Below are 56,791 nucleotides of genomic sequence, written 5' to 3' on the forward strand. Positions count from 1 at the left end.
GCCCGCAACCCGCCCCGCCCCGCGATTGTCGATACCCACATAGGCCAGCCGCCCCGTTCCCGGCAAGTCGCTCGCCAGCGTAACGACCGGCATCGCGCGGCTCACCTGGCGCAGTGCCGCCGTGATGTCGGGGTGTTCATACGCGACGATGATCAGCGCGTCGGCCTTCTGCGTGGCGCGGTGGATGGTCTCGACGACGCGCGCCGGCTCGAGGTTATCGAAGTAGGTCACCGCGCAGATCACGCGCTGCGCTTCGAACGTCTTCTGGGCGATTTCGAAACCCTGCTTCAGATAGACGTAATACGGTGCAACGGGCTGCTGCAAGAGGATGGCTATGCGCAACCAGCGTACCGATACCGCATCGAGTGCCCGATCGATCTTGAGCTTGCGCGCCCATTCGAGCACGCGCCGCTCCTTCTCGCGCGAGACACCGCCGCGGCCGTTAAGCACGCGGTCGACGGTTGCTTCGCTGACGTCGGCGGCCTTGGCGATATCGGCCATGCTCGTTTTGCGGCGGTTGGTCAGGTCGGGCATGAGCCTTCACGGTTTAGGAATTGGGCGACAGGATTGACATGATGATCGCATCAACTCATTGGGCCATCAAGCTTGCCTATCAGGCAGGTGTTTAAGCACAGCCCTACACGATAAGTCACCGGCTAAGAACGGCGACAGCAGCACCCCGCACGACGGCCTGACATTCGCACCGCGGATGCAGCCGCGGTCGGGACATAACAGGAGACAGGAGATGACCCGGAGACTCAGTACATTTAATACACGTTCAAAGTTCGCGATAGCTGCATGCATAACGTCCACGCTTTTCGCGGCGAGCGTTGCTCGCAGCGCGGAGCCGCTGAACATTGTGATGCTGACGCACGGCGCGGCGACCAACGCATTCTGGCAAGCCGTGAAGAAAGGTTTCGACGATGCCTGCACACGCGTTCAGGCACATTGCCAGATGGTCTTTACCCAAACCGACGGCTCGATCGAGCAGCAGAGCGCGAACTTCCAGGCTGCGGTTGCACGCAAGCCGGATGCAATCTTGACGACCATCGTGGATGACAATGCGCTCACGCCGATGATCAACGACGCGCGTGCGAAGCACATTATCGTGATTGCTTATAACGTCGATCAAAGCGGCGGAGCGACGGGCGCGGCGAAACGGCAGGCGTTCATTGGCCAGAACTTTGTCCCCGCCGGGCGCAGTCTCGCGCATCAGCTCACCAGCCAGTTCCCGAAGGACGGTCCGATCCGCGTGCTGATCGGTGTCAGCGCGCCGGGGCAGAACTGGGCCGAGCAACGCGCGAAAGGCGTGATGGAAGGTCTCGATGAATGGAAGCGCGCCAATCCAACCCGCACGGTCGTGATCGACCGGATTGACTCGGGCACCGATCTGTCGGTGACGGGCGAACGTGTTGGCGCGTATCTCACGGCGCATCCCGATACAACCGCGTATTTCGACATGGGTTTCTTCCATGCTGCGGTGGCGCGTACGCTCAAGGACCGCAACGTGCCGCCGGGCAAGGTGCTGCTCGCCGGCTTCGACATAGTGCCCCAGGTCCTGCAGATGATGAAGGCGGGCTACATCCAGGCCGAGGTCGATCAGCAACCGTACGCGCAGGGTTTCATGCCCGTGATGCAGGTGTATCTGGCGAAGTCGTTCGGCCTTGCGCCCGCAGATATCAACACCGGCAATTCGCTCGTCATGCCCGCTCAGGCGGACTCGGTCATCGCGCTCTCGCAACAAGGCTTGCGCTAGGAGATTGCCATGAAAAAACTCCTCAAGATCTACCTGCAAAAACCGGAGCTGGCGGGCATTGTATTGCTCGCCGTGCTGATCGGTTTGTTCCAGGTGCGCTCGCAGATGATATTTCTCAGCGCCGAAAATATCCGTGGCGTGCTTGGCGTGTTGCCTGAAGTCGGGCTGGTTGCGATTGGCGTGACGCTGCTGATGATCTGCGGTGAATTCGATTTATCGGTGGGGTCGGTGTTTGCGCTCACGCCCATGGTGATCACGTTGCTCATGAACGCAGGCGTACCGTTCTGGCTGGCGTTTTTCATCGGGCTGGTGGTCGCGGCGTGCGTGGGACTCGCGAACGGATTGATCACACTGGTCTTCAACATACCGAGTTTCATCACCACGCTCGGCATGTTGTTCATCGTGCGATCGCTGACCGTCGTGCTATCCGGTGGCTTCCCGCCGAACCTGCCGATCGAACGAATGCCTGCGCAACTGTTCGTGAGTTTTATCGGACCGGAGGGGTTGTTTCGCGCGTCGTTTCTCTGGTTTATCGCTATCGGCGCGGCGGCTGCGTTCCTGTTGTCCGCGACCAATCTCGGCAACTGGATGAAAGCGACCGGCGGCTTCCTCGAAGCATCCATATCGAGCGGTGTGCCGGCGCGGCGCGTGAAGCTGTTCTCCTTCGTGCTGTGTTCGGTGCTCGCGGGTTTTGCCGGCTTGATCCAGGTGCTGCGGCTCGGCGCAGCGCTTCCGTCAATAGGCGATGGTCTTGAGCTGCAAGCGGTGGCCGCTGCCGTGATCGGCGGCACTGCGCTGTCTGGCGGGATCGGCAATGTACTCGGTGCCGTCGTGGGTGCCCTGCTCATTCGCGTGATCGACAACGGCCTGGTGCTGACGCAAGTCGATGCCAACTGGTTCAAGTTCGCGGTCGGAAGCCTGACTATTTTCGCGGTCGTCGCCAACGCATGGATGCGTCGCACGGCACGACGTCTGAAGGTGGCGCTATGAACACACTCTCCTCCGCTACTCACCCTACCGGTCTGCGTTCGCGTGAAGACGACACCGCCGCCGACGCGCTCAGCACGTCGACCTCGCTGATGGCCGTGCGCAACTTGCATAAGTGGTACTCCGGCGTGCATGCGCTCAAAGGCGTGAGCCTGGAATTCAAACGCGGCGAAGTCGTGGGCTTGCTCGGCGACAACGGCGCGGGCAAGTCGACGCTCATCAAGATTCTCTCGGGCGTGCATAAGCCGGACGAAGGCGAGATCCTGTTCCAGGGCCGGCCTGTGCGCATCCCCACGCCGAAAGCGGCCATGCAGTTAGGTATCGAAACGATTCATCAGCACAACTCACTCGTGCCGAATCTGTCGATTGCGCGCAACCTGTTTATCGGCCGCGAACCACTGTTGTTTTCGCTGTTCGGCATTGGACCCATGGATCATTCGCGCATGCGTACCGACGCCGTCAAGGCCATCGCAGATGTCGACCTGCATCTGCGGTCCGCCGAAGCGTTGCTGGGTGAACTGTCGGGCGGCCAGCGCCAGGGCGTGGCGATTGCGCGCGCGATGCACTTCAAGTCGAAGGTGCTGATCCTCGATGAACCGACGAACCATTTATCGGTGAAGGAGACGGACAAGGTGATCGGGTTCGTGCGGGGCTTATCGGCGCAGGGCATCACCGGCGTGTTCATCAGTCACAACCTGCAGCACGTGTTTCACTCATGCGACCGGATTGTCGCGATGGCGCGCGGCGAAGTCGTACTCGATAAACCGGTCGCGCAGACGTCTATTGAAGAAGTGACGGAGATGCTTTGATCGACACTATGGCGGAGAGATAAATCAATGGAATCGAAGGGACAGTTCAACGGCAAGGTGGCTGTAGTCACCGGGGGTACACAAGGGCTTGGGGCAGCGATCGCGGCGCTGTTCGTTGAGCGCGGGGCGCGAGGCGTGGTTATCTGCGGACGTTCGAAGGAGAAGGGCGAAGCGAAGGCGCGGGAGTTGAGCGAGGTCAGCGGCACGGATGTGCGCTACGTGCAGGCGGATCTCTCGCAAGTCGACGATTGCCGGGCGGTGATCGCGGCGGCCGACGCGCGGTTCGGCCGTATTGATGCGCTGGTCAATGCCGCGGCCATGACCGATCGCGGCACGATCCTCGATACCGATCCCGCGCTCTTCGACAGCATCTTTTCGACGAACGTGCGGGCGCCGTTCTTCCTGATGCAGGAAGCCATTCGTGTCATGCGGCGCGAGCGCATTGAAGGGTCGATCGTCAACATCTGCTCGATGTCGGCGATGGCGGGGCAACCGTTCATCGTGGCGTATTGCGCATCGAAAGGCGCGCTGGCCACGCTCACGCAAAACACGGCATACGCGCTGTTGCGCAACCGCATTCGGGTGAATGGTTTGAACCTCGGCTGGATGGCGTCCGATGGCGAAGACCGGATTCAGCGGGAATACCACGGGGCGGCTGACGACTGGCTGATGCAGGCGAGCGCTTCGCAACCGTTTGGAAGACTAATCAATCCGGAAGAAGCGGCACGTGCGGTGGCGTTTCTGGCGAGTGAGGAATCGGGCCTGATGACAGGGTCAATGGTGAATTACGATCAATCGATATGGGGTGCGTTCGACGATACACCGCATCCGGTGGCAGCGCTTTAGGTTCAGGTTTGGGTTTGGCGCATAAGATCAAGCTGGCGTACCTTGTTCGTCAGTAGCGACGCGGCGGGCTCATGCCGCATCTCGAGCGAAATCACCCCGCCCGCGACGAGATCGACGCCATAGCGGTCGAACAAGGGCAGCCACGCCTCCCGGATACCCTTGTCGGAGCCATTGCCCGTCTTCGATGAAGTCAGCGCGTCCTGATGCATCTGGACCACGATCCAGTCGATATCCTTATCCTCAGCCGCCCGGCGCGGCCGGGAAAACGGCTGCCATTCTCCGGCAACGTATAACGCGCCAGATACGAGTCAAGTCCCTGCTCGCCATTGTTGAATTCCAGCTCATGATTGCCCGGACACGGCATCCAGGGACGATTGGCCGCCGAGGTCTGCGCATTGTTGCCGAAGTCGCGCCAGACCTCAGGCTGATGCGCCGGGTTCAGGTTGGCATAACAAAGATCGCCGTTAAGCAAGTGAAACAGCGGCTCGAAACGCTCCACTGCCTGCACCGCAAAACGGCTCTGCGGCGACGAAAGCACCCAGCCGGTATTCGGCGTGGCAAGGTCGCCATAACTGGTCCATCGAAACGGGGCCCGGCCGTGCGGGGCGGTCCGGAAACTTGCCGTAAAAGGCCGGCCGGCGTTGCTGTCGTTGTCTGCGGTGACTTCGTACTCGTAGCGCACCGCGGGTTTCAGTCCATGAAGACGCGCGTGACAGGTGCAGACGATCTCGCCGTTGAGTCCATCGGTATAAGTGCGCTGAACGCCATGCACCGTTGTCCTCGTCTCGCCGGCACGGCCGAAGCGCACTCGCGGATTGACAGCCGGCGCGAGCGAGGCCCACGAGATCACCACCTCGGCCCACGGCTCCTTGCCCCAGGTCAGATGGATCTGCTCAGACGTGCCGTCCGGGCTCACCGCGGCGGCCCGGCTAGCTGAAGCCAAACCGCCCGCAGCCGTCGCCAGTCCGGAAGCACCGGCAAGCTTGAGAAAACCCCGCCGCGAAATAGTTGCACCCTGCTCGGCTATCGGAAGATCGTCAATGTTCTTGTTCGACATGTCTGGTGTTCCAGTCCTTAAGACGATAAGCCGGCGCAAGGCACCCACGGCAGCGCCACAAGCAAACCGGCTCGAAGAACTTCAGTATTACCAGATGTGTTTACCGCGCCATGACATGGTTGCGGTAATTGGTTTTCGGCGCGAAATCTGTATTATCCCGCCATTGATTCGCGCGGCTTTTCCGCCGGGCGCGCGTCGCCAGACATGGTGCGGGGAAATCCCTTTCGCGCTGATCATTCGGCCGAACCGCGCTTTTTGCGCATTAAATAACAGGGATAAAAATGCCCGAGCATACTGCCGTCGACCAGCTTGGCTTTCGCCGCATAATTCGCCGCAACATCGCGTTGCCGATAGGGGCTGGCTTGACCACCGCCGCGGTCTTCGTGGCCCTGCTGTTTTATCTGCTTTCCGCCATGGACTGGCTGGACCATTCCGAGCGCGTGGTCGCGGACAGCAATGACCTGATCAAGATCGCCGTCGATCGCGAGTCAGGCATGCGCGGCTACCTGATCACCGGCGACGATACCTATCTCGCGCCCTACGAACTCGGGCAAGCCAGCTTCGCCGCGAAGCTGGCCACGCTGACCGAACTTGTCAGCGACAACCCGCCGCAAATCGAACGTCTGAAACGTATCGGCGCGCTGGAAGCGCAGTGGACCGGGATTGCCGAACAGCTCATTACCCTGCGTCGTGCGAACCAGGATTACCAGGGCGTCATGCGCACCGGCAAGGGAAAGCTCGAGTTCGACGACATGCGCCGTGAGTTTGGCGCCTTCATGGATGTCGAGTTGAACCTGCGCTGGGAACGGACGGCAACGGTCAGGCGCGTCACCATCACAGCGGTTGCGGTCTTCCTCGGCATCAGCCTTTCGCTCAGCTTACTGCTCGCCGTGCTCGGCCGGCGCGAGTTGACGAATCTGTCGACCACCTACGACCGTGCGTTGCGGGCGCAGACTGAACACACTGAGACCCTGCAACAGCAAGCGTGGCTGCGCACCGGCCAGAGTCTGCTGGCGGAAAGCGCTGCCGGACAACAAGCGCTGCCACAACTCAGCCGTGCAATGCTCGAGTTTCTCGCCGGGTACCTCGGCGTGATGGTGGCGGCACTGTATGTCCGCGATGAAACCGGCATGTTACGGCGGACCGCCGCCTACGGTTTCAGCCGAGAAAACGAAGAGCGCACGCAAGCCTTCGAAGGCACGCAGACGCTGGTCGGCCAGGCTGCCGCTGACGGCCGGCTGATCGAAGTCGACAACATCCCGGACAACTATCTCAAGGTCACATCGGGACTCGGAACCAGCGCACCAAAGAGCGTGGTCATGGCGCCGATCCAGAACGGCGGGTTGGTCAATGGCGTCGTGGAACTCGGGTTCATGAAGCCGCTATCGGCGCGCGACATCGAGTTCCTGAAGTTGATAGCGGGGAACATGGGGGCGTCGATTGAAGCGGCGTTGTATCGCGAACGGCTGCAGGACACGCTCGAGGAAACGCAACGCCTCAATGAGGAAATGCAGCTTCAGCAGGAAGAATTGCGCACCACGAACGAGGAACTCGAAGAGCAGACCGCTGCGCTCGAAGAGTCGCAAGCCAATCTTGGCAATCAGAAAGCGGAGCTCGAATCGATTAACGAACAGCTTACGTTCCAGGCCCTCTCACTCGATCAAAAGAACGAGGAACTCAGCCATACTCAAGCAGAACTGGAACAGCGCGCCAACGACCTGCAGCGCGCCAGCCAGTACAAGTCAGAATTCCTGGCAAACATGTCGCACGAGTTGCGCACGCCGCTCAACAGTTCGCTGATTCTCGCCAAACTGCTGTCCGAAAACCAGGGCGGAAATTTAAGCGCCGAACAGGTGAAGTTCGCCAATACGATCTATTCAGCCGGCAATGATCTGCTCAACCTGATCAACGACATCCTCGATATCTCCAAGGTCGAGGCAGGCAAGCTGGAACTTGCGCCGGAAGATGTATCGATACGCCGCCTGGTTGAATCGTTGAAGCGGACCTTCGAGCCGCTTGCAACCCAGAAGCAATTGAAATTCGTGGTCGACGTAGCGGCGGATATGCCGCCATCGATATTCACCGACTCGCGCCGGCTGGAACAGATTCTCAAGAACCTGCTGTCGAATGCGTTGAAGTTCACCGACACAGGGACCATCGGGCTCGCCTTGAGTCTGGACAGCGACAGCCGGGTACGCTTCGCCGTGACGGACTCGGGTATCGGCATTGCGCCGGAGCATCAGCAGACGATTTTCGAAGCGTTCCGTCAAGCCGATGGAACCACTAGCCGGCGCTATGGCGGTACGGGCCTGGGCCTGTCCATCTCGCGCGATCTGGCAGCGCTGCTTGGCGGCTCGATCCGCGTCAATAGCGCGCTCGGCGCAGGAAGCACATTCGATCTGACGCTACCCACGCATTGGACAGGCGCAAGCGTGCCTCTTGCAAGTGACCGTGCGTTGCCCGCTCCCGCTCCCGCTCCCGTCCCGGTTCCCGTTCCAGCTGTACCGGCGCCGCCTTCGGCGCCAGTTGCACGCAAGCCAGACGTGCCCGCTTACGACGATGATCGCGCGAGCTGGGCACCCGGTCGCCGGTCGGTGCTGGTGATTGAAGACGACGTGTCTTTCGCGGGAATTCTGTTCGACCTTGCCCACGAAATGCAGTATGGCTGCCTGGTCGCGCAAACTGCCGTCGAAGCACTGCAACTCGCTGCACAGTATTTGCCCGATGCCATTCTTCTCGACATCGGCTTGCCGGATCGTTCAGGCCTCGCGCTGCTGCAGCAGTTAAAAGACGGTCCGCTCACGCGCCATATTCCAGTGCATGTCGTGTCGGCTGTCGATAGCAGCGAGGCCGCGCTGCATCTCGGCGCAATCGGCTACGCAATCAAGCCGACCACGCGCGAGCAATTGAAGGACATCTTCCACAAGCTGGAGGAAAAGTTCACGCAGAAGGTCAAGCGCGTGCTGCTGGTGGAAGACGATGCACGCCAGCGCGAAAGCATCGTGCAACTCATTGCAGACGGCGACATAGACATCACCGCTGTCGAGCTTGGTGAAGAGGCGCTGGCGCTGCTGCGCACGACTATTTTCGACTGCATGATCATCGACCTGAAGCTGCCCGACATGCAGGGTGGCGAGTTGCTGCGAAAGATGTCGAGCGAAAGCGTGTGCTCTTTCCCGCCGGTGATCGTTTATACCGGACGCAACCTGACGCACGCTGAAGAAGCCGAGCTGCTGAAATATTCCCGCTCGATCATCATCAAGGGCGCGCGCTCGCCGGAGCGGTTGCTGGATGAAGTCACCCTGTTCCTGCACAAGGTCGAGGCAGACCTGTCGTACGAACGGCAAACCATGTTGAAGGCAGTACGTAGCCGGGATCGTGCCTTCGAGGGGCGGCGCATCCTTTTGGTCGACGATGATATCCGCAACATCTTCTCGTTGAGCAGCGCGCTCGAGCATAAGGGCATGACGGTGGAGATCGCACGCAACGGGTTCGAAGCGATCACCCAGTTGAACGAATCGCAGGACATCGACCTTGTGCTGATGGACGTGATGATGCCCGGCATGGATGGACTCGAAGCCACGCGGCGGATTCGTACCGACCCTCGCTTCGCCAGCCTGCCCATCATCGCGATCACAGCGAAAGCGATGAAGGACGATCAGGAGCAGACGCGCCTGGCGGGCATGACGGACTATCTCGCCAAGCCGATTGATCTTGACCGGCTCTATTCGCTACTGCGCGTGTGGCTGCCGAGTCTCGAACGGATGCGTGGCTGAGGTGCTTTTGTGAACCGCGCCCGGGCCGCTGGGAACACATTTCTGGGTACGCTCTGCGGGTTGGCGCCTCAGAAGTTGCATCCGCGGTCGCGAGCACGACGTATATCGCTTCACTATCCGGAGCGATGTTCTCTTACCGTGCTGCTTTCGACACAGACGATCGCCCAGCCGATGTGACTTCAGGATTATCTTGCCTTGGCAGGTCCCCCCTAGTGCAGCCACGCCTCATTCCGCAAAAGCGAGTTGTCACGCTTTCGCACGCGGGGAGAGAATGTTTCGCGCCCTCGCCAGCAATCGTTCACGGCCAAGATCCGAAGCCTGGGTCTGGGAAAACACCTGTTCCGCATACCCCAGCTCCCGAAGGCGCTTCAAAAGGGCGGTAGGCACCGCAGCATCGCCATTGATTGCTAGTTCAAGAAGCCAGTTAAGCTCGAACTCAGTGAGGTCGTTGCGCATCGCTTACTCCCTACCAGGCAAAACTTGGCACAGCACGGCGTATCCGCACTCACAATGCGGGTCTCTCAAGAAGTCAGTGTTTAATTCAAACGTCTGGAACGCCAAGTGACATTAGACGAGATACGTAAGACGGTTACGTTCGGATGCAGTGCGGCCGCCTATTTATTACTGCCGCCCCCCCTTCGCTAAACCACCTCGGCATGCGCGTGCTCGTGCAGTTGAGCCGGAATGAACGAGTGTTCGAGGCCGCCGCCGCTTAGCCACGCACGCGTTTGCCCGGCCGCACGCTCGATCAGTCGATCGCACTGCGTGTAGTCGTAAGGCGATACATCGAGCGGACACAAGGGCGGTACGACAAAGATCTCCGCGCGCGATGAATAGAACGCCAGATCATGCACAAGCTGCCGCGCGATGATTAGCGTCAACGCGTGAAGGGCCTGCGCGATGGCGTTGGCCGGCGGCTTGTGCAATGCACAGGCAAAGCCGGCCGGCAGCACGATGATGCGCGTCGCGCCGAGCCCGACGGCCACCGAGATCGGCGTATTGTTGGCCACGCCGCCGTCGACCAGGTCGACGCCGTCAATGCGCACCGGCGGGAACACGCCGGGAATCGCGGCGCTTGCAAGGACGGCATCCACCACCGGGCCGGACGAGAGAACGACTTCGTTGCCGCTCAGCATGTTGGTCGCGACAACGTGCAGCGGTAGGGTCGCTTGCTCCAGTCGCTCATAGGATAAGTTGGCTTCCAGCAGGATGCGCAGCGCCTTCGCCTCGACGAGGTTGGAACGTCGACGCAGCATCATCTCGAACAGTCCAAACATGCTGAGCGGCATGATGTCCCGCCGCCTGATGCGGCACCACAGCGATTCGAGCTTGGCCACACCCTCGGCGTCAGGCCGGCCGGCAAAATACGCCGCGTTGATAGCGCCCGCCGATGCTCCGATCACGCAATCCGGACGCACGCCCCGGTCGAGCAACTCGCGCAACATGCCGACCTCGATCGCACCGAGGCTGCCGCCACCCGCGAATACGAAGGCAGTCAATCCCTCTGAAACGAGAGGGGGACGATCAAGGGACATGTCTGCCGCTCCTTCAAGGCAATGACGAATGCAATGCGCATGAAACACCGGCGCGAAACCCGGCCGGTCTGCGCCGCTGCGGCATTGAGATTACCGAAGCTGCCTCGTGCCGGGACACCAACATATTGCGCCCGAAACGGCCCGGGTAAATCATCTCCGGACAGGGCTAGTGGCCCTTGAACAGATCCAGTAGCTGGTTCTGCATCTGCATCATTTCGTGATCGTGTTTCATCGAATCGATTTCATCAAATATCCAGTTTCATGTTTAAGGTAAAAATATGAGGATCACTACACAATGAACTTGAATCGATCCAATTGGAAACAATCTCATTCACGCTGCCGAGCCGATCCTCGTATCCTCCGCAGTTGTTTAATGCCGGGTGAAATTCGGCGTGCCGCCCGGCCCATAGGGATCGGGGTTTCCGAAACGCGAGATGGTGCCGTCCATGCGAGCCTGGGCTAATTCCGCACGCACTTGCGCGCGTGTTTTCGGAACTTGATTCGATGTGGCCGCCAATGCGTTCCCATCCACAGGCTGTACGGATTGCGCGCTCGCCAGCGTCGATACGCCAAGTGCTGCCACGGTCATGATCATCATTAACTTGTTCAGTTTCACCATTACTCTCCAGAAAGGTCATTTATCGACCGTTGACCTGCCGACGTACCTGCCGGTCCAGGGGCGCATAAGTACAGGCGCTTCATAAGGTATTTCGCACAATCACGCACAACGGTTACAGGGTGCCGGAAAGATGTGTGGACGGTGATACGCACGCGCCTGGAAGCGCCGCGCACAGGCTTATGCCGACAAGTTGATCTGAGCGCTAATAAAGAAAGCCCATAACAAGAATTTACAGTCTCGCAGCTCACGCGGTGATATTGTCATTGACGATGGCGGTTAGACGCCCGTCATCAACGTAAGACGTGCCTCTCGTTGTCGCGCACTCCAAATGGGCGTATTCGTCAACGAAAGTGAAAGAGGAAGAAGTGTCGCCGGAGGAAGATTCCAACCGCGACGTCCTTTGATATGCGTGAGCGTGAAATAAAGCGCGTTCACGTTTTAACGATACGGTGATTAATATGGGCTTGCTGGATGAGATAGGTAAGGTCGCGGGTGCAATCGCGGCAGTGGAAGCAACGGACAAGGTCGATCCGGACGCTTCAATTCTGACGAAAGGGATTGCGGCCGTCGCCGGCTTCGAAGGCGCCGGCGCTCTGGAGTCGCTGGTAGGCAAGAAAGAGGACGAAGCCAATCCGGACGACGCAAACAGTGCCGGAGCAAAGGCCTGACTTCCTGTCGCGTCGGGCCAGCCGCTGTGGACGGGCCGGCCTGACGTATAGCTTTCATGCGTTACGCCGCATCGTGAAACGTTTACCGCGGTGCGATCATTTTCCTGGCTTGCACTGGCCGCTCCCGCTGTAACTCTGCTGATCGGCCGGGCGTCACGCTGTTGGCCAATGCAACGCATTTGATGTCTCCTTTCGGCGGCAATGGCGCGAACCTCGCCATGCTGGACGCCGCCGATCTCGCTTTAGGTCTCGCGAACACAGAAGACTGGAGAGCGGCGGTCCAGGCCTACGAAGTCGCCACGCTTGCACGCGCGGAAGAGGCCGCGGCAGCGGCGAGCGATGCTGTCGATTCCGTCTTCTCCGAAGACGGCCTGGTCCACACGCTCCAAGCTACGGAATCACAACGCGGTTGAATGCAAGCGCCGGAGCGTGCTCACCTGCACGCCTAAAGCCGAAACACCTCGACAGCCTCGCTTAACGTTCTCGCCTGACTCTTCAGCGACTGTGCCGCCGCAGCGGCTTCCTCGACGAGCGCTGCGTTTTGCTGCGTGCTTTGGTCCATGGTCGCAACGGCCAGATTGACCTGTTCGATTCCCCTGCTTTGTTCGCCTGCCGCAGCGGATATCTCCGTCACGATCTGGCAGACCCGTTCGACCGCGCTCACCACACTGCCGATAGTCGTCCCCGCGCTTTCCACCAGCGTCGACCCGGCGTCAATGTGCGCGCTCGAGTCCTGGATCAGCATCTTGATCTCCTGAGCCGCCGATGCGCTGCGCTGCGCGAGACTCCGTACCTCACCGGCCACGACCGCAAAACCCCGGCCCTGTTCACCGGCACGCGCCGCTTCGACTGCCGCGTTGAGCGCGAGGATGTTCGTCTGGAAAGCGATGCCATCGATCACGCTGGTGATCTCCGAAATTTTCTTCGAATGAGCGGCAATGCCCTGCATCGTCGTCACTACGTTACCGACAACCGCGCCGCCCTTGACCGCCATTTCCGATGCGTGTGTCGCCATCTCGCTCGCTTGCCGGGCGCTCTCGAAGCTCGCTTTCGCCGTCGCGGTAATTTGCTCCATGCTGCTCGCCGTTGTTTCCAGCGACGCCGCCTGTTGCTCGGTTCGAACGGAAAGGTCGTTGTTGCCGCTAGCAATTTCCGTCGCGCCGACGTTGATCGATTCGGTGCTCGCGCGCACGGTCGTCACCGTCTCGACCAGCGATTGCTGCATCTGCTCGAGTGCGCGTAATAACGCGCCCATCTCGTTGTCACGACCGGTATCCACAGGATTGGTCAGGTCGCCCGCAGCGATCCGCTGAAACTGGCGAATCGCTTGCGCGACCGGCTTGACGATAGCGTTAAGTAATGCGTGACGAGCAAATGTCCCAATGACGACCGATGCGAATGCCGCCGCTGCAAGTAGCGCGAGCATCATGTGGAAGCGGTCTTGAGCGTTGGTATAACGTGCTTTCTGACGCTCGGTGAGAACGCCTTCCAGCGCAGCTACTTGTGCGCTGAAGTTATTCGCCAGCGCTTCGGTTTCAGCGCCTTGCAAAGACTTGTAGGCAGAAAAATCGCTTTTACCCAATGCATCGAATGAGGCTTCGAGACCGTCATGCAAGTACTTCTGACGCGCAGCGACAAAGCGGGTGCGCAGCGCTGTTTCGGTATCGTCCGCCGATGCGGTCGCGAGATACCCGCGCACTTCCTCGTCCGATTGCCGCAGGTCGTTATGTGCGCCCTCAAGCAACGCCGGCTGAACATCGCCTAGTCCATAAAGCGCCGCAAAGCTGCCCAGCGCAAGACGCGCATGCATGACGCGTTCATAGCTGCTTTTGATTTGGAGAAGCGAGCGCGTGTCTTCCGTGTACATCTTTTCAATCGCGGCATTACTGGATTGAAGCGCGACGCCAGCCAACGCGCTAACCGCAATTAACAGCGCAGCAAAAACCGTCAACACAAGCGTGATGCTGGTACGCAAACTGATGTGGCTAAAGAGACTGCTATTTCCCGAAAGATGGGATACAGCAGGCGTTCTTAATGTTTTCATCCAATTGTCTCCGACTCGTCGTGTACCTTCTATCGAAGGTATATCGGCGGGGCGGAGGCAGGACTGGAGGGGTCATCGACGAATAAATCAAAGCTGCCCAATTAGCGGGATTTAGCGCGTTTTATAGGGCTTTTCCGGCTCACGAATGGCCTTCAACGACAGACTATGTCGTTGTCCAGATCGAACATCGGCTGGTCGAATAAGTTATTGCCCTAGCCCTTCGTTGCCCCGAATGTCAGCCCGGCAACGAAGTGCCGCTGCATGGCGAAGAACATCATGACGGATGGCAACGCGGCGAGTATCGATCCCGCCGAGACCAGGTTCCACGATGTCACCCACTGACCCTTGAGCGCCGCAACACCCACGGTAATGGGCGCCGCCTCGTCTCCTGTCGTGAGGCACAACGCCCAGAAGTAGTCGTTCCACACGAAGGTAAAGACCAGGATTGCCAATGCGGCCAGCGCCGGACGAATCAACGGCAGGACGATGCGAAAGAACACCGTCCACTCATTCGCCCCTTCAATGCGCGCGGCTTCGACCAATTCGAACGGTAACTGCTTGATGAAATTGCGCAGGAACAGCGCGCAAAATCCGGTTTGAAACGAGACATGAAACAGGATAAGCGCGCCGACCGTATTGAAGATACCCAACTGCAAGGACAGGTCCCGCACCGGGATCATCAGGATCTGGATAGGGACGAAGTTCCCGGCGACAAACGTCGCGAACAAGGCGGTGTTACCCCTGAACGAATAGATCGCCAATGCGAAACCGGCCATGGAAGCCAGCACGATCGAACCGATCACGGACGGCACGGTAATGAGCACGCTGTTCCACATATAGTGGAGCATGGGTGACGTCGTCAGCGCGTCGCTATAATTGGCGATCAGCGAAAAGTGCCGTGGCCAGCCCCAGTAATTGCCTTCGACGAGTTCATCGGAGGAACGTATGGACGTCACCATCACAGCGATCAACGGCAGTAACCAGATCAAGAGTGCAATCGGCAACGACACCTTGTAGAGCGTCCGGTTCACCGGCTTCCACTTGGCAACGGGCATTGGAAACATGGCGCACTCCTGACTTATTGCTCGGTGCGCAACATTCTGCGCAAGTGATAAACGATGTACACCATCATGATCGCGAACAGCACCACGGCGATCGCTGCGGAATAACCGATGCGGTAATACTTGATCGCCTGGTCGTACATGTAATAGGCCAGCACGGTCGAGCTTTCGAACGGACCGCCGCCGCTCATGACGGAGATCAGGTCGAAGCTTCGCAACGCGCCGATGATGGTCACGACAATCGCCATGAAGGTAGTGGGACGGAGCTGCGGCAAGACGACATGCCACAGCATGGTCCAGCCCTTCGCCCCTTCCATGCGTGCAGCTTCTATCTGCTCGGAATTAAGCGATGTCAGTCCGGTCAAGTACAGGATCATGCAGTAAGCAGTCTGTGGCCAGAGCGCGGCAAAGATGATCCCGAAGGTCACGTAGTGCGGATCGCCAAGCACGGGCACGCCATGCCCCAGGATAAGTTTCAGCAAGCCGAAAGTCGGGTCGTAGAACCAGCTGAACATCAAGCCGACCACCACGCCGGATAACACGAACGGTGCAAAGAACAGCGACTTCACCAGGCGAATTCCACGCACTGCCTGGTTCAGGTACAACGCGACAGCAAGGCCCATTGGCGGTGCCAGCAGGAACAGGATCAGCCACAAGACGTTGTTCTTCAGCGCGGTATAAAACGTGGGCGCATGGAACAGTTCGACGTAGTTATCGAAGCCGGCAAAGGTCTTCTCCGTCATCCCGTCCCAGTTGTAGAAACTGAGCCTGAGGCTGGAGAAGATCGGCCATATCACGTAGATCGCGACCATGATGCAGGCCGGCGCGAGGAACAGGAATGCGGCCAGCCGCTGCTGCCGTGCAGTGGCCGACATCCTTCTGCGGCGCTTGGTTTTAATCCCCGGAACGCTGAGGGTTTCGGACATGTCTTGCTCTCCCTGGTCACCGATGCGGCTCGCATCAATCGCGAGCCGCAGTCCCACTGCTACTTCTTGTAGATACGCTTGCGCGTCGCTTCGAGCTGCGCCAGGATCGCGTCAAGCTGCGTCGGGTCAGACACGAACTGCTGCATGCCCTTCATGCCCTCGTCAGCCATCTCCTTGGTCATGTCGCGGTCGTAGAACTGAGCGATACCACCCTTCGTCTGCGAGAGGATCTGGAAGCCGATCTTCGAGATGGGATCATCCGGTTCCGGCGCCTTGCTGTTTGCCGGCAACGAACCCAATCCCTTCGCGAGTTGTGCGCTGATATCCGGCGTTTCCGCGAATGCCAGGAACATGTGGGCGTCCGCCTTGTTCTTCGCCTTCGACGGAATGTGCAGCGACTCCACCGGACCATCTTCCGCTGTCGGCACGTTAGCGTCGATAATCGGGAACTGGAAGAAGCCCATCTGCGGCTTGATGTTCTCCGGGAAGCCCCCCGTAATGAACGTGCCCATCAGCATCATGGCCGCCTTGCCCTGGAACAGGAACGGCTGCACGGCGTCGAGGTCGTAGGACAGCGAATTGTCGATAAACACCTTGTTATCAATCAAGTCCTTCCACGCCGTATAGACCTTCTTCACGCGCGGGTCCGTATAGGCGATGTCACCCGCCATCAGCTTCTGATGAAACGCATTGCCGTTGATACGCAGGTCGAGGTAATCGAACCAGCCGGCGAGTGTCCATGCGTCCCGCCCTGCCACCGCGACCGGTGCAATGCCCGCTGCTTTCAGCTTCTTGCAGGCATCGAGGAATTCAGGCCATGTCTTCGGCTCGGCCGTAATGCCCACCTTCTGGAACAAGTCCTTGCGGTAGAACATGCCCCACGCGTAATACACGGTCGGCGCGGAATATTGCTTGCCGTTGTACGTGGACGATTCTTTCGTCGACGCGTACATGCCGTTCCAGCCGTCCTTGTTCCAGTCGGGCGTCAAGTCTTCGAACAGGCCGCGCTTCGCGTAATACGCCATGCGTTCGCCGTTGTGCCAGTTGACAATATCGGGCGCGACAGTCGTGAGCCAGCCAGGCAATTGCACCTTGTAGGCTTCTTCATCGACGAAGGTCACCTTCACGTCAATATCCGGATGCGCCTTCTTGAAGGCATCGAAAGTCTGTTGCCAGACCGCGCGCTGGCTGGCCCCCTTGAACGCGATGTTCGCGGTCAGGGTGCCAGCCTGCGCAATGCTGGCTGTAGCTATTGCAACGGCCAGTGCAACGCCGGTCAATCCATGGCGAATCAAGGTTTTCATGCGTGTCTCCTCATCGATGAGTGTTGTGTGCCTAGCTATGCTCTGTAAATCGTGACGCCCTGCGGTGCTACTTCCTCCTGCCCCACTATGAAACTCGCAGCTGCTGGAATCTTGTATGGCGTCGCGTTGTAGTTGAAGACGTAAGTCAAGCTACCGCGCCGGCTGATCCGTATGCCCTCGGGCAGCGGCGCGGCGTTGATGCCGGCTGATTTCGCCACGTCCAGGAAGATATCCTGCGTCAGGGTTTCATCGAAGAGGCTGGCGAGATAAAGCACGGAACCATTACGTACGATGGCGGGATGACCGTCTGCGAACGTCGCTTCAATCTGCACGCCATTGCTCGTCTCGATGAAGTCGCGCCAGTGACGCGCTTGGCCGCGCTGGCCCACTTTCTCGGTCACATTCGGCCGCATCGATTCAACGCGCCACACGCGAATGGGCATCAGTTTCTGGATGCCGTCGCCCGGTGGCAACGTAGCGGGAATCGTCAAATTGACCGTCTTCGACCCGGTGCGCGGTCCGAGCACCACTTGCGCGCCACTTGCAGCGAGCCTGCCGGCCAAGTCCGCGGGCACCACCGGCAACGGTGGCACCACGATCATCTTGTAGCCATCCAGCGGTGCATCCACCGGAATGATATCGACGTCGAGTCCGAGGCTGCGCAGTGCGCTGTAGTATTCGAACGCAAAACGCGGATAGTGAAAATCCGCGCCTTGCGGATGAATTTCAAATAGCCACTTTGCTTCGTAATCCCAAACAAGCGCAACTTTGGTGGAGACTTTGGACTCGCCGTCCGCTTCCAGAACCTGCTCGATTTCCTTCGCCACCACTGACGCTTCCGCGCCGCCCATATCGAGCTGGTTATCGGGCGTGTTCAAACCCGCGTGCATCTGTTCCTGCGCGAACGGCGCCTGCCGCCACCGAAAATACGATACACACCCGGCTCCGTGCGCGAACGCTTCCCAACTCCAGAGACGCACCATGCCCGGCAGCGGCGCGGGATTCCAGTGCGCCCAGTTGACCGGCCCCGGTTGCTGCTCCATCACCCAGAACGGCAGCTTCGACATGCCGCGATACACATCGTGATTAAACGATGCGAAGTCGGGATGGCCTGTGCGCAGCCACTTCGACTTGATCGACGGATCGAACCACTGCTCCTCCAGCGCGCCCAGCGGATAACTGTCCCATGTCGCTACATCCAGGTCAGCCGCCACCTTGTAGTGATCGAACTCGGTGAATAGCTGCATGAAGTTATGCGCGACCGGACGCTGCGGCGAATGCGCGCGAATGATCTCGGTCTGCATGCGGTTGTAGCGCACGACTTCGTCCGAGGCGAAACGCCGATAGTCCAGCCGATGGCTCGGGTGCGCTTCCGTCACGGTGGCAACGGGCAGATCGATTTCGTCGAAGCTGCGGAATTCCATGCTCCAGAAGACCGTGCCCCACGCCGCGTTGAGCGCGTCGATGGTGCCGTATCGCTGCTTCAGCCATCCGCGAAAACGCTGCAACGCGGCCGGCGAATAGCTGACTACGGTGTTGTGGCAACCGAACTCGTTGTCGGTTTGCCAGAACGCCACGGCGGGGTGCTTGCCGTAACGCTCAGCCACCGCCGTGCAAATTTTCTGCGACGCCTCGAAGAACGAAGGCGACGAAAAATCGTAATGCCGGCGCGAGCCGAACGCACGCGGACGGCCATCGGCGCCAACGGGAAGGATGTCCGGATGAAGATCGATCAGCCACTTCGGCGGCGTCGCGGTCGGCGTGCACATGACGACCTTCAGACCTGCATCGGCGAGTACATCGATTGCGCAATCCAGCCAGCCCCAGTTGTATTCACCAGGCGTTGGTTCGATACGGCTCCACGCGAACTCCGCAATCCGGACGCGGTCGATGCCCAGCGCTTTCATGCGCGCCGCATCGTCTTTCCACATCGATTCGGGCCAGTGTTCCGGGTAGTAACAGACTCCAAGACGCATATGGTGCGCTCCTACGCAAATTGTTGGACAGCAGCCGACGTGACGGCAAAACCGTCTTCGGTGAAGAGATGACAGGAAGCGGGCGGTACGTTGAACATCACGCTCTCGCCTTGCCGAGGGGTTTTGTCGCCCGGCGCTTTGGCAATAAGCACCGCGCCGCCCGGTTGATCGAGATGCAGATAGCTGTGCTCACCGAGTTGTTCGACCAGCGACACCGTGCGGCTGATTTGTTGAATCGATCCGTCATTTTCGGCCGGTTCAAGATGCTCGGGCCGAATGCCGAGGGTGACGACCTGATCGGGCTGCAAGGCTTCGCCGTTAGCGTGAACCTCGACTTGCTCGTTCGTTCCGTCGAGGACAATCAACACGCTTTCCGCGCTGCCTGACACCACTCGCGCAGGCAGGAAGTTCATTCTTGGCGAACCAATAAACCCCGCAACAAAGCGGCTTTTCGGCCGGTGATACAACTCCAGCGGCGCACCCACTTGCGCGATGCTGCCGTACTTCGCCGTGTCCGCACCCGCGTGCAGCAGGACGATCTTGTCGGCGAGCGTCATGGCTTCTATCTGGTCATGAGTCACGTAGACAACGCTGGCTGTATTGAACTGCTTGTGCAGGCGCGCGATCTCGACCCGGGTTTGACCACGCAATGTTGCGTCGAGATTGGAGAGCGGTTCGTCGAAGAGAAATACGCTCGGACTCCGAACGATTGCCCGGCCAATCGCCACACGTTGCCGCTGGCCGCCGGACAACTCTTTCGGCCTGCGCTCAAGCAGCGCTTCCAGTTGCAGCACGCGTGCGGCCTCTCTCACTTTCTGGTCAATCACATCCTTCGGTGTCTTCGCGAGCGTCAGGCCGAAAGCCATGTTCTGATAGACGGTCATGTGCGGAAACAGCGCGTAGCTCTGGAATACCATCGCGACGCCGCGCTGAGCGGCAGGCACATCGTTGACGAGTTTGCCGTCGATATACAGGTCGCCGTCCGTGATGTCTTCCAGGCCCGCGATCATGCGCAGCAACGTGGATTTGCCGCATCCCGACGGGCCGAGGAATACGCAGAATTCGTGCTCGCCGATCTCAAGATCGACATCGCGAATCACGAGCGCGTGATCGCCGTACGCTTTTTGAACCGATCGTAACGAGATGCTCGCCATACCGACGTCTCCGTGTTTTACCGAGGAGACAAATAAAGGTTAAGCGCTTAACCTTCTGCCTGTGAAAAACGATCCGTGTTTGGGATCGCTTCAACCGGCTGTCTCCGTCTGTGTTTTTTTAACTGCCTTGGGTTTCAAATCTAGCGGCGTCGGCGGATTTATACAAATGCCGGGAAGCCATCCCAAAATATGGACAACGATAGAGCTATTTGGACGATACCGCGAAGCTAGCGACAAATCATCGAAGTTGTCCGATGTTATGCCCGTGTTAACCCTTGTTTCGAGATCTCGATGACTACTTTGGCTGAGGTTGCCTTACGCGCCGGCGTCACGCCGGCGACTGTTTCCAACGTGCTGCGCAAGCGCGGCAAGGTGGGGGCGGCGACACGTCAGCGGGTGCTCGACGCGGTGGAGGCGCTAGGCTATCGGCCGCACCTGACCGCGCGGGCGCTGGCCGAAGGAAGCGCGCCTACGCTTGCCCTGATGGTGACCAGTATCGCCAACCCGTTTTATCCGGAGTTCGCGTTGGCGGCAGAACGGGCAGCGCGCAAGAATGGGCGATTTCTGATCGTATGTAATACGAACGAAGATCCGGTGATCAGCCGCGCGTATCTGGATCAGATCGCGGGGACCTTGTCGGAAGGCGTGCTGGTGATGAACTCACGAATCGCGTTCGACGATCTTCACACCACGCGTGCACGCGGCACGCCGGTCGTGTTGTGCATGTGGGAAAGGCCGGATGTATCGCCGGGATTGCCTTGCGTCGCGGTCGATTTTTTTGCCGCCGGGGCGCTGGCCGCACAGCATCTTCTTGACCTTGGGCATACGCGGATTGGTGCGATTATCGGGAGCCAGCCGGACGGCGTGCAGGCCACACGATACGCCGGCTTTTGCCACACGCTGAAGACTGCAGGCGTTGCGCATCCGGCGCAGGAGGCACGCTTTACCCGCGACGCTGTCCAGGGTGGCTACGAAGCCGCGTGCGAATTGCTAACGGAGCATGAGGACCTGACCGCGATCTTCGCGACCAACGACTTGCCGGCGTTAGGCGCGATGCACGCCGCCGCCGATCGCGGCATGCGCATTCCCGGCGACTTGTCGGTGATCGGGATTACCGACATTCAACTGGCACGCGAATCGCGGCCGGGGTTATCGACGGTCGCAGTTCCTACCGATGCCGCCGCTGCGATGGCCGTCGAGTTGCTGGAAGCGTTGATTGAAAGCGGCGGACGCTGCGAGACGCCGATGCGCGTAGCGCCCCCGCCCGTGCTGGTGCAAAGGGCGTCGACGGGACGGGTACGCAGCTGAAGCGATCCTGCGTATTACGCTCTCTCAGGGACCTTCGCGAACAGCATGTTCAGCCCTTCCGCGATAGTCGGATGCGAGAGAATCGCGTCGCGGATTGCGGTGTACGGAAGATTGCCGAGCATGGCCATCTGCACCGTCGCGACCACTTCGCCCGCGTTCGAACCGAGCATCGTGAAGCCGAGGATGCGGTCCGATTGCGTATCGACAATTGCTTTCATGAAGCCGTGCGTGTCGCCGGTCGTACGAGCGCGAGGGATAGACGCCATCGGCAGCTTGGCTACGCGTACAGCAATACCTTGCCGTTGCGCATCGCTTTCATTGATCCCAATGCGCCCGAGTTCCGGTTCGATAAACATCGCGTACGGAATCACGCGATCGCGCGTGGTCAGGTTGCCTCCGGCGAGTTGCGACTTGAGCACGCGATAGTCATCGAACGATGCATGCGTGAACATCGGCGTTCCCGCTGCTTCGCCGATTGCCCAGGTGTTCGCTGCGGACGTTGCGAGGCGTTCATCGACTTTGATAAATCCGCGCTCATCCAGCGCCACGCCTGCCACATCCAGTCCAATGCCTGCCGTACGCGGTACCCTGCCCGTCGCGACCAGCAGATGCGTGCCCGTTACATGCGTGCCGTCGCTAAGTTCGACAGTAACGGATTGCCCTGAGCGGCCGCTAACCTGCAGGGGTTTCACCGACACCCTCACGTCGATCCCTTCGCCCGAGAGGATCGATTGAATTACATCGGTAACGTCGGCATCCTCGCGCATCGCAACACGCGGCGCCTCTTGCACGATGGTTACCTTGCTTCCCAGACGCCGAAACGCCTGCGCCATTTCCAGGCCGATATAACCGCCGCCGATCACAATCAAATGCTCCGGCAACGAATCGAGTTCGAGTGCGTCAACATGCGTCATGGGGGAAGCGTCGCGCAGGCCGGGAATATCCGGGATTGCAGCGTATGTCCCTGTGTTGATGAACACATGCACGCCCTCGACCACGCGTTCCCGTCCGTCGTTCATCGCGACCTGAATGCGGCGCGGCGCAACGAAATGTCCCGCGCCGAGAATCAGGTCGAAGCCCGATGCCTCGAATGCTTTTGCATTGATATCGACCATGCCGTCCACCACTGCACGCACGTGGCGATGAACCTGCGTCATGTCGACCTTGGCGTCGTGAGCGGCGCCCTTCAATATGTCTGCGGATTGCACCGCGTGCATGATGCGCGCGCTTTGAATCAGCGCCTTGCTCGGGATACAGGCCACGTTAATACACGAACCGCCGATCATTCCCTCTTCGACGACGGCCACGCGCTTGCCTGCCCTGGAGAGTTCCATCGCCAGCGTCTTGCCGCCCTTTCCGCCGCCCAGAAACACATATTCGAATTGCTCGACCGTCGACATTTTCAGCTCCCTTTCACAGTTTTCGCGTAGCTGAACCAAGCCGTATGGGAGGATTCGCACTACGCCGAGAGAGCGGGTTTGCTTTCGTCTCTAGTACAACCCTGCCCCCGCCATGACGTAAATGTAGACCTCGGCGCGCCGGACCTCCATGCCGGGACGGATCGAATGGCTGCTCGTTCGTCTCATTGCGCGGGTTTCATGGCGCGGATTTCATTGCGAATGGATCGCACGAGGCGGGCGGCGTTCGCGCAAATTCCGGCCGATCATCGCGGGCTTTGTTCTCCGGTAAGATCGCTAAGCCGCCTTTCATGCCTTACTACTTGCGCCTGTCCGCTCAACCATGGATGCACTCGACCGACTGATCCAGTTATCCCGCCTGCAAGGCGCGCTCGACCTGCGCTGCCTTCTGAGCGGGGAATGGGAACTGGACCATCCGCCCGCTCCGCCGAGCGAAGCGGTGTATCACGTGGTGCTCGCCGGAAGCTGTCTCCTCAAATTCCGCGGGCAAGCGAATGAGCTGCTGGAAACCGGTGACATTGTCATGTTGCCGCGCGGCGATGCCCACGTGCTGCAGGGACTCGATTTAACAAACGACAGCGAACGCCGTGAGATGGAGACTCACAATAACGGCGTGGTGACGGTCCGGTCGAATTGCGGGCCGAATGCCGCGAGCCTCGATTTGTTATGCGGACGCTTTAACTACGCGGCGGATGCATTACTCATCGACGTGCTGCCGGATCTCGTGAAAATGTCCTTCGCCCGCGCCGATGTCCCCGACCTGACGCATATGGTCGGCGTGATGCGCAAGGAGGCAAGCGAGGCAGCGCCCGGTGCGTTTTCGATTGTGTCGGCACTGTCCACCGCGCTGTTTACTCTGCTGCTGCGGGCGCATCTTGAGCAGCAGCCATCCACTACCGATGTGCTCGCGTTGCTCGCGCATCCGCGGCTTGGGACGTCGTTGATTGCGATGCTGGAACGCCCGGCTGAGCGATGGACGATCGAAATGCTGGCGCAACAATCGGCTATGTCACGCGCCACCTATATGCGGACCTTCAGCGCGCTAACGGAAGACTCGCCAATGTCCTTGCTCACCCGCATTCGTATGCAGCTTGCGGGGACCTTGCTGATGCGTACATCGAAGAGCATTGCCGAGATTGCCGACAATGTAGGCTATCAGTCGGAATCGGCGTTCAGCAAAAAATTCAAGGACACGTATGGGGTCGGGCCGGGCGGGTTCAGGAACGCGCGGGGTTCTTGAGGTGGGCTTGCGTGCTTGAGGTTTTACTCAGGCTCAGGCCGCGAAGATGTCCAGAACGAGCTTGTGCGAGTGACCAATCCACACAGCCGCGTCGCGGTGATCTCGCAGCGAGTCGCCGGTATTCGGATGCAGGAAAATGTCTAGCTCGCCGTGATTCAGCGTCAACCATTCGACGATATCCGCAAACTGCGCACGCTCGAAAGCGAGCTGGTACGACCATTTCGGGTGCGGGCCGACAGGCTTCTCGTGGAACCGGCCGAGTTGCAAGGTATCGCCGAAATGCGCCGCGATTTTCTCGCGGAATTGCCAGGCGGCGTCGCGAGTAGTTGCGTCGAAGTAAATGTGGGCGTGCCAGGTTTGAATCGGCGAGGGAGTGAGGTGGGTCATGGAGGGGTGGGTTGCTCGCGCGGGTGGGGGTGGAAAATCTGCTGCCGATGGCAGTGTTCGGCCTAGTCGGGATATTCTATTACCTCGATGTCCATCCTGCCCACGTTAGCTTTTAATGCCACGCCCCACCAAAGGCCGGCTATCGGTCAATATCCTCACGCGTCGTCAACCGTGCTTGTCCCTCAGGCGTGAAATACGTGCCATAGCGCACAAGTCCGCCTTGGTGCAATTCACAGGTCATCGTAAAGCTGAGCAACATGCCGTCCTCCGGATCGGCGGACGCTATATCGATCGACTTCAAACGGGGCTCGTACTTGAGCAACGTGTCTTCAATCTCGCGCCGAAGCGTATGCGCCGACGCCGGCATGTGACGATAAATCGTCGACAGGTCACCCAAACCGTAGTCGGGCAAATGCGCGAGACTATTTCGGCGGCTGTTGAGAATCCGCTGGATGTTGTCCCGCACCGACAGAAACGTTTGAGTGCTCCTATCATGCAGGCCAATGGGATCACCGTTCGCAAAATGGCCCGTCACCACCTCGAACAGCCCAGGGCCGCCGCGGGTCATGGCGCGACTTCCTCGCTGATCGGCATCGCACGGACATCGCTTGGTGCTTCATCGAAATCAACAGCAATTCCGGTTTCGTCCGAATACGACAGCCTGAGCGCATGAAGGGTCTGCGCTTGCGATACACGCATGAGCAACTCCCGCGAGAGCACCGGCAGGATCTGCTGATCCAGCAGACTATCGATATTGCGCGCCCCCGAATCCGGCAACTGACATGCACGCACCAGTTCGCCGATCAGCGCGTCATCGCAGATAAGCGGCACATTGAACTTGCGCTCGATGCGTTGCGCCACCTTCGCGAGCTTCATTCGCACGATCGTGGTCATTGCGTCTGATGAGAGCGGCCGATACACAACCGTCTGAAAGCGGGCCAATAGCGCCGGCTGGAAATGTTCTATCAGCGTCGGCCTGATCGCTTCCATCAGCATGCCGGTAGTGACCTCACCGCCGGCTTCGGTCACCGCTTCCTGCGCAGCCATGATCAGTTCGCTACCCAGATTCGATGTCATCACGATCACCGTGTTGCGGAAGTCGATCACGCGCCCCTCACCATCACGCATGAATCCGCGATCGAATACTTGATAGAAAACGTTCAGCACATCGCGGTGCGCTTTCTCCACTTCATCGAGCAGGATCACGCTGTAGGGGCGTCGGCGCACGGCTTCGGTCAGCACACCGCCTTGTCCATAGCCGACGTAACCCGGAGGCGAGCCCTTGAGCTGTGACACCGTGTGAGCTTCCTGATACTCGGAGAGATTGATCGTCAGCAATGCGCGCTCACCGCCGAACATCAAATCGGCAAGTGCTCGCGCGGTTTCGGTTTTGCCCACCCCAGATGGTCCGACCAACAGGAACACGCCAAGCGGCGCATCTTCAGACTTAAGCCCTGCTTTAGCAGCACGAAGGCTTTTCCCAAGCGCGTGCAAGGCATCGTCCTGACCCACCACGATCTCGCCAAGCCGCGTCTCCAGTTCGAGAAGCGTGGCAAGTTCATCCGATAGCAAACTGCCCACCGGCACGCCAGTCCAATCGGCGATTACACGCGCGATCGCGGCTTCATCGACTTCCGCATAGATCAGCGCGTCGCTGCCATGTTGGGCGAGCTGATCGTGTGCCTGTTTGATCGATGGCTGCAGGTCGCGCCGCTGGTTTTCATCGGTCGCGGCATGCCACCGCGCGCGTAACGCGAAGAGCGTCAGAATCGCATCTTTCTGTTGCGCGAATTCAACTTCCAGTTGCACCAGTTCTAGCGTGAGCGTTTGCAGACGGGTATCGATGGACGCGAGACGTTGCGCGTACGCGCCCGTACGCGATCTGGCCGCAACCGACTGCGCGCTGATGCTCGAACGCCTACCCGGTTTCCACTTGCTGTCCTTCTCCGACGGCTCCCCTTTCGCCGACGACTCCACACTCGAATGGATCGCACGTTACGCGACCGTTCGCGATATCGATCGCGGTGAAACCGTAGTCCCTGTCGCGGCGCAATCGGCAAACACGGACTGGGCGGATACCGAAACAAAAGCCAACAATCTCGCCTCCAAGGAAGGACTGGATTCCGCGTTCTCATTTCTGCAACGCCTGCCCGCGCAAGACGGAGATCGAGACCGATTCGTCAGGCAGTTGGTCATGGCACGCGTCGCCGAGCGCGCCGAACGTCCGGACACGGCGCTGCACCTTTTATCGAACGTGGAGTCGGCCGCTAGCCGCTTCGAGTTGTCCCTATGGGAACCCTCGCTCGCGTTCGAAGCCAAGCAGCATCTGATGCGCCTGCTCAAAGTCCGCATGACCCGCAAGGATGCCGATAAGCCCGCGCTCGCTCAGCGCATCGAAACGTTGATTGGCGAGCTGACCGCGATCGATGCCGCCCGCGCCGTTGCGCTCGACTAGGCCCTAAAAAAAACCGTGAACAAACCAAACGATAACGACATCCTGCGCTACTACGAAGCCGAAATGCGCTATCTGCGCGAAGCCGGCAAGGAGTTCGCGCAAGCCTTTCCCGACCGCGCGAAGATGCTGAACATCGATCGCATCGGGGACCGCGATCCGCACGTCGAACGCTTGTTCGAAGGTTTCGCCTTTCTTGTTGGACGTCTGCGTCAGAAACTCGACGACGAATTGCCTGAGCTGACTGAAGGACTCGTCAGCATGCTCTGGCCGCACTATCTGCGGATGATTCCATCGCTGTCGATACTCGAAATCACGCCCACGGAAGGTTTGCTGCAAAGTCATGAAGTACTCGCAGCAGGTCTTGAAGTGCTGGCCGATCCAATTCACGTCGATAAAGAGAGCGTCGAGTGCATCTATCGCACCACGCAAGCGGTCGACTTGTATCCGGTCAAGCTGATCGAAGCCAACGCGCACGCACGCGAAGATGGCCGCTCGGTGATCCGGTTCAGGTTCGAATTGCAGCCGCAAATACCGCGCGCGCAAATGCACATACCGCGTCTGCGGCTTTACCTGAATGCGGATCGACCGGTGGCGCTCAGCCTCTACACCGCATTGACCGCGGCACCGCTCGCGGTTCACGTTCGCATTCCCGGTTATCCCGAGGACCGTCCGGGACTGCCGCAAACCATGCAAGGCCTGCGCGTGGAGGCGGCCGGATTCAAGGCTGACGAGCGCCTATGGCCCAAGGCCGACAACGCGTTCGGCGGTTATCAACTGCTGCTCGAGTACTTCACGTTCCCCGAGAAGTTCATGTTCGTGGATCTCGTGGGACTCGACATGCAGGCAATCCCTCAAGCCGCGCCGTACTTCGATGTCGAGATCGTGCTGGCGCAACCTTACCCGGATGACATGCGCTTCACGGCAGAGAACGTGCGGCTTTTCTGCACGCCGATCATCAACCTGTTCAACATCCAGGCCGATCCGATCACGGTCTCGCATTTCGAAACGGAGTATCGCGTACATACGGTGAAGGCACGCGGAGACTTTGTGGAAGCGTATTCGGTCGACTCGATAGTAGGCTTCGAAACCTCGAACGGCTCGCGTTTTGAGTACGCGCCATTTGCATCGTTCCGTCACCGCGGCGGCATGTTGCGCCATGAGATGCCCGAGCGATACTTTCATACCCGTGCACGACGCGGTCCTTCGGGGCGGTTCGATACGTGGGTGGTATTGGGCGGCCATGCATGGGAGGGCGAGACCACGCTGCCCGACGAAACGCTATCTCTCTCCGTGACCGGTACAAACGGCATGCTGCCACGCAAGGGTCTACGCGAAGCCAGTATCAACCGGACGCGCGGCGGCTTTACGAATGTCGCATCGGTGAGAAATCTGACGGCGCCAACCTTGCCCGTGTACCCGCCAACGGGCGACCGCTTTCATTGGCGCGTGCTCTCGCACCTGGCGCCCAACTATCTCTCTCTGCTCGATGCCGAAATCCTGCGCGGCAGTCTTGCGCTTTATGACTGGACAGATGGCGAGCTGAACCGTCGGCGTATCGATGCGATCATCGACGTCAAGCATCGACCGCTGCAGAAGCTCGTCAAAGGTGGGTTGCTGCGTGGTGTGGAAATCGAAGTCACGCTCAACAGCGACAAGTTTGCGGGCGACGGCGATCTCGCGTTGTTTGGCGAAATGCTGAATCGCTTCCTTGCGCTTTACGCCACGATGAATATCTATACGAAGCTAGTTATCGTCTCGTTGCCGAGTGGCCACCGGATCACGTGGCCCGATAACAAAGCTGAGGGAGCACCGTTTTGAACGCGCCGCATCGAGAGTTTCCGGTGTCCGACGAGCGCATGCTGTTGCCCGCTTTGCTGCAAGACGCAACCCGCATGAACTTCATGCGCTTTTGTGAGTTGATTGAACTCGCCGCGCCGGATCTGCCGTCACTGGGTTCAACTGACTCGTTAAAAAACGAGCCAGTCCGCTTTCGCTCGCGCGCTCGGCTCGGATTTCCAGGCAAGGAAATTGACGCGGTCGAATTCGATTACGACGATGCATCGAAACCCGCCGCCGTCCGCACGACTTTCCTCGGACTCTACGGCGTCGATGCCCGCATGCCGTCATATTTCATCGATGAAGTCGCGCAGAATCGCGACGGCGCGGAGTCTTTGTCGGCGTTCCTGGACATGTTCCATCACAGGATCGCGACGCAGTTTTACAGGGCGTGGCGCAAGTATCGATTCCCTGCTGGGTTTAAGAAAGGGGGTACCGACAATGTGTCCCGCTGCCTGGTCAGCCTCGTGGGACTGGGCGTTGGGCATCCGGCGATTGAGCAGACAGTGGGCACACGCAAGCTGCTGTCAATGCTCGGACTCGCCAGCCAGCGAACCCGCACGGCCGAAGGTCTTGCGGGCGTGCTGCAACACGCCATCCCCGACGCAACGATTACGGTCACCGAGTTTCATCCGGTATGGATTCAGCTAAACGAGTTCGAGCCGACGGCGTTAGGCGAAAACTGCGTACTGGGTCGCGGTTTCTACGATCGCGGCAATTGCGCGCGAGTCGTGATCTCGCCGACAACGTCCGAATCGGTATTAGGTCTGACACCCGGTCGTCAAATGCACAGCGAAATCATGGCGCTGCTGCGCTTTTATCTTGGCTACGAATCGAACGCGCATCTGGAGATGCATGTCTCGCCGGACTTGATGCCGCGAGCGGATATCGCGTCCGATCAAGTTCGTCTCGGCTACACAAGCCAGTTGCAACAAATCGAACGGCCCTATGCGACAGGCGCCATCACGCGCGTGCAACTTGGCACGTGGGACGGTCGAAGCGCGAACACGCGCACAACACATTAAAACAATGGAACGCAGCATGAATCCCACGATAGTCCGACAGACGCAACTCGCCGCTGCGGCGTGCGCCATCCTCGCTTTAGCGGGGTGTGGAGTAGGGCAAGCAGTGAAAACCGGAACCGTTGACGCAGCAAAATGGGCGTTCACCACGCAGGTTAAAACCATGAATCTCGACTTCGTCAGTCGATCCTCGTCGAATACCAGCGGCACCGGACAATCGTTGTCGACGGTCGTGCGAATCTATCAACTGAAGACGCCTGAAGCGTTCGATCAACTCGACTACGCGCAATTGCAAACCAATGACGTGGATGCGCTAAAGGCAGACCTGCTTGCGTCGACGGATCTTGTGCTCCGGCCTAATGCGAACGCCAGCATCAGCGAACCGATGAGTGACGACGCGGAGTACGTCGGTATCGTCGCTTTCTTCCGTGATGACGGGCGGGATTCGAAGTGGAAACTCTTGGTACCGAAGAAGCAATGGAAGAAGAGCGATCCGGTGAAGATCGAGATGCGGGACAGCTCGCTAAGTGTTGCTGGTATCAGCGGCGAGGCCGTCAGGAGGCATAGTGCGCCGCAAAGCGCGGGTCCCGGCGCGGCACAACCCGTCAAACCGAGCGCGGCGCCGACAGTCAAGCCGGCGAGCAAGGGCACGCTCGTAAAAGATGATTGGGCACGGCCGGTCTGATCGTGCGTCGATTAACTTTCGGTCGGACAGACGACTGCCCGGTTAATCGACCATTCGACGAATCGACCGCTGGAATCGCGATCGCAATCAGTGCCGCAAAATCCCCCTCACTTCGCCGTAGGCATCGCGAACTCAGCGCCCTTCTCCGTGCTTTCCGGCCACCGCTGCATGATCGATTTCTGACGCGTATAAAACCGCACGCCTTCTTCGCCATACGCGTGCGTATCGCCGAACAAACTACGCTTCCAGCCGCCGAACCCGTGCCATGCCATCGGCACGGGAATGGGCACATTGATCCCGACCATGCCCACTTCAATGCGCCGTCCGAACTCGCGCGCGATGTGTCCATCACGTGTATAACAAGCAACGCCATTGCCAAACTCATGTGCGTTGATCAGGTCCACCGCTTCGGTGAAGTCCTTCACCCGCACACACGCCAGCACCGGCCCGAAAATCTCTTCCTTATAAATCCGCATCTCAGGCGTCACGTGATCGAACAACGTACCGCCCGTGAAGAAACCTTCTTCATGTCCCGCCACCTTCAAACCGCGTCCATCGACGACTAGCGAAGCGCCCTCTTCCACACCCAGCGCGATATACCCTTCAATGCGCTCCAATGCCTGACGCGTGACGATCGGGCCCATTTCAGCATCCGACTCCATACCGTTCTTCACGATCAGCGTACGCGCGCGCTCAGCCAGTCGCGGAATCAATTTATCAGCGACATCGCCCACCAGCACAGCCACCGAAATCGCCATGCAGCGCTCGCCCGCCGAACCATAACCGGCACCAACCAGTGCATCAATCGCTTGATCGAGATCCGCATCGGGCATCACGACCATATGATTCTTCGCACCACCCAGCGCCTGTACGCGCTTGCCGTGTTGCGCGCCCGTTTGATAAATGTAATTCGCGATCGGCGTTGATCCCACGAAGCTGATGGCCTTCACATCGGGATGGACGAGCAGCGCATCGACCACGACCTTGTCACCCTGCACCACGCTGAACACACCGTCGGGCAGACCAGCTTCCTGCAACAACCCCGCCATGAACAACGACGCCGACGGATCGCGCTCGCTCGGCTTCAGGATGAACGCATTGCCCGCAGCAATCGCGACGGGGAACATCCAGCACGGCACCATGCATGGGAAGTTGAACGGCGTAATGCCCGCGACCACGCCAAGCGCCTGACGCGTCGTCCAGTTATCGATACCCGTGGACACCTGCTCGGTATAGTCGCCCTTCAATAGCTGCGGAATGCCGCAAGCAAATTCGATTACATCGATACCGCGCGACACTTCACCCTGCGCGTCGCTGAACACCTTGCCATGCTCGGCAGTGATGATCGCGGCGAGCTCATCGCGGTGCTTGTTCATCAACTCCAGAAAACGCAGCATGACGCGCGCGCGCCGGATGGGCGGCGTCTCGCTCCAGGCGAAGAATGCCTTCTTCGCGCCGGCGACAGCGGCGTCTACATCGGCGACATCGCCCAGACGCAGCGTGCGTGCTTCCTGACCGGTCGCGGGATTGAAAATCGGCTGGGTGCGCGTGCCCGTACCGGGAACACGGCGGCCCTGGATAAAGTGGCCGACGTCCGCGCGATCGCTGAAGCTTTGCATGATGTGACACCTGAATGTGATGGGAGTCTTCAGAGTGTAAGAACGTCAGACGCGCCTGCAAAGGCGCTATGATTGAAATGATTGTTTTCTATGGTGAACAATGAAGATATGGAAACGCAACGCGTCGAGGCGCTCTGGACCCATCTGTATTGGCTGACCATTCTCTCGCAGCAAGGCAGCTATACGCGCGCCGCCACGCGGCTCGGCGTAAGCAAGGCCGCCATGAGCCAGCGGATTGCAGAACTGGAGCGCGCAGCCGGGGTTTCGCTGGTGCAGCGCACAACGCGCAGCGTGCGGCTGACGGAAGCCGGTCAGCGTCTCGTCGATCAAACCCGTAATCAATATGAAGGGATTGCGCAGAGTTTCGCGGGCGTGCGCGATTCAGCGGGTATCGCTCGCGGCGAGCTGCGCGTCACCGCCCCGGTGGCGTTCGCTCGGCAGCAACTCGTGCCGCATCTGTCAGCCTTTCTGCGGGCGAATCCGGAAGTACGCGTGCAGCTCGAAGTGTCCGACCGCATCAGTTCGCTTGCCAGCGAAGGTTTCGATCTCGCGATCCGCCACAGCGCCGCCGCGCCGGAAACGCATGTGGCCTGGACGCTGTGCGCCACTCACTCGGTGATCGTGGCGACGCGAGCGTATCTGCGCCGGCGCGGCACACCCGCCTCGCCGCAGGATTTGGCCGCACATGACTGCCTTTTCTATCCGCGTGCGCAAGAGGCGCCCGCCTGGACATTCGAACGCGCAACAGGCCGCAAGGCGGCAACCGAGCGCGTGACCGTGCCGATCAACGGGCCGTTTTCTGCCAACAATAGCGAAACGCTGCGCGACGCCGCACTCGATGACCTCGGCATTGCGCTGCTGCCCGATTTCAGCGCGCAGGCCGCGCTGCGCAGCGGGCAGTTGATCAAAGTGCTGCCGGAGTGGCAGCCCAAGGGCGGGTTTGCTGAACAGCTTTATGTGGTCCGGCCCTACGCGTCGCACGTGCCGCGTGCAGTGACCGCGTTTGTCTCCTATCTGCGCAAGACCTTCGAAAGCGGCTTCTCGGATTAGCCTTGGCGCGGAATTATCGGCTGGTTGCCCGATTGTCGATCCACTTGACGATTTCGGTATGGTAAGTGCGCGGCGCCTTTGCGACCGTTCGCTCCGCCAGGCTCGCCAGCGTCTGCGCCTCAAGCACCTCGTTCATGCGCTTCTCGGCGTCCAGCATCACGGCGTGAATGGAGCACGTGCCGCTCGTCGCCCACTTGGGTGCGGTATCCCCAAAGATTGCGCAGCGCGCGCGGATTTCGCGGCAATCGAAAAGCGGCTTCGGACCGTCGACGGCCTGCACTACGTCAAGCACCGTAATCCGTTCCGCCGGTCGCGCGAGCGTGAATCCCCCGCGTGCTCCCTCCGTGGCGACGGTCAATCCCGCCTTATGAAGTTTCGTGAAAAGCTTGGCCACGTAATCCACCGATAACCCTTGCAGCTCGGCCAGATCGCGCACGCTCGCCTCGCCCACGCCTGCGGGTGCGTCGGTTAAATACAAAAGGCAATGCAGCGCATATTCGACGCCCGAACTGATGTGGCTCATCTTATCTCCGACTCAACAAATCCTAGTTACCGAATTCTACGCAATCATTTTACGATGAACAAGGTCTATCAATCGCACTTGCAAAATTTAACTACGACAACTACAGTCCTAGTTATGCATGTGACGGACCCTTGGTGTCGAGCCTGCACATCACATCGCATGACGTCGATGTGAAATGAACTGATCAATGAATGGAACTAAAAATGACTGATAGCAGCAAGAGAATCTTGGTTGTTGGCGCCGGTTTCGCCGGTATGTGGAGCGCGCTAGGCGCTGCTCGTCTGCTGGACATCGCAAACAAGACGGGAGAGCAGATCGAAGTGGTGTTGATTGCGCCCGAGCCCATGCTTCATGTCCGGCCGCGTCTTCACGAGTCCAATCCGCTTGGTATGAAAGCTCCCTTGTTGCCGCTCTTCGAGGCAACCGGCGTTCACTTTATCCAGGGGAGCGTCAGCGAAATTCGTGCGACGGCCCACGAGGTAGAGGCCGTCGGCGCGGACGGAAACACGTTCACGGTGCGGTATGACAAGCTTGTGCTGGCTAGCGGAAGTTCGCTCTTTCGTCCTCCGGTGTCCGGCCTGGATACAGCCGCGTTCAGCATCGACCAGATCGAGGACGCTGCGCTTCTCGAAGCGCATCTCGGCAAGCTCGCCGATCAACCTGATACGCCGGCGCGCAACACGGTGGTCGTGGTGGGCGGAGGATTTACGGGCATCGAGATCGCGACTGAGCTTCCGGCTCGCTTGCGGTCCCTGTTGGGAAGCAACGCATCTGTCAACGTGATCGTGATAGAGCAAGCCGATGCAGTTGGCTCGGATCTTGGCCTCGGTCCCCGGCCGGTGATTGAGCAGGCATTCACTGAACTCGGCATCACGCTGCGTCTGGGTACCGCGGTGAACAGCATCGACACCGATGGGATCGTCACATCGACCGGTGAACGCATTGATGCAAAGACGGTGATCTGGACAGCGGGCATGCGCGCCAATGGCCTGACGAAAAAGCTGAATGCCGAGCGCGATCGGCTCGGGCGGCTGCATGTGGATGCGGACCTGCGTGTATTGGGATCGGAAGACATCTTCGCCGCCGGCGATGTCGCCTTCGCCGCAACCGACGACGCCGGAAATCACGCGCTCATGTCATGCCAGCACGCGATGAACATGGGGCGGTTCGCCGGCCACAACGTGGCGGCTGACCTGGTCGGCGCGACGCTTTTGCCGTATCGGCAGCCTGTCTATGTGACGTGTCTCGATCTCGGTTCGTGGGGCGCGGTATTTACCGAAGGCTGGGATCGTGAGATCAAGCTCGTCGGCGCGGAGGCGAAAGCACTCAAGCGGCAGATTTGCACCGAGTGGATTTATCCGCCCGCCGCCGATCGCGAAGCTGCCTTCGCCGCGGCCGATCCCGCGGTCTCGGTAGTCGCCTAAACGGGTAGCTGGCGCTGCTGTGCCCTGAGCACGTTGTCGGAACTCAATCCCGTCAACTGCTCATACAACGCCGGCGCGGTCGCGCCCTCTGTGTTCAGCAGCAGGACGCTCGACCGTTCATCGAGCCCAAGCGCAGCGCGATCGTCCGCGTTGCCGCTCGCCTGGATAAGTCCCGCAAGGCCGGCCGCGCCCGACTCTCCCGCCACGACGGGCACATCTCGAACGGTACCCTCCGCGAAGATCCGCATGGCATCGACGGCGGCATTGTCGGGAATGGTCATGAAGGCATCGGCGAGAACGGCCAGGAAACGCCACGCCAGCGGCGACGCGTCTCCGCAAGCAAGGCCGGCCATCACCGAGTCGACGGAGCCGGTAGCGAACGTCGCCCGGCCTTGCAGCGCGCTTTGAAACAGGCAGTCTGCCTGGACGGGCTCGACAATCACGCACGATGGCCGCTGTTCACCGAAGCGTTCGGCGAAGTAGCTCATAACACCCGCTGCCAATCCGCCCACACCGCCTTGAACGAACACGTGCGTATAAGGTTCTTCGCCCCCTTGCTCGATAGCTTCGGCTGCGATCGTCCCGTATCCCTGCATCACATCGCGCGGGATGGTTTCGTAGCCTTCGTACGAGGTATCGGAGACGACGTGCCAGCCATGCGCTTCCGCCAGACGCGCGGCTTCCTTCACCGACTCGTCATAGTTGCCATCGATCTGCACGATCTGCGCGCCCAACTGTTCTATGGCAATGCGCCGCTCATCGTTCACGTGACGATGCAGCACGATCACACAGCGGCAGCCAATGCTGCGCGCCGTTGCCGCCAACGCGCGGCCATGATTGCCGTCGGTCGCGCTGATGACCGTGAACTCCCGCAGCAGCGCCTTGTAATGCCCGGCGGTCAACTTCGCCGGAACGAAATCATGCTCAGGCCAGAGGCGTCGGATCAAACGGATCAATGCAATAGGTGCCCCCAGCGCCTTGAAGCTGCCAAGCGGGGAACGATGGCCCTCGTCCTTCACGCTGATCGATCGAACGCCCAGCCGTGCTGCGAGATCCGGCAGACGCCACAACGGTGTGGAACCCGAGTTCAATCCATCCCACGTTGATAACCACGCGCGGCTTTCATCGGCGGCCTGAATGTTCAGGATGCTGCGAAACGATTCGTCGTAGCGCCCCCGGCGTGCGCTGGTGTTAAGTTGAAGCATCAAACTTTCCTCTGATTCTGACTATGGTTATGGTCGTGACTATGGCCAGCCGGCAATTTCGTACGCACGATCTCCGCGAGATAACGTGCGCCAATGGGTAAAACGGCATCGTTGAAATCGTATCGGGCGTTGTGAAGCGGTGTCGCACCCGGCTCGCCATCAGCACCGTTACCGATGAACGCAAAGTTCCCAGGCACCACCTGAAGGAACGCGCCAAAGTCTTCTGAGATCATCATGGGCGCCACATTGCCGTCCACGTTCGAAGCGCCCACAGTCGCTGCGGCTGCCGTGATCGCTGTCGGAACGCACTCAGGTGTGTTCACCGTGGGAACAAACTCATGCGTGTATTCGAACGAACATTCGGCGCCGTGAGCCGCGCAAATTCCCTCGCTGATGCTGCGCATCCGGCCCTCCAGCAAGCGCTGCACATCAGGCGTATAGCTGCGTGTATCGCCCTTGATGATCACCTGTCCCGGAATCGCGTTGCGAATGCCATCGGTGAACAACTCCGTGCAGGAGATCACCGCAGGCACGCCGGGATCAACGCTCCTCGATACAACCGTTTGCAACGCCAGCACAATTTCCGCAGCGATCACGATGGGATCGATGGTCATATGCGGTCGCGCAGCATGGCCGCCACGCCCATTGATACGGATAACGAAATTATCCTCGCTCGCCATGATGCCACCGGCCCGCGTTGCAATCACGCCCGCGCGCAAACCTGGGATGTTATGAACCCCATAGATTTCATCGACGGGAAACCGCTCGAACAGTTTGTCGGCGATCATCGCCTTCGCGCCTTTCCCATGTTCTTCGGCGGGCTGGAAGATGAAGCGCACGGTCCCGTTGAAATCACGTCGCTCGCATAGAAGCTTTGCCGCGCCGAGCACCATGCTCATGTGGCCATCGTGACCGCAAGCGTGGGACTTGCCGGCGCGAACGGACGCGTGAGTGCGCTCCGGCGCTTGCTCATGAATGTTGAGCGCATCCATCTCCGCGCGCAGGCCGATCACGCCGTGACCATCGCCGCAAGAGAGGCTCGCAACAAACCCCGTTCCGCCGATACCTCGCGTCACCTTAAGCCCAAAGCTCTCAAGCACCTCCGCCGCGAAGGCGCTCGTCTCGTGTTCCTCGAAGCCGGTCTCGGGATCGCGATGAAAGCGGTGTCGCCATTGCGTCAATTGACGATCGAAGCCCAACGCCGCATTGCTTGTGTCCATCGTGTATCTCCCCGTGTCCGTTCGGTTTCTGCTGTGCTCCAGTATAGGAACCGTCGAGCGAGAAAAAATCTCGATTAGATGCCGATAGCCGATAATTCCGTTCTATTTCCTAGCTCCAAACTCAACGAACAGCGCGTTCCTCCTAAGACACGCCCAAACGCGGCGACACCGCGCCCAGTTGCGCGCGGATGGCGTGTTGCTGAAGGACATGGCTATTGTCGAGTATCGGTGGAACTGGACAAGCAGAATGACGCGCTATTGCGCGCGTTCGAGCGCCGCATGATGGCGGAAAGCGATGTGATGGCCTGCTACGAAGTGTCGGGCGAGTTCGACTTTCCGCTGATCGTGAGCTCGGCTTCCATGGAGCGGTATCACACGCTCACGCGATGAAGTGCCCGAAGTTCGAGACGAAGATTCGGACCGATGACCCGGAAGAGCCGGAAGAGCCGGACGGAGCATCGGCTTGAACATGGTTCAACCCTTCGCCGTTCGCCTCAATCCCGCAACAAACGCCGCGATGCGATCGCAAGCCTCTGCGAGCCGCGTTTCATCGACGACGAAACCCAGCCTCACGTAACCGCTCGCCGTCTCGCCGAACGCGCTTGCATCGAGTACCGAAACGCCTTGCGCGCGGAATAACTGCCAACTGAACTCATAGGCATCCAGGCCCGTGCCGGTAACGTCCACCATCATGAACATGCCGGCTTCGGGCAACAGGCAATGCAAGCCGGGCACGTCGCGAAGACGATTGAACACGACGTCGCGACGACGCCGGTAAATCTCGCGCATGTCCGCCACGATCCGCGCGCGGTTTTCGAGCGCGGTCAACGCCGCTTCCTGGATGAAACCCGGCAGGCCGTAGAGCATGCAAAGCGCCAGTCGCCCGAGATGTTCGATCAGCGTCTTCGGCCCGATCACCCAGCCCACGCGCCAACCGGGCATGGCATGCGACTTGGACAAGCTGCCAATCGTAACGGTACGCTCGGCCATGCCATCAAGCGAAGCAATGCTCACATGCTCGCGCTCAAACGTCAGGTCCGCATAGACCTCATCGGCAACAATCCATAGATCGTGCTTGCGAGCCAGTTCGGCAATGCGCTCAAGGTCTTCGCGCGGCATCACCACGCCGGTCGGATTGCACGGCGTCGCGAAGAAAATTGCCTTGGTTCGCGGGGTAATAGCAGCCTCAAGCGCTGCACAGTCCAGATGAAATGCCTTCGCGGGATCAACGGCCACAGGCACCAGCGTGGCTCCCGATGCCCGGACGCTGGCCTCGTAAGTGAGATACATCGGCTCAGGGACAATGATCTCGTCGCCCGCTTCGCACAGGCATAGGGAAGTAGCGAAAACTCCGTTCTGCGCACCCGCGACCACGATCACGTTGCTCGCATCAACGGTCGTACCGGTTTCACGCGAATGATCCCGCGCGATGGCCGCACGCAATGGCTCGCGGCCTATCACTTCAGCGTAATGCGTGTCGCCGGCGCGCAGTGCTGCGACAGCACGATCGACAATCACTTCGGGTGTAGCGAAGTCCGGATCGCCCACGCTCAGGACGATAACGTTCTCGCCGTTTTGCAAAGCCTGCTGTGCAGCGTGATGGATTTCCCATGCAGACGTGCGCTTGCCTTGCAGGCGCTCGACGAGGTTCGAATACTTCATGCGCTCACTCCCTGAAGCGTGACGATCGACTCGGCACGCGATGATTTTTGCTTCGATCGTTTCGATTATAAAGTCCGCCGGAACGCAAACGTCAAGCGCGCGTGTCGCCGACCCTTCGGCCTTTCGTCCTCTCGCCCACGCTCTCCGCGCCAAGATTTGCCGCCAGATAACTCAGCAACGCCTGGATGCGCAGCGAACGCCCCTTGCGCGTAGGCACCAGAGCGATGACCGGCGCGCTGCCGAAATCCCACTCGCTCAGGAGCCTCACCAGTTTGCCTGCCGCGACCGCATCCGCTACGTCCCATTGCGAGCGCAGCACGAGCCCCAAGCCTTCTTCCGCCCAACGGCGTGCGACGCTGCCATCGTTCGTGGTGAACGCCGGCGTAACGCGCAGCGTGGTTGGCGACGATGGTTTTTTGCCCGCGTCCGACCTTCGCCGGCGCACGCGCCAGAGCGTTACGTCCTCATCGTTTTCGCGAATGCAGATGCAGTCGTGCTCGAGAATCTCGCGTGGTTCACGCGGATAACCCCGTGCCGCGATATAACCCGGGCTCGCACATAACCAGCGTTCGTTCGCAAGCAACGGCCGCGCGCTCCAGGAGGAGTCGCGGACAGTGCCGATCTGGATCACGATATCGGCGGCATGACTGTGAGGCCAGGGCGTTTCAAGCAAGTCGAGTTGCAGGCGAATCCCCGGATTCGCGCGGGCGAACCGCGCGAGCAACGGTGCAATATGCACGCGTCCAAAACCGAATGGCGCAGCGATTCGAATATGTCCGGCGAGTTGTGCGGTTTGTTCGCGGAAGGTGTCGGGGAGAGCCTCGATAGCGCTCAGCAACCCTTGCGCTTCGCGCGCCAGTCTTGCGCCGTCCGCGGTGAGCGACATATGCCGTGCGTCGCGCGTAGCGAGCGTTACACCCAGCGACTTATCCAGTTTCTTGAGCCGCATGGAGAGCGCCGACGGCGTCACGTTCAGGACACGCGCCGCCGCGCTCAGCGACTCCGAGCGCGCGAGCATGGTTACAAGCCGTAGATCAGCGAGTTCCATCGTTCAATTTTACTTAAGGATAGATGTGCCTGAATTTAACCACAGCTTAGGCTTTCATCAGTAAAGTCGCTTCCATCATGCCAAATCAATCTATCCCAACTTATCCGAAAGCAGTGCTGTTCGACTTGCTGACCGCCCTCCTCGACTCATGGAGCCTGTGGAATCGCGCCGCCGGCAGCGAAACCGAGGGCCGCGCCTGGCGTGCGGAATATTTGCGCCTGACCTACGGCTGCGGCGCCTACGTTCCCTATGAAGAACTCGTGCGTCAGGCTGCAGTGCAGGTCGGCTTGCGTGAATCGGCCGCACGCGTGCTCGAAGCGCAATGGCTGCAACTCGCGCCCTGGAGCGGTGCGAAAGAAGTGTTGCGCAAGCTCGCACCGCATTGCCGGCTGGCGATCGTGACCAACTGCTCAAAGCGTCTTGGCGAGCAAGCCGCCGGTTTGTTCGATATCGACTGGGACGTGATCGTGACGGCTGAAAGCGCGGGCTTCTACAAGCCCGATCCGAGGCCGTATCAGATGGCGCTCGATCGACTGAAAGTCGATGCGAACGACGCAGCGTTTGTTGCCGGTTCGAGCTACGACATGTTCGGTACAGCCGCGACGCGCTTGCGCACTTACTGGCATAACCGCGTGGGTCTGGAGCTTGTGCAAGGCGCGCAAGCGCCGGAGTTGGAAGCCCCTACGCTCGACGCGTTGCTGCCTTGGCTGCGCGGTTTCAACTTATCGAAGGGAACGTCCACGTCATGACGCTTGATCAGATCGAAACTCCTGCCGCGTTGATTGACCGGCAGCGCATGGAGCGCAACATTGCTCGTATGCAGAGCCGGATGGACACGCTTGGTGTCGCGTTCCGGCCGCATGTGAAGACGACGAAGTGCGTGGAGGTTGCGCAGGCGCAGCGCGATGCGGGTGCGCGTGGCATCACGGTATCGACGCTCAAGGAAGCCGAGCAGTTTTTTGCTGCGGGCTTCCCCGACATCTTGTACGCGGTGGGGATCATTGCATCGAAACTTCCTCGCGCGCTGGCGTTACGGCGCGCGGGATGCGATCTCAAACTGATCGTCGATAACCTGGAAGCCGCGCAAGCTGTTGGCGAGTTTGGGCGTGCTCATGGCGAAGTTTTCGAGGTGTGGATCGAGATAGATACCGACGGTCATCGTTCCGGTGTCCAGCCCGATGAAGCTCGCTTGCTCGACATAGGGCGCATGCTTCATGGCAACGGCGAACGCCATGGCGCGCGTCTTGGTGGCGTGATGACCCATGCAGGGTCGAGCTACGATCTCAACACGCCTGACGCGCTCGCCGAGCTGGCTGAGCAGGAACGCGCGGGTTGCGTGCACGCAGCCGAGCGTTTGCGCGATGCGGGCCTGCCCTGCGATGTGGTGAGTGTGGGTTCCACGCCGACCGCGCTTGCGGCGCAGCATCTTGAAGGCGTCACGGAGGTGCGGGCTGGCGTGTATGTGTTCTTTGATCTCGTCATGCGCAACGTTGGGGTCTGCACGACCGGTGATCTGGCGCTTAGTGTACTGACGACGGTGATTGGGCATCAGGTGGACAAGGGCTGGGCTATTCTCGATGCAGGCTGGATGGCGATGAGCCGTGATCGCGGCACCGCCAAGCAAACGCACGATTACGGTTATGGGCAGGCTTGCACGCTCGATGGCGCACCGCTTGATGGTTATGTGCTCACGGGCGCGAACCAGGAGCATGGCATTCTCGCGAATGTGGATCATCAGGGTAGCGATATTTCTGTTTACCTGCCGGTTGGGACGCGACTGTTGATCTTGCCGAATCATGCATGCGCTACAGGTGCGCAATTTCCCGTTTATCACGCGCTTGCGGAGGGTAGTGATGTGGTCGTTTGGGGGCGGTTTTATGGGTGGTAAGGGGGGGCGCTCGCGCTCGTGGAACGGTTTGGGGTTTGGCGAGTTGGGGGTTAGTGGGTGGGGTTGATGCTGGGTTGCACGGGTTCTGCGTTAGCGGTTGGGTTCATTGCCGGGTTGCTGCTTTCCAGGTCTTCGCGCATTTAGTATTAGCTGATTTCTTTATCACTATTAGCCACTGCGCGTGGCGGCGCGTCATTTCTTTGTCCAAAGCGACAAAGAAACGAAGCAAAGAAAACGCTTTCACCTCTCTAAAAATTAAGTGTCCACAGCGTGCAGTTCCAATTCATTGGTACCCGAAGAGCACGGTGCTCGCCAGAGCCACGGATGTTTGAACCCCTCCTTCTCGCGAATCCTGACAGTAAAACGCTTCGCCCCGTACGCTCTCGGGCTAGGACCAGTGCTCCACGGACCCGCACGGCTTCACGCGATTTTAAGGCTTCGTTTCCTAGTAGATTCGTTGCGTAGTTTGTGTTGAGTGGTTTGTATTGAAAGGCCAACGCAGCCAGCTTCGCGTATCACAGCCCGATGCATATTTACTGCTTCAATTTTTGGTGAGTTGGTTGGTCGGTTGCATGGAATTCGTGGGTACAGCCTCACGCGTTTTGGTGGACTAGTTTCGAGGTGGGTCGGTAAATTGATTCGTCATGCGTACAAATTCGGTGGTAGGTTCTAGGCGGATAGCGCGGGGTGTGCCTTGGGCAGGTTCAATCACTGGTGGCGAAGCGTGGGGTATCCGTGTTCGGAGAAAGAGGGGTTCACACATCGGTGGCTCTGGCGAGCACCGTGCTTTTGGGGCACCCATGAATGAAAACTGCACGCTGTGGACACTTAGGGTAGAGCGGTGAAAGCGTTTTCTTTGCTTCGTTTCTTTTTCGCTTTGGAAAAAGAAATGACGCGCCGCCACGCGCAGTGGCTAATAGTGATAAAGAAAACAACTAACACCAAATGCGCGAAGACCTGGAAAGCACCAACCCGGCCATGAACCCGACCGCTAACCCCAGACTCCGTCCACCGGCGCGAGCAAAATCACCCCGCCACAAATTCCGCCTGAATCGCCACATGCACGTCGTCACCCACGGCCGGATACCACGTCGACAGTCCAAACTGCGCGCGGCTGAAATGCCCATCAGCGGAAAAACCCAGCGTCTGTTGTTTGGTCAGCGGATTCGGCGCATGCCCCTTGAACGTAACCATCAACGTAACCGGCCGCGTCGTCCCATGAATGGTCAGGTCACCAGTCAGCTCGCCCTTGTCGTCCGCCGTACGCTTGAACGCCGTACTCGCGAAGTGAATCGTCGGAAAACGCTCGACGTCGAGCATATCGGTGCCCTTCACCATCTTGTCAAGAATAGGAACGTTGGTGTCGAGACTCGTTGCATCGATATCCGCCGTCACCGTGCTCTTCTCCATGCCGGCCGCATCCCAGTTCAACTGCGCAGTCGTCTTGTCAAAGCGCATGACAAAGCGCGAATACTTGAAGTGATCAACATCGAAACTCACGTTCCAATGATGCGGGTCAAGTTGATAACGCCCCGCAGGAACGCTCGCTTCATCTGGCGACACTGAATGCGTCACCACGCTCAGCGCCGTGCAGGCAGATATCGATAAAGCGAACGCAGTCAGCAAACCCACGCGAAACGCACGAAAGCGAGGCAGCAATCTGGAGTCGTGCATGATGGTCCTTTGAAAAGGCGGCGCACAGGAAGCGGTCACCATGACCGCCCGCCCAGGCTACTTGTAGAAAATGTAATTAGCGATGTACGGCGAGTCGCCAAGCTCATGTTCGGTCGAACACGGCAAGGCCGGCATCACGCCGCCCACGGTATTCACGCGCTGAACATAACGAACGGGAGACAGCATGCCGCTCGCCGCGGTACTGCGTGTTTCGAGTAATAACTGCGGCACGCTGGCAGCGGTTTCGCTAGGCGTTTGCGCGAGCACGTGGCCCACGATCCGGCTGCCATCGTCCGCTTCCCACGACGGTCCCGCCGAGTGCCGGATCACGGCCTGGCCGCTTGTATCGTAGAGCGTTGCTTGCGGATTCTTGAACACCCAACCCAGCTGGTGTTGCGCGTTGTATTCACACGAATACACCTGCACGCCGGAAGCGGTCGTCGTCGCAACGCGTTCCGCCTGAGGAGGATCGATAGAGGACGCAGCGAACGCCGCAGTGCTTGCAACGCAGATGGCCATCACAGCCGCCAAGCGGCCAGCGCGGTCGAAATAGGTGAACATGAAACTCCTGCTGAATGAAATGGGTGACAAGAAATTGTGCACCCGTAGGCACGCTGCGAGCCTATCGCCCGGTCTTCCTCAGACCCGATCCAGATTAGCCGACGCAAACGCCCAGTTCAAATGCTGCGACACGGTCGCAACGAGATAGTCGGGACGACGGTTCTGATAGTCCAGGTAATACGCATGCTCCCATACGTCCACCGTCAACAACGGCGCCAGGCCTCGCGTAAACGGCGTCTCAGCGTTGCTCGTCTTGACGATCGCAAGCTCGCCTTGGTCAAGCACCAGCCAGCCCCAACCGCTGCCGAATTGCGATGCCGACGTCTTCACCAAAGCCTTCGTCAACGCGTCGGTTGAACCGAACTTCCGCACAATCGCTGCCTGAAGTTTCTCACTCGGCTGCGTGGCGGCGGGGCTCAGCGAATTCCAGTAGAAATTGTGATTCCACGCTTGCGCGGCATTGTTGAAGACATCGGCGAGAGCGGGTTGATCGTGCGTTTGCATGATCACCTGCTCAAGCGATGCCCGCTCCAGCGGCGTACCAGCCAACAGCTTGTGCAGGTTATCGAAATACGCGCGATGGTGCTTGCCGTAATGAAACCCAATGGTGCGCGCGGAGATCACCGGCTCAAGCGCATTTTCCGCGTAGGGCAGCGGCGGCAACGTCTGCGGCGATGATCCGATGTAAGCGGGCACAACGCTGAGCGTCGCTTTTACATCGGCAGGAGATTGGGTCGACGGATCTTGCGGGGAAGCGCCGAATGCGAACTTGGAAAGCGCGACGCTAGCCGACGCCAACGTTCCGCTTGCAATCAGGCGACGACGAGAAATAAGCGAGTTGAGCATGAAGAAACCCGTAAGTGTGGAGTGAGTGCAGCCATTACCGTTTCATCGGTCTGTTCTGTCTGCACTTTCACAACGCCTCACGTTCGAGGTTTATTCCATCGATTGCTCACTGCCACCAACCTTTCAGTTCTGTTGGCTCACCGATATCAACCCGTTGATTCGAAACCGGTCCAGAAACTGGAATCGCTCGGTACCCTCTTCCGGGCCGGATTGAATCACGTTGCCGATCCGCATGGTTTGACTGCCCGCGCCCGCGTACTGCGGCCACTGCGGCAAGCCGGCTCCATTGGGTTTGGCCGAGCGTGCGAAATTGGTCCAGTACGACTGCATGGTGTCGGACACAGTGAGGTCCTGGGGTGAAGCCACTACGGCTCCCTTCGCCGGCAGATTGCCGAATACGTAAGGCACGTCGGTCGCATGCGTCGCGACCGGGTTGTATGCTGAGATTTGCTCAAAGTGATACACGTAAACTGGCGAATGCCCGGTTTTCTTCTGTTGTGTGACCCAACCCCAGGTCTGATATTGAATGACTTGATCGGCAATCAGACTTTGAGCCGACTGCGCCGCCTGGCCGGCAGTCGCGGCCGATTATCCAAAACATATTTTCGTCTCCCTGTTTTTTGTTTCTCATCCATTGCGCCAGTGTGGCCTGCTCAGAATGCGTGCTTGATGCCGGCCATTACACCGAGTTGTCCTATACCCGCAGCGGGGGTCGCACCTGCGCCGCCCTGGCTGAGCGTGTAATGGGCCTTGGCGCTGTTGAAGAGATAGCCGCTCTGCAAATAGACACTGGTCTGCTTCGATAACAGATAACTTCCACGCAAGGCAGTCAACGTGCCGCGCGTATCCTGCTGTTTGTCCACGGTCCGATAGACGCCGCCATCGAGAACGACGGAAGGTGTGACGTAGTAGGTGCCGGTGAGATAAAAGAGGTTGGTCCGTACGTCGGGCGTCGCAGGCAAATCGGTCTCGACATGACGCCCCAACCAACCGCCGCCAACCTTCAATTGTCCCAACTTGAAATATCCGTTGAGCTGCATGCGGACGTCCTTGTCGCCGCTGCTCGTCAACGCGAGCGGAGCAAGACCGTTGAACAGATTGGCAGCGGCGCCCGGGCCGCCCCGCTGTTCGTCGTAGGCGCTTGCCACACCAAAGGATGCAGCGTCGTAGCGCAGCAGCACTGACCACTGTCGGCACGCTTGCGCGTTGCCGGCAATCGAGCCTGCGCACGTTCCCTGGCCCGGCGAATTGCCGGTAGCGCTTGCATCTCGTCCGAAAGAGTAAGTAGCCCCAACTGTGACGCCGCTGAAGGTGCCTTTGTACGCGACCGTGTTGTCACTACGGGCATTGGGAATATACGAATCGATCGACCCGATCCCGCCGTAGATATCCGGACCCAGCGTGTCGGAATCGAGCAGCGCCCAGTAGGACATCGTGTACTGGCGACCCAGGGTCAGTGCTCCATAACGACTCGACAATCCGACCCAGGCCTGCCGCCCGAACAACCGGCCGCCCTGGTTCACATCGCCGGCACGGGTATTGAAGCCATTCTCCAGCGTGAAGATCGCAGCGAGGCCGCCACCCAGGTCCTCGGTACCGCGCAAGCCCCACCGTGACGGCACAGAGCCGGTGATACCGGGCATGCGGATCACTTTGTCGCCTGCCGCGCTGGCATGCGTGACAAGCTCGATGCCGGTGTCAAGAATCCCGTAGAGCGTGACACTGCTCTGCGCATGGACGGAACCGCTGACGGCCAGCACGGTTGCTGCCGTAATCGTTTTGTAGTTCATGTCTCCAAACCTGTTATTTAGTTTTATAGTCTCTGAACTGCTCTCAGGTAACGTTAATCACCGTCACGTTTCGGTATTGCGGATAAAGTAATCGGGGACGTCCGGTCCCCATTGATAAAGCGAGTCCTCCGGTAGAAAGTCGCCTGCGGGCCATTGGGTGCCGGCCGACACGAAGTCCATGTCGGCGGAATATTCCGAGAACGATCCCCACGGATCACGGACGTAATGGAAGTAGTTCGATCCAAGCACGTGACGCCCCGTACCCCATCCCTCCCTGTACCCAGCAGCAGCCATCTGCGTCGCGCCGGTGCCTACTTCGTCAATGCTCGCGACATCCCAGGCAACGTGGTGCCAACCCTTAGCGGTGCTCTTTACGAAAGCAAGAAGATGGTGGTCGCTTCCGTGTGGCGCATGCGTGAAGGCAATGATGTCGGCTGATCTATCCGACAATCGCAACCCAAGTCCGTGTTCATAAAAATCGACCGCGCGAAGTGTATCTGGCGTGAACAACAGCACATGCGACATGCGCCGGGGCCTCACCTTCCCGAGTTCCGAACGCATGCACGAACCGCGCGAATCGGACGCTACCTCCGTATGCACGAGCGATGTCTTTTCATGAGGCGTAGTCTTGGGCCCGACGCGCACCTGAATCAGATTGCCGTCTGGATCGTTGAACCAGATGCTCCCGGTTTCGCTGGTTGCTTCCAAAGAATTGGGTTTGACCGTTGCGCCAGCGGCCATCAATTGGCGCCGGATCTTCGGCAAATCTCCTTCGAAGCAGTTAAAGCTCAGGTATGCCAACGACTTTCCATCCGATGGCAATATACGAGCCCAGCGATGGCCGTCGCCGGCTCGAATATCCAGGGCCTCTTCCACCCGCGCTACATCGAGACCGAACGCGCTGAAGAACCGTTCGGCCTCGGACAATGACGGCACATTGAGCGCGAAGTGATCGATCGAATGCACGGCAACACGCTGCAGACCACGATGTTCAGACATGTCTCCTCCTCCGGCATGGCGTACGGTTTCATGCAGCTTCGTCGGCGACTCTGTTGCGCAGAGTACCCATGCCTTCGACCGAGACCTCGCATACATCGCCGTGCCGCATCAGCAGTTTCGGATTACGTGCCCAACCGACACCGGACGGCGTGCCTGAGACAATCACATCGCCGGCTTCCAGGGTGATCGCCTCGCTCAGCAATACGATCAAGGTCTCTACGTCGAACACCATGTCATCCGTGCTTGCTGACTGCACGATTTCACCGTTCAAGCGGGTTTCAAGGCGCAGCCCTTTGATGCCAGCGGGTAATTCATCCGGGGTAATCAAGTCCGGTCCAAATGCGCCGGTACCGTCGAAGTTCTTGCCCATGGTCCACTGGGGTGTCTTGAACTGATACTCGCGCACGGACCCATCGTTAAACAACGCGTAACCCGCGACATGCGACAGCGCATCTTCCTTGCTGATATGCCGGCCGCCTTTCCCCAGCACCACGGCAATCTCGCCCTCATAATCGAGGCTGTCAGAGATGCGTGGCCGTATGATCGGTTCGTTATGCGCGACCAGGCTCGTATGCAGGCGCAGGAACATGGTCGGATAATCGGGCTGTTCAAAATTGCTTTCTTTCGAGTGATCCTTGAAGTTGAGACCGACGCAAAGAATCTTCGGCGGCCGCTGAAGTGGTGGCAGGAATTTCAAACCATCCTCAGCTTCAATCTGACCTCCTGACTGCTTTTCCGCCCATGTGCTCAGATCCACGCCCCCTGCCAGCAACGCCTCAAGCGTGTACTCGCCGAGCGTCCGGATAGCGCCGTTCTCGCGTACACCCAGCAGCGTCTTGCCGCCCTTTTCAAAGCTTACGTACCGCATGTCCTTCTCCCAGGTATTTGCGACGCGGGTCGCAGTTGAATCAAGTCTGTGTGGCCTCGTTGCCGCGATAAAACCAGCCGTTGGCAAGCATGGCGATACCTGCAATGACAACCGGCGCGGCGAAGAGGACGAACGCGGCGCCGGTCGAATGAAACGCGGCGAGCAGGATGCCTCCGGTCATGGAACCGATGATCGAGCCGATGCGGCCAACGCCAAGCGCCCAGCTAACGCCTGTCGCGCGCGCGGCTGTCGTATAGAAACCGGCGACCAGGACGTTCGCGCCGGTCTGCGCGCCGGAGAGTCCCAACCCGGCCATGAAAACCGTCACGTACACCCACGTGGGTTCATGAATCGAGAAACCTATGAGCGCGATCGAGACAGCCGCGACGGCATAGGACCCTGCGAGCACGAAGAATGGATTCATGCGGTCCATGAGGCGTGCATTGACCAGCGATCCAATGGTGCCGCCCAGAGGCAACATGGCGCCAACGCGTGCCGCATGGGATGGGTCGATACCTGCTCCGGTGATGACCGTGGGAAGCCAGCTACTGACCTGGTAATAGACCCAGAGGGTGCAGAAGAAGGCCAGCCAGAGAAGCGTCGTGCCGGCTCGATAGCGTTGACTGAAGAGCATGCCGACAGCCGACTTCGAGGCGGGCGCAGCGCCGGCCGCGTCTTCCGGTGCGATGCGTGCAAGCGGCGTATCGGCGTCACCGGTGAGCCGCTTTAGCACTTGGCGGACTTCTCGTGCGTAGCGAGGTTTGCCGGCCATGAACCGCAAGGATTCCGGCAGCCAGATCCAGATCACCGGCACCAGGCAAAGCGGGAAGATGCCGCCGAAAACGAACACGCCCTTCCAGCCGAACGTCGGGATCAGTAATGCCGCCACTGCGCCTCCGAATGCGAGACCGAGCGTGAAGCCGCAAAACATCAGCGTGACCAGCAACGCGCGGTTGCGTGCCGGACTGAACTCCGAGGACAACGTGATGGCGTTCGGCATCGCGCCGCCTAACCCCGCTCCCGTTGCGAAGCGAAGCGCGATCAGCCAGATGGGAGACGGTGCATAAGCGCAAGCGAGACTGCCAATACCGAATAACACCAACGAGATAGCGATGACACGCTTGCGGCCAATGCGATCTGCTAGCGGCCCGAACAGGAAACTGCCGACCGTGAGACCCAGTAGTCCCGCACCGAATATCGGCCCGAGTTGCGCAGGGTTCAACGACCATTCGCTCTTTAGCAAGGGAGCGACATAACCCACCGACGCAACGTCGAACCCATCGGCTGCCACCACGAGAAAACAAAGGACCAGCGTGAGGATCTGGAGAGGCGATGTCTTCGTCCCGTCCATGATGCTATGAGGCGTGACTGCCTGCGCGTGCATTTCCTGTCTCCAAGGATTCGTTCGCTTTAGTGCGAAACTTTTTCCGATGTGTTCTGCAAACTCGGGTGGTCAGAGTCTCGTGCCGCCTGGCTCATCGAATTAGTGGCGGTGAGCGCAGGTCGGGCCGCCTAGGAGCACACGGTGGTTGCCGGTAAGTCGATACGTTCGAACGCATGTCCCGCGGTCCTGCGTGCTGCAGCTTCGACCTCGCTATCGAGCACATTGCCGCGCCACGCAACATGCTGGTCCGGCCGTATCAAGACAAACGCTGCTTGATAGAGGTCGGCGACCGCGGGCTCACTGACATGGACAATCGCGAACTGGGGCAGCGTCTCCGTCGCGCGTCGAACAGCGTCGATGCTTGTGTGATCCATGCCTGCCGCCGCCGTGCAAAGCAATGTGAAGCCCGGTCCAAAGAGGTCATATAGCGAGCTGCCGTCCGCGAGCCATGCATGCGGCGCACGATGACCCGCCCTGGCAGAAGGTACATACAGGTTCGCGGAATCTGGTGTTGCAAGCCCTGCTTCAGCCAGGATCAAAGGCGACGATTCATACCGTGTCCCAAGATGGACGCCCGGGATAACAAACTCAGTCGTCGCGTGAAACGCCAGGTAGTCCCCGACCGCCGCGCGCGGCGCATCGCCAGCGGCACCGGGCACATAGGCCTCATGCGGGATCTGCAGATGCCCGATGCTGTCGGCGAAACCTCTTGCGAACGCCGTATTTCTTAGCGCGGCCGGCCGGCGTTCAGCTTCATAACTGGCACCCAACGCGGGACCCGACCATCCCTTGACCATCGCCTCGAGTTTCCACGCGAGGTTTGCCGCATCGTCAATGCCGGTGTTGTAACCGAGACCGCCCGTGGGCGTGAACAGGTGCGCGGCATCGCCGGCGAGGAACACACGTCCGACGGAAAAGCGCTCGGCGACCAAGGTGAAACCCGCTGTCCACGTCGAACTGCTCTTGATCTCGAACGAAATATCGGCACCGATAGCCTCGCGGATGCGTCGCCTGACGCTGTCCTCATCGGGCACTTCGTCATCGCGCATTTGCACGTTCATGATGAAATGGCCCTTGCCGTCTACCGCAATGACTAACGCCCGTTGGTTCGCACTGAAGGTCCAGTACTGCCATGCACGCGCGTGCGGGCTGACCCGATAGATATCCGGTGCATAGAAGAAGACCGCATTCATCTGACCGCCCATGAATTCACGCTTCTCACCGGCCACGCCGTCATAACGCACACCGAGCGACTTCCGTACAAAACTGCGCGGACCATCGCAACCAATCAAATAGCGCGCCTTGATCGAGCGCGTTTCAGCGGCACGCGCAGGCGTTGCGTCCAGCTCTACGGTCGCCATGACCTCGTCATCGTTCTGCGAAATATCCACGACACGCGCACCGAAATGCACGCGGCAACTCGCATTACGCCGCGCGGCCTGAAGCAAAACGGGCTCTACGTATAACTGCGAACAGCGATGCGGCGGCTCAGGCGTCGCCCACGTGAACGAGCGCGCTCTGGCCCATTCCACTGCATCCTGCGATGCCGGTTGATGAAGCCGTGCGAGCTCGTGACCCACGATCGATGTGAAGTAAGCAACATCCTGCGCATAGTCGGGCGGCAAGCCCATCGCGCGGATCGCGGAAGCAATGCCGATTCGGCGAAAATGCTCCATCGTGCGCGCGCTGTTGGCATTCGCCGCGGGATGCGTGCTGGTGCCGGGCTTGGCGTCGAATACTTCGACGCTCAGTCCTCGCTGACCCAGTTCAGCCGCGAGAAACAATCCGACAGGGCCACCGCCCACGATTACTACGTCGCAGTCCACCAATTACGTCTCCTGTTCTTTTATTTCCGGCAATGGATGCGACGTTAAACGTTAATGTTGTATAAATCTATACAATGAATTTCATATCGATAATGAATTGGGTGCATAGATGCAGCAGCCTGACCTGAATTTTCTTTATGTCCTGCAGGCGCTGGCAGACGAGCGCAGTGTGTCGCGAGCGGCGGATCGGCTGGGCTTGACACAACCGGCGGTCAGCCATGCGTTGGGGAAATTGCGCGTGCTCTTTCAGGACGACCTGTTCGTGCGGGCCGGGTCCGTCATGGCACCCACGCCGGTCGGTGAACACCTCATTGAAGGCGTGGCGCACGCATTGGCTGTCATCCAGCAAGAGATATGGAGTGCCAAGTCTTTCGACGCGACAACGACCACGCGGACATTTTCCGTCTGTCTAAGCGACATGGGTGTGATCGTCCTGCTACCACGGCTTCTGGCGGCTCTGCGCGAGCGCGCGCCGCTGGCTTCGTTGAGACCGATTCAATTGCCGTCGCTGGAATTGGCGAGTGCGCTTCAAGATGGCGCGATCGATCTGGCAATCGGATACTTAGGCAGGCTTGGGGACAATCTTCATCAGCAACCGCTGTTTCACAGGTCGCTGGTCGGCATTGTCAAAGGGGGGACCAGGCGCAGGAAGGTCAGCATGACGCTGGAGCAATTCATCGGCAGAAAACATGTGGTCGCGGGAACGCTGGCGCTCACGAATCAATTGCTCGAGAAAGAAATGCGACGCCTTGGGGCACGGCTGAATGTAGGAGTCGATGTGCCTTATCTGCTTGCCGTTCCAAGTCTGGTCGCGACTTCGGATTTCATTGCTGCGGTACCGGACGAACTCGCCGACTTGTTCTCGCGGCTGGCAAATGTAGATGTCTTCCCGCTGCCAATAAAACTGCCCGACCTGACTGTCCAGCAGTTCTGGCATGCCCGGCATCACAACGACGCCGGGCATCGATGGTTCAGAGGTGTCGTCGCCGAAACGCTCCGTCAGTATGATACGCAGTCTTGAGCATCCACCGAATCAACCTTCGCGAAACAGGAAGCTATAAGCGTTCAACGCCGGCACGCCGCCAAGATGCGCATACAGCACCTTCGAGCCTTCCGGGAATTCGCCGCGTTTCACTTTATCGATCATGCCGTGCATGGACTTGCCTTCGTACACAGGGTCGGTCAACACACCCTCCAGCCTCGCGCACAGGCGGATAGCCTCGAGCGTCCCTTCGTTCGGCAAGCCGTATTCGGGACCGCCATAGCGTTCATCCAGCACGATATCGTTCAACGTGATCTCACGTCCGAGCTCTACTTGCTCGGCAGTTTGCCGCGCGATCCGATGGATCTGCTCACGGGTCTTTTCAGGCTTCGCCGATGCATCGATACCAATCACCCGGTCCGCGCGTCCGTCCGCCGAAAAACCCACGACCATGCCGGCCTGGGTGCTGCCCGTGACTGAGCAGACCACGATGTAATCGAACTTGAAACCAAGCTCCGCTTCCTGCTGGCGCACTTCCTCCGCAAAACCCACGAAGCCCAGGCCGCCGAGCGGATGATCCGAACAACCTGCCGGAATCGCGTAGGGCTTGCCACCGGCCTTCCGGACATCTTCCAGCGCATCTTCCCAGCTCTTGCGAAAGCCGATGTCGAAACCGTCTGCGACGAGACGCACATCGGCCCCCATGATCCGCGACATCTGGATATTGCCAACGCGGTCATACACCGCGTCCGAGTAGTTCACCCAGTTCTCCTGTACCAGCACGCATTTCATGCCGAGATGCGCGGCAACGGCTGCGACCTGACGCGTCTGGTTCGACTGAATCCCGCCGATGGAGACAAGCGTGTCGCAACCTTGCGCGATCGCTTCGGGGATCAGGTACTCGAGCTTGCGGGTTTTATTGCCGCCGAATGCGAGGCCGCTGTTGCAGTCTTCACGCTTGGCATAGAGCTCGACCTTGCCGCCAAGGTGGTCTGACAGCCGTGCGAGCGGCTGGATCGGCGTCGGCCCGAAAGTAAGCGCGTGACGGGGAAATTTCTTGAGGTTCATGTGTCGCTCCGGTGATCAGCCAAGTCGTCGCATTAATTTGCGTCGATGGGAAGTATGGTAAAAAACTTCGGCTGAAGCAGGGTTGCGAATAAATTATCGTTTGTTTAATTCTCACTGATTGAAAGACTGGTCGAGGTAATTAACGTGTGGAGAAATAGACATGAGCGCAACAAAAGTTCGTGCCAGCTCGCGGGTAAGCGATCAATCGGGAGCCGAGCTGGACCGCGTCGACCGTGCGATCCTCAGGCAGCTTCAGCGTGACGCCTCCATATCCAACGTCGCGCTTGCGGCCAAGGTGAACTTGAGTCCACCGGCGTGTTTGCGTCGTGTTGAACGGCTTAAACAGGCGAAGCTGATCCGCGGGACGGTCGCGTTGCTGGACCCGAAGAAACTCAACGCGGCCATGCTGATGATCATCGGCGTGGTGCTGGATCGCTCCACGCCCGAGTCCTTCGCCGCGTTCGAGAAAGCCGCGCAAAAGGTCTCAGGATGCATGGAGTGCCACATTGTGACGGGCGAGTTCGACTGCTTCATGCTGGTACGCACGCGCGACAGCGAGAGTTTCAACCGCCTGCATGCGGAACAGTTGTTGTACTTGCCGGGTGTGCGTCAGGTCAGGACGTTCATGGTGCTCAAGGAAATCCTGTCGACCACCAGTTTCCCTATCTAGCGTTTCTGAGCCTGCACGAAGGCATTGCCAAGCTGACGGAAAATCACTATGTTTTGCGGGGCAGCAGAACCACGCTTCAGATCAAACGATTAGACAGATCAATGCGCCGACGGCCTGAGCCCCATGCCATCGGCCAACCAACCGGACCATAGGAATTCCACGCATGACAACGACCGCACAATTCGACAATGTCTCGATCATCAAACACGCCAATATCTACTTCGATGGCAAATGTGTCTCGCATACCATCCTGCTTGCCGATGGCACGCGCAAGACGCTAGGCGTTATTTTTCCGGCCCTGCTGACGTTCTCGACGCAAGCGCCGGAACAGATCGACGTCAATGCCGGACGATGCCGCGTGCGTAATCCGGGAGAGGACGCATGGCGTGAATACGGCGCGGGCGAGTCCATCACCGTGCCGGGCAATACCAGCTTCGAGATCGAAGTGATTGAAACCGTTGATTACGTCTGTCACTACTTTTGAGCTGGAAAGACCGACGATTGACGTGACGGCGAGGGTTCTTCACGCCGTCAGTACAGCGTCTTCGGCCAACGCATGACGTGCGCGACGTGCACTACAGGTCCGCGATCTGCCGGCGCGCCGCCACCGGACAAAGCTCAACGTACATCTGAACCAGCCACGCGTGCGGGCATTCGTTGCTGATCGAAATATCGTTCGCGTTGACGTCGCTCAACCGGATCTGGCGGTTCCGCAACGCGTGCCTGAACGCGCAGCTTGCCTTGTGCCGCGCAAACAGCGCGCCGAGTCCCGCGATAACGAATAATGTCATCCGGAGTCCGAACGTACCCGAATCGTCCAACGGTACGCGGAGCACAAACACAATGCAAAGGCATACCGCCGTCAGCACTCCCACCGACGCTGACAACAGCACCGCGTGAGCGCGCAATGTGATCGACAGGGTGGTTTGCATGACGGTCTCTCCGGGCTTGCGCCAGGCGGAATTAGCTTTCAATCTCGAACAAGGCCTCGCTTTCTTCCCGGCAATGCGGAATCCACGTTGCGCATAGAGTGCGCGAGGCATGCTTAAGCGACGCTTATCCGCGCGCGGAACGTTCAACTACCCAGAATTGATTTGAAAGCTTCGGCGCCGCTTTGGGCCGCCGCAGGGCTGTAGCCCAGGATTTATTTGCCGATCGCGGCCATCTGCCGGAGACGTCGGGCCAGCGCCTTCGATACCACCGGCTTCGCGCCACCTTCCGCACTGCTGGCTGCTTCGCTTTCCTTGAGGAACACGGCTGTCTCGCGCGCGACGATTTCCCGCTCGTTGTCGGAGGTGATCATGTGATACGAATCGTCGAGATAGATGGTGCGCATGACCGTCGATCCAATATTGGACGCGACGAATTGCGCATTGCGCGGGCTTGACGTCTCATCGTCGATAGCGTGAATCAACAGGCAATCGTTCTTCAGCGCGGCCAGTGTTTTTTTCACGCTGGCGGCGAGCCGGCTGGCTTCGTGCAATGCGGGAAGCGAGATGCTCGACGGGCCGACTTCGCTCAGGTCGTTGCGCTGCATCGCCCGGCCGACCTTCGCGCGCAACGCCTCGTTGCGCAGCCCGAACGGCGACTCTTCGCGATACCGCCAGCGATGCCG

At 59.4% G+C, this 56,791-nt stretch carries 50 protein-coding genes and 4 pseudogenes (2 of these 54 only partly in view); 21 read left to right on the plus strand and 33 right to left on the minus strand.

All coding sequences use genetic code 11. The features are described from left to right. Nucleotides 1–534, minus strand: the 5' portion of a protein-coding gene (locus ACSQ83_RS21850; RefSeq protein ID WP_414953598.1) for a LacI family DNA-binding transcriptional regulator. The gene continues 507 nt to the left of window position 1, outside the view; 534 of the gene's 1,041 nt are visible here — the first part of the coding sequence; the start codon lies at nucleotides 532–534; its stop codon lies beyond the left edge, outside the window. Between the two features lie 211 nt (nucleotides 535–745). Between ACSQ83_RS21850 and ACSQ83_RS21855 the strand changes: the two genes are divergently transcribed. The 4 genes from ACSQ83_RS21855 to ACSQ83_RS21870 are packed head-to-tail and all read left to right on the plus strand — an operon-like array spanning nucleotide 746 to nucleotide 4,398. Beyond that, nucleotides 746–1,756 carry a sugar ABC transporter substrate-binding protein gene (locus tag ACSQ83_RS21855; protein WP_414953599.1) on the plus strand — a complete coding sequence of 337 codons (1,011 nt, stop codon included), beginning with the start codon at nucleotides 746–748 and terminating at the stop codon, nucleotides 1,754–1,756. Between the two features lie 9 nt (nucleotides 1,757–1,765). Further along, on the plus strand, nucleotides 1,766–2,746 hold the full coding sequence (locus tag ACSQ83_RS21860; protein WP_436229588.1) for an ABC transporter permease: 981 nt from the start codon (nucleotides 1,766–1,768) through the stop codon (nucleotides 2,744–2,746). Next, nucleotides 2,743–3,552 carry an ATP-binding cassette domain-containing protein gene (locus tag ACSQ83_RS21865; RefSeq protein ID WP_414953601.1) on the plus strand — a complete coding sequence of 270 codons (810 nt, stop codon included), beginning with the start codon at nucleotides 2,743–2,745 and terminating at the stop codon, nucleotides 3,550–3,552. Before ACSQ83_RS21860 ends, ACSQ83_RS21865 begins: the two co-directional genes overlap by 4 nt. A gap of 27 nt (nucleotides 3,553–3,579) precedes the next feature. Beyond that, complete coding sequence (locus ACSQ83_RS21870; RefSeq protein WP_436229589.1) at nucleotides 3,580–4,398, plus strand: SDR family oxidoreductase; 819 nt, start codon at nucleotides 3,580–3,582, stop codon at nucleotides 4,396–4,398. Nucleotides 4,399–4,493: 95 nt separating this feature from the next. Here the strand turns inward: ACSQ83_RS21870 and ACSQ83_RS21875 are convergent. Then, nucleotides 4,494–5,455 (minus strand): annotated as a pseudogene (locus ACSQ83_RS21875) (fibronectin type III domain-containing protein); the annotation flags it as partial. A gap of 281 nt (nucleotides 5,456–5,736) precedes the next feature. Here ACSQ83_RS21875 and ACSQ83_RS21880 point away from each other — a divergent pair. After that, nucleotides 5,737–9,231 (plus strand): response regulator, encoded by a 3,495-nt coding sequence (locus tag ACSQ83_RS21880; protein WP_436229590.1) that lies wholly within the window; start codon nucleotides 5,737–5,739, stop codon nucleotides 9,229–9,231. A gap of 246 nt (nucleotides 9,232–9,477) precedes the next feature. Here ACSQ83_RS21880 and ACSQ83_RS21885 read toward each other — a convergent pair whose 3' ends face one another. From ACSQ83_RS21885 to ACSQ83_RS21895, 3 genes are all read right to left on the minus strand, one after another. Continuing rightward, nucleotides 9,478–9,687, minus strand: a complete 210-nt coding sequence (locus ACSQ83_RS21885; protein WP_414953604.1) for a hypothetical protein — start codon at nucleotides 9,685–9,687, stop codon at nucleotides 9,478–9,480. A 185-nt stretch (nucleotides 9,688–9,872) separates the two neighbouring features. Further along, nucleotides 9,873–10,766 carry a patatin-like phospholipase family protein gene (locus ACSQ83_RS21890; protein WP_414953605.1) on the minus strand — a complete coding sequence of 298 codons (894 nt, stop codon included), beginning with the start codon at nucleotides 10,764–10,766 and terminating at the stop codon, nucleotides 9,873–9,875. Between the two features lie 370 nt (nucleotides 10,767–11,136). Then, the gene (locus ACSQ83_RS21895) at nucleotides 11,137–11,385 is read right to left on the minus strand and encodes a DUF4148 domain-containing protein (protein WP_436229591.1); all 249 of its coding nucleotides are present in this window, start codon (nucleotides 11,383–11,385) and stop codon (nucleotides 11,137–11,139) included. A 458-nt stretch (nucleotides 11,386–11,843) separates the two neighbouring features. On the opposite strand from ACSQ83_RS21895, the gene ACSQ83_RS21900 reads away from it, so the two are divergent. Together ACSQ83_RS21900 and ACSQ83_RS21905 are read left to right on the plus strand one after the other, a co-directional pair. Continuing rightward, nucleotides 11,844–12,053 carry a hypothetical protein gene (locus ACSQ83_RS21900; protein WP_436229592.1) on the plus strand — a complete coding sequence of 70 codons (210 nt, stop codon included), beginning with the start codon at nucleotides 11,844–11,846 and terminating at the stop codon, nucleotides 12,051–12,053. Between the two features lie 161 nt (nucleotides 12,054–12,214). After that, nucleotides 12,215–12,466, plus strand: coding sequence for an FAD-dependent monooxygenase (locus tag ACSQ83_RS21905; RefSeq protein ID WP_436229593.1), 252 nt, complete (start codon nucleotides 12,215–12,217; stop codon nucleotides 12,464–12,466). A 32-nt stretch (nucleotides 12,467–12,498) separates the two neighbouring features. Here the strand turns inward: ACSQ83_RS21905 and ACSQ83_RS21910 are convergent, their stop codons facing one another. From ACSQ83_RS21910 to ACSQ83_RS21935, 6 genes are all read right to left on the minus strand, one after another. Next, on the minus strand, nucleotides 12,499–14,097 hold the full coding sequence (locus ACSQ83_RS21910) for a methyl-accepting chemotaxis protein (RefSeq protein ID WP_436229594.1): 1,599 nt from the start codon (nucleotides 14,095–14,097) through the stop codon (nucleotides 12,499–12,501). Between the two features lie 212 nt (nucleotides 14,098–14,309). After that, nucleotides 14,310–15,161: a carbohydrate ABC transporter permease gene (locus ACSQ83_RS21915; RefSeq protein ID WP_436229595.1), complete on the minus strand. Its 852-nt coding sequence runs from the start codon at nucleotides 15,159–15,161 to the stop codon at nucleotides 14,310–14,312. A gap of 14 nt (nucleotides 15,162–15,175) precedes the next feature. Continuing rightward, entirely contained in the window at nucleotides 15,176–16,084 is a 909-nt protein-coding gene (locus ACSQ83_RS21920; RefSeq protein WP_414953611.1) for a carbohydrate ABC transporter permease, read from the minus strand. 59 nt (nucleotides 16,085–16,143) lie between these two features. Next, nucleotides 16,144–17,388, minus strand: a complete 1,245-nt coding sequence (locus tag ACSQ83_RS21925; RefSeq protein WP_436229596.1) for an ABC transporter substrate-binding protein — start codon at nucleotides 17,386–17,388, stop codon at nucleotides 16,144–16,146. Nucleotides 17,389–17,423: 35 nt separating this feature from the next. Next, on the minus strand, nucleotides 17,424–19,364 hold the full coding sequence (locus tag ACSQ83_RS21930) for a beta-galactosidase (RefSeq protein WP_436229597.1): 1,941 nt from the start codon (nucleotides 19,362–19,364) through the stop codon (nucleotides 17,424–17,426). Nucleotides 19,365–19,375: 11 nt separating this feature from the next. Beyond that, a complete protein-coding gene (locus tag ACSQ83_RS21935) occupies nucleotides 19,376–20,518 on the minus strand; it encodes an ABC transporter ATP-binding protein (RefSeq protein ID WP_414953614.1) in 1,143 nt (380 codons plus the stop codon). A gap of 291 nt (nucleotides 20,519–20,809) precedes the next feature. Here ACSQ83_RS21935 and ACSQ83_RS21940 point away from each other — a divergent pair, with 291 nt between their 5' ends. Beyond that, nucleotides 20,810–21,826 (plus strand): LacI family DNA-binding transcriptional regulator, encoded by a 1,017-nt coding sequence (locus ACSQ83_RS21940; protein WP_414953615.1) that lies wholly within the window; start codon nucleotides 20,810–20,812, stop codon nucleotides 21,824–21,826. Nucleotides 21,827–21,840: 14 nt separating this feature from the next. Here the strand turns inward: ACSQ83_RS21940 and ACSQ83_RS21945 are convergent, their stop codons facing one another. After that, nucleotides 21,841–23,226 (minus strand): dihydrolipoyl dehydrogenase family protein, encoded by a 1,386-nt coding sequence (locus tag ACSQ83_RS21945; RefSeq protein WP_414953616.1) that lies wholly within the window; start codon nucleotides 23,224–23,226, stop codon nucleotides 21,841–21,843. Between the two features lie 340 nt (nucleotides 23,227–23,566). On the opposite strand from ACSQ83_RS21945, the gene ACSQ83_RS21950 reads away from it, so the two are divergent. Continuing rightward, a complete protein-coding gene (locus ACSQ83_RS21950; protein WP_436229598.1) occupies nucleotides 23,567–24,484 on the plus strand; it encodes an AraC family transcriptional regulator in 918 nt (305 codons plus the stop codon). 33 nt (nucleotides 24,485–24,517) lie between these two features. Here the strand turns inward: ACSQ83_RS21950 and ACSQ83_RS21955 are convergent, their stop codons facing one another. From ACSQ83_RS21955 to ACSQ83_RS21965, 3 genes and pseudogenes are all read right to left on the minus strand, one after another. Continuing rightward, nucleotides 24,518–24,871 (minus strand): DOPA 4,5-dioxygenase family protein, encoded by a 354-nt coding sequence (locus tag ACSQ83_RS21955; protein ID WP_436229599.1) that lies wholly within the window; start codon nucleotides 24,869–24,871, stop codon nucleotides 24,518–24,520. Nucleotides 24,872–25,010: 139 nt separating this feature from the next. Next, nucleotides 25,011–25,439, minus strand: a complete 429-nt coding sequence (gene tssE / locus ACSQ83_RS21960; protein ID WP_414953619.1) for a type VI secretion system baseplate subunit TssE — start codon at nucleotides 25,437–25,439, stop codon at nucleotides 25,011–25,013. Continuing rightward, nucleotides 25,436–26,734 (minus strand): annotated as a pseudogene (locus ACSQ83_RS21965) (AAA family ATPase); the annotation flags it as partial. The gene tssE and the pseudogene ACSQ83_RS21965, both read right to left, overlap by 4 nt. A gap of 1 nt (nucleotide 26,735) precedes the next feature. Between ACSQ83_RS21965 and ACSQ83_RS21970 the strand changes: the two are divergent. From ACSQ83_RS21970 to tssJ, 4 genes and pseudogenes are all read left to right on the plus strand, one after another. Beyond that, nucleotides 26,736–27,326: pseudogene (locus tag ACSQ83_RS21970) on the plus strand (type VI secretion system domain-containing protein); the annotation flags it as partial. 15 nt (nucleotides 27,327–27,341) lie between these two features. Then, entirely contained in the window at nucleotides 27,342–29,144 is a 1,803-nt protein-coding gene (tssF, locus tag ACSQ83_RS21975; protein ID WP_436229600.1) for a type VI secretion system baseplate subunit TssF, read from the plus strand. A 38-nt stretch (nucleotides 29,145–29,182) separates the two neighbouring features. Then, nucleotides 29,183–30,187, plus strand: a complete 1,005-nt coding sequence (tssG, locus tag ACSQ83_RS21980) for a type VI secretion system baseplate subunit TssG (protein ID WP_436229630.1) — start codon at nucleotides 29,183–29,185, stop codon at nucleotides 30,185–30,187. Nucleotides 30,188–30,203: 16 nt separating this feature from the next. After that, nucleotides 30,204–30,869, plus strand: coding sequence for a type VI secretion system lipoprotein TssJ (gene tssJ / locus ACSQ83_RS21985; protein WP_436229601.1), 666 nt, complete (start codon nucleotides 30,204–30,206; stop codon nucleotides 30,867–30,869). Nucleotides 30,870–30,976: 107 nt separating this feature from the next. Here tssJ and ACSQ83_RS21990 read toward each other — a convergent pair whose 3' ends face one another. Further along, nucleotides 30,977–32,488 (minus strand): CoA-acylating methylmalonate-semialdehyde dehydrogenase, encoded by a 1,512-nt coding sequence (locus tag ACSQ83_RS21990; protein WP_436229602.1) that lies wholly within the window; start codon nucleotides 32,486–32,488, stop codon nucleotides 30,977–30,979. Between the two features lie 108 nt (nucleotides 32,489–32,596). Here ACSQ83_RS21990 and ACSQ83_RS21995 point away from each other — a divergent pair, with 108 nt between their 5' ends. Then, on the plus strand, nucleotides 32,597–33,538 hold the full coding sequence (locus tag ACSQ83_RS21995) for a LysR family transcriptional regulator (RefSeq protein ID WP_436229631.1): 942 nt from the start codon (nucleotides 32,597–32,599) through the stop codon (nucleotides 33,536–33,538). Between the two features lie 13 nt (nucleotides 33,539–33,551). Here ACSQ83_RS21995 and ACSQ83_RS22000 read toward each other — a convergent pair whose 3' ends face one another. Then, on the minus strand, nucleotides 33,552–34,061 hold the full coding sequence (locus ACSQ83_RS22000; RefSeq protein WP_414955044.1) for an RrF2 family transcriptional regulator: 510 nt from the start codon (nucleotides 34,059–34,061) through the stop codon (nucleotides 33,552–33,554). A 203-nt stretch (nucleotides 34,062–34,264) separates the two neighbouring features. On the opposite strand from ACSQ83_RS22000, the gene ACSQ83_RS22005 reads away from it, so the two are divergent. After that, complete coding sequence (locus tag ACSQ83_RS22005; RefSeq protein ID WP_436229603.1) at nucleotides 34,265–35,485, plus strand: NAD(P)/FAD-dependent oxidoreductase; 1,221 nt, start codon at nucleotides 34,265–34,267, stop codon at nucleotides 35,483–35,485. Here ACSQ83_RS22005 and ACSQ83_RS22010 read toward each other — a convergent pair. Further along, nucleotides 35,482–36,690: a diaminopropionate ammonia-lyase gene (locus ACSQ83_RS22010; RefSeq protein ID WP_436229604.1), complete on the minus strand. Its 1,209-nt coding sequence runs from the start codon at nucleotides 36,688–36,690 to the stop codon at nucleotides 35,482–35,484. The two genes, ACSQ83_RS22005 and ACSQ83_RS22010, sit on opposite strands and share 4 nt — an antisense overlap. Next, the gene (locus tag ACSQ83_RS22015) at nucleotides 36,690–37,910 is read right to left on the minus strand and encodes a M20 aminoacylase family protein (protein ID WP_436229605.1); all 1,221 of its coding nucleotides are present in this window, start codon (nucleotides 37,908–37,910) and stop codon (nucleotides 36,690–36,692) included. The genes ACSQ83_RS22010 and ACSQ83_RS22015 overlap by 1 nt, the downstream gene beginning before the upstream one ends. A gap of 228 nt (nucleotides 37,911–38,138) precedes the next feature. Between ACSQ83_RS22015 and ACSQ83_RS22020 the strand changes: the two genes are divergently transcribed. Further along, nucleotides 38,139–38,300 (plus strand): Lrp/AsnC ligand binding domain-containing protein, encoded by a 162-nt coding sequence (locus ACSQ83_RS22020; protein WP_436229606.1) that lies wholly within the window; start codon nucleotides 38,139–38,141, stop codon nucleotides 38,298–38,300. An 84-nt stretch (nucleotides 38,301–38,384) separates the two neighbouring features. Here ACSQ83_RS22020 and ACSQ83_RS22025 read toward each other — a convergent pair whose 3' ends face one another. After that, nucleotides 38,385–39,572 (minus strand): pyridoxal phosphate-dependent aminotransferase, encoded by a 1,188-nt coding sequence (locus ACSQ83_RS22025; RefSeq protein WP_436229607.1) that lies wholly within the window; start codon nucleotides 39,570–39,572, stop codon nucleotides 38,385–38,387. Between the two features lie 91 nt (nucleotides 39,573–39,663). Continuing rightward, nucleotides 39,664–40,620, minus strand: coding sequence for a LysR family transcriptional regulator (locus ACSQ83_RS22030; RefSeq protein WP_436229608.1), 957 nt, complete (start codon nucleotides 40,618–40,620; stop codon nucleotides 39,664–39,666). Nucleotides 40,621–40,697: 77 nt separating this feature from the next. Between ACSQ83_RS22030 and ACSQ83_RS22035 the strand changes: the two genes are divergently transcribed. Both ACSQ83_RS22035 and ACSQ83_RS22040 read left to right on the plus strand, forming a co-directional pair. Continuing rightward, on the plus strand, nucleotides 40,698–41,369 hold the full coding sequence (locus ACSQ83_RS22035; RefSeq protein WP_414966269.1) for an HAD-IA family hydrolase: 672 nt from the start codon (nucleotides 40,698–40,700) through the stop codon (nucleotides 41,367–41,369). Beyond that, a complete protein-coding gene (locus tag ACSQ83_RS22040; protein ID WP_436229609.1) occupies nucleotides 41,366–42,508 on the plus strand; it encodes a DSD1 family PLP-dependent enzyme in 1,143 nt (380 codons plus the stop codon). Before ACSQ83_RS22035 ends, ACSQ83_RS22040 begins: the two co-directional genes overlap by 4 nt. A 1,026-nt stretch (nucleotides 42,509–43,534) precedes the next feature. On the opposite strand, the gene ACSQ83_RS22045 is transcribed toward ACSQ83_RS22040, so the two are convergent. The 9 genes and pseudogenes from ACSQ83_RS22045 to ACSQ83_RS22085 form a co-directional block, all read right to left on the minus strand. After that, nucleotides 43,535–44,182 (minus strand): YceI family protein, encoded by a 648-nt coding sequence (locus ACSQ83_RS22045; RefSeq protein WP_436229610.1) that lies wholly within the window; start codon nucleotides 44,180–44,182, stop codon nucleotides 43,535–43,537. Between the two features lie 57 nt (nucleotides 44,183–44,239). Beyond that, nucleotides 44,240–44,743, minus strand: coding sequence for a DUF3455 domain-containing protein (locus tag ACSQ83_RS22050; protein WP_414955367.1), 504 nt, complete (start codon nucleotides 44,741–44,743; stop codon nucleotides 44,240–44,242). A 78-nt stretch (nucleotides 44,744–44,821) separates the two neighbouring features. Next, on the minus strand, nucleotides 44,822–45,427 hold the full coding sequence (locus tag ACSQ83_RS22055; protein WP_436229632.1) for a superoxide dismutase: 606 nt from the start codon (nucleotides 45,425–45,427) through the stop codon (nucleotides 44,822–44,824). A gap of 285 nt (nucleotides 45,428–45,712) precedes the next feature. After that, nucleotides 45,713–46,150, minus strand: a pseudogene (locus tag ACSQ83_RS22060) (carboxylesterase family protein); the annotation flags it as partial. Between the two features lie 92 nt (nucleotides 46,151–46,242). Next, nucleotides 46,243–47,379, minus strand: coding sequence for a porin (locus ACSQ83_RS22065; RefSeq protein ID WP_414966272.1), 1,137 nt, complete (start codon nucleotides 47,377–47,379; stop codon nucleotides 46,243–46,245). A 63-nt stretch (nucleotides 47,380–47,442) separates the two neighbouring features. Then, the gene (locus tag ACSQ83_RS22070; RefSeq protein ID WP_436229611.1) at nucleotides 47,443–48,378 is read right to left on the minus strand and encodes a VOC family protein; all 936 of its coding nucleotides are present in this window, start codon (nucleotides 48,376–48,378) and stop codon (nucleotides 47,443–47,445) included. Between the two features lie 28 nt (nucleotides 48,379–48,406). Continuing rightward, nucleotides 48,407–49,246, minus strand: coding sequence for a fumarylacetoacetate hydrolase family protein (locus ACSQ83_RS22075; RefSeq protein ID WP_436229612.1), 840 nt, complete (start codon nucleotides 49,244–49,246; stop codon nucleotides 48,407–48,409). Between the two features lie 40 nt (nucleotides 49,247–49,286). Beyond that, complete coding sequence (locus ACSQ83_RS22080; RefSeq protein ID WP_414955371.1) at nucleotides 49,287–50,630, minus strand: MFS transporter; 1,344 nt, start codon at nucleotides 50,628–50,630, stop codon at nucleotides 49,287–49,289. Nucleotides 50,631–50,758: 128 nt separating this feature from the next. Further along, nucleotides 50,759–52,456, minus strand: a complete 1,698-nt coding sequence (locus tag ACSQ83_RS22085) for an FAD-dependent monooxygenase (RefSeq protein WP_436229633.1) — start codon at nucleotides 52,454–52,456, stop codon at nucleotides 50,759–50,761. Nucleotides 52,457–52,565: 109 nt separating this feature from the next. Between ACSQ83_RS22085 and ACSQ83_RS22090 the strand changes: the two genes are divergently transcribed. Next, complete coding sequence (locus ACSQ83_RS22090; protein WP_436229613.1) at nucleotides 52,566–53,477, plus strand: LysR family transcriptional regulator; 912 nt, start codon at nucleotides 52,566–52,568, stop codon at nucleotides 53,475–53,477. Between the two features lie 12 nt (nucleotides 53,478–53,489). On the opposite strand, the gene ACSQ83_RS22095 is transcribed toward ACSQ83_RS22090, so the two are convergent. After that, entirely contained in the window at nucleotides 53,490–54,506 is a 1,017-nt protein-coding gene (locus ACSQ83_RS22095; RefSeq protein WP_414966277.1) for a 1-aminocyclopropane-1-carboxylate deaminase, read from the minus strand. A 160-nt stretch (nucleotides 54,507–54,666) separates the two neighbouring features. On the opposite strand from ACSQ83_RS22095, the gene ACSQ83_RS22100 reads away from it, so the two are divergent. Further along, nucleotides 54,667–55,176 carry an Lrp/AsnC family transcriptional regulator gene (locus tag ACSQ83_RS22100; RefSeq protein ID WP_414966278.1) on the plus strand — a complete coding sequence of 170 codons (510 nt, stop codon included), beginning with the start codon at nucleotides 54,667–54,669 and terminating at the stop codon, nucleotides 55,174–55,176. Nucleotides 55,177–55,339: 163 nt separating this feature from the next. Continuing rightward, nucleotides 55,340–55,660 carry a pyrimidine/purine nucleoside phosphorylase gene (locus tag ACSQ83_RS22105; RefSeq protein ID WP_299718412.1) on the plus strand — a complete coding sequence of 107 codons (321 nt, stop codon included), beginning with the start codon at nucleotides 55,340–55,342 and terminating at the stop codon, nucleotides 55,658–55,660. A gap of 91 nt (nucleotides 55,661–55,751) precedes the next feature. Here ACSQ83_RS22105 and ACSQ83_RS22110 read toward each other — a convergent pair whose 3' ends face one another. Beyond that, complete coding sequence (locus ACSQ83_RS22110; protein WP_436229614.1) at nucleotides 55,752–56,108, minus strand: hypothetical protein; 357 nt, start codon at nucleotides 56,106–56,108, stop codon at nucleotides 55,752–55,754. A gap of 212 nt (nucleotides 56,109–56,320) precedes the next feature. Continuing rightward, nucleotides 56,321–56,791 carry the 3' portion of an alpha/beta hydrolase gene (locus ACSQ83_RS22115; RefSeq protein WP_436229615.1) on the minus strand. 420 nt of this gene lie beyond the right edge of the window, so the window shows 471 of its 891 coding nt (coding positions 421–891); its start codon lies off the right edge, out of view — the gene reads right to left on this strand; it ends in the stop codon at nucleotides 56,321–56,323.

It is taken from the genome of Caballeronia sp. LjRoot29 (genome assembly GCF_964252755.1).
Lineage (GTDB): Bacteria > Pseudomonadota > Gammaproteobacteria > Burkholderiales > Burkholderiaceae > Caballeronia.

Excerpts from the sequence above, each read along its gene's own strand:
- tssE (WP_414953619.1), bottom strand. The coding sequence starts at position 25,439 with ATGACCCGCGGCGGCCCTGGGCTGTTCGAGGTGGTGACGGGCCATTTT.
- ACSQ83_RS22105 (WP_299718412.1), top strand. The coding sequence starts at position 55,340 with ATGACAACGACCGCACAATTCGACAATGTCTCGATCATCAAACACGCC.
- ACSQ83_RS21940 (WP_414953615.1), top strand. The coding sequence starts at position 20,810 with ATGACTACTTTGGCTGAGGTTGCCTTACGCGCCGGCGTCACGCCGGCG.
- ACSQ83_RS22075 (WP_436229612.1), bottom strand. The coding sequence starts at position 49,246 with ATGCGGTACGTAAGCTTTGAAAAGGGCGGCAAGACGCTGCTGGGTGTA.
- ACSQ83_RS21880 (WP_436229590.1), top strand. The coding sequence starts at position 5,737 with ATGCCCGAGCATACTGCCGTCGACCAGCTTGGCTTTCGCCGCATAATT.
- ACSQ83_RS22065 (WP_414966272.1), bottom strand. The coding sequence starts at position 47,379 with ATGAACTACAAAACGATTACGGCAGCAACCGTGCTGGCCGTCAGCGGT.
- ACSQ83_RS21865 (WP_414953601.1), top strand. The coding sequence starts at position 2,743 with ATGAACACACTCTCCTCCGCTACTCACCCTACCGGTCTGCGTTCGCGT.
- ACSQ83_RS22110 (WP_436229614.1), bottom strand. The coding sequence starts at position 56,108 with ATGCAAACCACCCTGTCGATCACATTGCGCGCTCACGCGGTGCTGTTG.
- ACSQ83_RS21910 (WP_436229594.1), bottom strand. The coding sequence starts at position 14,097 with ATGAAAACATTAAGAACGCCTGCTGTATCCCATCTTTCGGGAAATAGC.
- ACSQ83_RS21890 (WP_414953605.1), bottom strand. The coding sequence starts at position 10,766 with ATGTCCCTTGATCGTCCCCCTCTCGTTTCAGAGGGATTGACTGCCTTC.
- ACSQ83_RS22050 (WP_414955367.1), bottom strand. The coding sequence starts at position 44,743 with ATGTTCACCTATTTCGACCGCGCTGGCCGCTTGGCGGCTGTGATGGCC.
- ACSQ83_RS21920 (WP_414953611.1), bottom strand. The coding sequence starts at position 16,084 with ATGTCCGAAACCCTCAGCGTTCCGGGGATTAAAACCAAGCGCCGCAGA.
- ACSQ83_RS22045 (WP_436229610.1), bottom strand. The coding sequence starts at position 44,182 with ATGCACGACTCCAGATTGCTGCCTCGCTTTCGTGCGTTTCGCGTGGGT.
- ACSQ83_RS22040 (WP_436229609.1), top strand. The coding sequence starts at position 41,366 with ATGACGCTTGATCAGATCGAAACTCCTGCCGCGTTGATTGACCGGCAG.
- ACSQ83_RS22035 (WP_414966269.1), top strand. The coding sequence starts at position 40,698 with ATGCCAAATCAATCTATCCCAACTTATCCGAAAGCAGTGCTGTTCGAC.
- ACSQ83_RS22025 (WP_436229607.1), bottom strand. The coding sequence starts at position 39,572 with ATGAAGTATTCGAACCTCGTCGAGCGCCTGCAAGGCAAGCGCACGTCT.
- ACSQ83_RS22100 (WP_414966278.1), top strand. The coding sequence starts at position 54,667 with ATGAGCGCAACAAAAGTTCGTGCCAGCTCGCGGGTAAGCGATCAATCG.
- ACSQ83_RS21925 (WP_436229596.1), bottom strand. The coding sequence starts at position 17,388 with ATGAAAACCTTGATTCGCCATGGATTGACCGGCGTTGCACTGGCCGTT.
- tssG (WP_436229630.1), top strand. The coding sequence starts at position 29,183 with ATGCTGTTGCCCGCTTTGCTGCAAGACGCAACCCGCATGAACTTCATG.
- ACSQ83_RS21895 (WP_436229591.1), bottom strand. The coding sequence starts at position 11,385 with ATGGTGAAACTGAACAAGTTAATGATGATCATGACCGTGGCAGCACTT.
- ACSQ83_RS22095 (WP_414966277.1), bottom strand. The coding sequence starts at position 54,506 with ATGAACCTCAAGAAATTTCCCCGTCACGCGCTTACTTTCGGGCCGACG.
- ACSQ83_RS22030 (WP_436229608.1), bottom strand. The coding sequence starts at position 40,620 with ATGGAACTCGCTGATCTACGGCTTGTAACCATGCTCGCGCGCTCGGAG.
- ACSQ83_RS21930 (WP_436229597.1), bottom strand. The coding sequence starts at position 19,364 with ATGCGTCTTGGAGTCTGTTACTACCCGGAACACTGGCCCGAATCGATG.
- ACSQ83_RS21935 (WP_414953614.1), bottom strand. The coding sequence starts at position 20,518 with ATGGCGAGCATCTCGTTACGATCGGTTCAAAAAGCGTACGGCGATCAC.
- ACSQ83_RS22010 (WP_436229604.1), bottom strand. The coding sequence starts at position 36,690 with ATGCTTCAACTTAACACCAGCGCACGCCGGGGGCGCTACGACGAATCG.
- ACSQ83_RS21995 (WP_436229631.1), top strand. The coding sequence starts at position 32,597 with ATGGAAACGCAACGCGTCGAGGCGCTCTGGACCCATCTGTATTGGCTG.
- tssJ (WP_436229601.1), top strand. The coding sequence starts at position 30,204 with ATGAATCCCACGATAGTCCGACAGACGCAACTCGCCGCTGCGGCGTGC.
- ACSQ83_RS21855 (WP_414953599.1), top strand. The coding sequence starts at position 746 with ATGACCCGGAGACTCAGTACATTTAATACACGTTCAAAGTTCGCGATA.
- ACSQ83_RS22090 (WP_436229613.1), top strand. The coding sequence starts at position 52,566 with ATGCAGCAGCCTGACCTGAATTTTCTTTATGTCCTGCAGGCGCTGGCA.
- ACSQ83_RS21915 (WP_436229595.1), bottom strand. The coding sequence starts at position 15,161 with ATGTTTCCAATGCCCGTTGCCAAGTGGAAGCCGGTGAACCGGACGCTC.
- ACSQ83_RS22080 (WP_414955371.1), bottom strand. The coding sequence starts at position 50,630 with ATGCACGCGCAGGCAGTCACGCCTCATAGCATCATGGACGGGACGAAG.
- ACSQ83_RS21870 (WP_436229589.1), top strand. The coding sequence starts at position 3,580 with ATGGAATCGAAGGGACAGTTCAACGGCAAGGTGGCTGTAGTCACCGGG.
- ACSQ83_RS22000 (WP_414955044.1), bottom strand. The coding sequence starts at position 34,061 with ATGAGCCACATCAGTTCGGGCGTCGAATATGCGCTGCATTGCCTTTTG.
- ACSQ83_RS21860 (WP_436229588.1), top strand. The coding sequence starts at position 1,766 with ATGAAAAAACTCCTCAAGATCTACCTGCAAAAACCGGAGCTGGCGGGC.
- ACSQ83_RS21885 (WP_414953604.1), bottom strand. The coding sequence starts at position 9,687 with ATGCGCAACGACCTCACTGAGTTCGAGCTTAACTGGCTTCTTGAACTA.
- ACSQ83_RS22005 (WP_436229603.1), top strand. The coding sequence starts at position 34,265 with ATGACTGATAGCAGCAAGAGAATCTTGGTTGTTGGCGCCGGTTTCGCC.
- ACSQ83_RS22070 (WP_436229611.1), bottom strand. The coding sequence starts at position 48,378 with ATGTCTGAACATCGTGGTCTGCAGCGTGTTGCCGTGCATTCGATCGAT.
- ACSQ83_RS21950 (WP_436229598.1), top strand. The coding sequence starts at position 23,567 with ATGGATGCACTCGACCGACTGATCCAGTTATCCCGCCTGCAAGGCGCG.
- ACSQ83_RS21955 (WP_436229599.1), bottom strand. The coding sequence starts at position 24,871 with ATGACCCACCTCACTCCCTCGCCGATTCAAACCTGGCACGCCCACATT.
- ACSQ83_RS21945 (WP_414953616.1), bottom strand. The coding sequence starts at position 23,226 with ATGTCGACGGTCGAGCAATTCGAATATGTGTTTCTGGGCGGCGGAAAG.
- ACSQ83_RS21900 (WP_436229592.1), top strand. The coding sequence starts at position 11,844 with ATGGGCTTGCTGGATGAGATAGGTAAGGTCGCGGGTGCAATCGCGGCA.
- ACSQ83_RS21990 (WP_436229602.1), bottom strand. The coding sequence starts at position 32,488 with ATGCAAAGCTTCAGCGATCGCGCGGACGTCGGCCACTTTATCCAGGGC.
- ACSQ83_RS22015 (WP_436229605.1), bottom strand. The coding sequence starts at position 37,910 with ATGGACACAAGCAATGCGGCGTTGGGCTTCGATCGTCAATTGACGCAA.